This window comes from Intestinimonas sp. RTP31139st1_F5_RTP31139_211217, from assembly GCF_040226735.1.
GTDB lineage: Bacteria > Bacillota > Clostridia > Oscillospirales > Oscillospiraceae > Intestinimonas > Intestinimonas butyriciproducens.
In genome coordinates, this window is record NZ_JBCOAQ010000020.1 from 1 (window position 1) to 57,671 (window position 57,671).

Genomic DNA, 57,671 nt, shown 5'->3' on the forward strand with positions numbered 1-57,671 from the left:
CCACCGCCGCATTTCCGCCTGCATGCGCTTTGAGTTGATTCTCACATCCGCCTTGGGCGGAGAGGATGCTGAAGGTCAGCAGTTCACGCTGCCGGATGTCCAGCCCGCTGCGGGTATAGAAATCGCCGAAGCAATAGGCGGAGAGATAGTCCTGAAGCGGCTTTTGGTCATTTGGGGCGGCGGCGCGCATTTCATCGATGTGCGGGCCGAAAATGGACTTCTGGGCGGCAATGCCGGCCGTCAGCCGATCCTCCTCGGAGACTGTGCGCTGACTGGCCAGCGGGAGGGAGATGCCCTGCGTCCGCAGAACTTCGTTGACCGCAGCCGCAGCGGCCTCTGCCTTGCCAAGCCCGATATAAGGTGCGCAGTGATAGACGGCCTCCTTGACTGCCTCTGGGGATGCGCCGGACCGCAGTGCGGCACAGGTGTGGAGCTTCACCTCTGACATGGTCTGGTTTGTGGTGGCCACAGCCAGAAGGATCAGCTCCCGCATAACGGGGTCCAGGGCCTCCTGCGCATAGAGCTCACCATAGACCAGCCGCTGTTTGATGGCGGCAAAGTCGGGATCACTCTCCTCCAGCGGAGAGTGACTCCCACCGTAGAGCGCCAAAAGGGTTCGGCGCGCCTCTTCCACTCGATCCATGTGTTTTTGTTCCTCCTTATCCATGACGGCGCACTGCCGCAGGGGGTAGGCGCCGCCCATTATTAAATGTCAGGCCGCCTTGGCCGAGACGGTGCCTTCGGGCAGGGACAGTTCAGATACCCATTCGGCCAACTCGGATGCCGTGACGGTGCCGCTGAAACGGCGGCCGGAGAGCCAGGAGGTGGAAGGCGCCAGACCGTGGAGATCGGTCGCGCTGGCACCGATGCCGCTGCTGCCGGAGGTGCAGAAGGGGACGATGGTCTTACCTTCAAAATCATAGTGTTCCAGGAATGTGCTGATGATCCGGGGAGCCTGCCCCCACCAGATGGGATATCCCAGAAAGACTACGTCGTATCCCTCCATGCTGGTTACCTCGTCGGAGATGGCGGGACGCGCGGCGGCGTCATTCTGCTCCTGAGAGGCGTGGCTGGAGGGATCGCTGTAATCGAGGTCGGCGGAGGTGTAGGGGTCCTCCGGCACGATCTCATAGAGATCCGCTGCCAATCTGTCGGACAGCCGCCCGGCTACGGTCTCGGTGTTGCCGGTGCAGGAAAAATAGGCGACCAGGATGCTGGGCGCTGCCTCCAGCGTTGCGGTGAAGGGGCCGTCCATCTCTGTGATCAGGTCCATTCCCGCCTCGATCCGTCTCAGGGGGAGCAGTCCGTCGGAATATCCGGAATCCTGGTAGAAGATGCAGAGGTTGCCCCAGGGAGCATACAGGCACAGATCGCCCACGGCCGGATCGACGCCGTTTGCCCCTTCCCCTGTGTCCAGGGGTTGGGGGAGATAGCCGATCTTTTCCGTGCCGTTGAAATCCTCAAAGGTGAGCTCCAGCGGCAGCATTTCATAGAGACGCTCCGCCGCGGGCGTATCGTAAAGGGTCACGGCGCATGTCCGGTCATCCACCGTCAGCCGAAGACGGCGGGTGGCGGAAGACGATCCGGGCGTAACGGGGTCCCCGGCGCCTCCCGGCGCACTGGAGGAGGGAGACGGAGGGACGGGTTCCGGGGAGATGGGAGTCCCGGGCTGTCCACAGGCCGTGAGCAGGCTCAGAGCAAGCAGCCATGCAAGAACGGGGTTCATGTGCGTGACCCTCCCAACGTCATACATGTTCCGATGACCTCCCCGGTTTTCAGATAGGAATAGGTGGGCATTTCGAACAGTACGGGCTTGAGCGTATGGTAATTCAGCGTTCCGTCGGAGGTCAGCAGGGTCTCCTCCGCATATGTGGCGGTAATTTTACAGATAAAGTTCTCAAAGCCCTCGGTTTTGTAGACGTCTTCCACCGTGCAGGCCATGGACACGGGCGCTTCGTCGACAATGGGCGCGCCCCCTTCGCCGATGCGGAAGGAAAAGAGTGTGGACTTGTCCGCGTGGCTCCCGCTGACACAACCTGCCTGGTCGGCCTTTTCCAGCATCACCTCGTCCACAATATTGACGGACAGGGCGCCGGTCTCGCGAATCCCGCGATTGGTATAGTGGGTGTCGGATAGACTGACCATCACCCGGTCATGGCCGATGATGCCAAGATGGCCGGCCAGCAGCCAGTTGGGCCGGCTGGCCACCATGGCCCCCACCACCGTCAGCGGTGTGGGATACAGGGCCAAAACAGAGCCGATCTGCTTTTTCATCAGATAAAACCTCCTGAATGGATTTGAGAAATCGGACAGGGCTTTTTTGCGGACTGAAAGCCGCGCTACGCCTGGATGCGGGAGAGCCAGGACCGGACCTGGGATTCCCGGCAGTCGCCGCCATAGACCGCCAGCTCCGGCAGAACGGCGGTGCCTGGGCAGAGGGCCTCTATGTCCCGGCGGATGTGCCCGGACCCGCCTCCGCCGTGGGTGCAGAAGGGGGCAATCCGCTTGCCGGAGAGTTCGGCGCGGTCCAGAAAGGCAGCCACAGGCGGGGCGGGGGAGCTCCACCAGTTGGGGGTGCCGATGAAAAGCAGGTCATAGCCCGCCAGATCGGGCGCCTCCGTCTTCAGGGCCGGGCGGAAGCCGGCCTGCAGCTCCCGTCGGGCCTGGTTCACCACCGTCGTATAATCCTGAGGGTAGGCTGTTTTGGGCAGGATCTCCAGCAAAGCGCCGCCGGTCTCCAGGGCGATCAGCTCCGCCAGCCGACGGGTGTTGCCGGAATGGGAATAATAGAGGATCAGCGATTTCATGGGGTAGGCCTCCTTTTTGTGGTGTGTACAGCACAGCCTTGGCTGGTCCCGGCTTGCCGGGTCCGGATCTCATGCCGAAGATAGTCCAGCCGCTCCAACTGTTTTTCACGAAAATGGATCTCATCCAGGGCGGCGTCGCGCTTTCTGTTGAGCATCTGCAGCCGTGCCGTATCGGTATGGGTTCCCTCCAGCAAAAGACGCATATACGTCTCGATCTCCTCCGTCGAGAAGCCGATATCGTGCAGGGTCATAATGAGACTCAAAAGCTCCAGATCCCTGTCGTCGTACTGCCAAGCGCCCATGACCTTCTTCACCGCTCCGCAGAGCCCCCATCGCTCGTAATCGCGCAGGATATCCAAGGGAATCTGATACCGTGCGCTCGCTTCGTAAATGGTCATGCCGCCCCTCCCAAATATAAAAAATGCAGGCGTTCCCTGATGGATCGCCTACATTTTAAAACAAACAGCATAGATATGTCTAATGCCTATATTCAATTCCTTAAAATGCTTAAAAGCTATTTTTTATATGCTTGAGGAATTGGTCTGCCACCAGGGAGAAGGACTGGTTTTTCTTCCACACCAAAACAGTACCGGTCTCCAGAAGGGGGGAGAGGGGGACGAAACGCAGAGAATCGGAGATGGTCTCGATATGGAAACACAGCGCAACGCCCACACGGTTTTTTACCATGTTGGCGGCGTTCAAAATCAGGTTATAGGTCGCGGCAATCTCCACCCGCTCGTAACAGTCGCCGAACCAACTGGCCAGCTCGTTGCGGACGCTCTCCCGCCCGGACAACAGCAGAGGTATTCCCAGCAGGTCCGGGGGTGTGACGTGATCCCTCTCCGCCAGGGGCGAATCCTTTCGGACCAAGACGCCCCATTGCTCCCGGCTGGGCATTCGAATGAATTCATACCGCCCGATGTCCACGGGTTCCGCCAGCAGCCCCAGATCCAGGATACCCTTTTCGAGGCGGTCCTTGATATCGTCGGCATTGGCACTGTATATGCTGAACTGGACCATCGGATGGACCTGACGAAACGTGACCATGCGTCGGGAGAGGAAGGTCATGTTCCGGGTCTCCCCACAGCCGATGGAAATCTCCCCGCTGAGAATCCCCTCCTCCCGCATGAATTCCCGTTCGGTCTTTTCGGCAAGAGCGACGATCTCCTGTGCCCGCTGCCGCAGGAGCATCCCGTCGTCGGTGAGGACGATGCGGTAGCGGCTGCGGTGAAACAGCTTGACGCCCAGCTCGTCCTCCAACTGCATGAGCTGGCGGGAGAGCGTGGGCTGCGTCACGTGGAGCAGGGCTGCGGCCCTGGTGATGTTTTCCTCGCGGGCCACTGTCAGAAAGTATCTCAGGACGCGCAGCTCCATCGTAAGGCACCTCGCTTTTTGAAAGTTCTGTAATATTACAAAATTGGGGCTTGACTTGGAGTGAACTCCAGGGATTATGCTGTAGCTGAACCCGTGAGGGCGGTGCGCCGCAGGGCGGAAACGCATTGCCCGCAAATCAAAAATACAGGAGGAATACACCATAGAGTTTGTAACACTCAACAACGGAGTGGAGATGCCGATCCTGGGATACGGCGTGTATCAGGTCGAGCCCGGGGAGTGTGAGCGCTGCGTACTGGACGCCATCGAGGTGGGATACCGCTCTATCGATACGGCGCAGGCATACTACAATGAGGAAGGAGTCGGCGCGGCGGTCGCAAAATGCGGCGTGGCCCGGGACCAGCTTTTCCTCACCACCAAGGTGTGGATCTCAAACGGCGGCTACGAAAAGGCAAAAGCCTCCATCGAGGAGTCCCTGCGGAAACTGAAGAGCGATTACATCGATCTGGTGCTGATCCACCAGCCCTTCAATGACTATTACGGCACTTACCGCGCCATGGAGGAGGCATATCGGGAGGGAAAGCTCCGGGCCATCGGCGTCTCCAATTTTTATCCGGACAGGCTGGTGGACCTGTGTCAATTCGTTGAGATCACACCCGCGGTCAATCAGGTGGAGACCCATCCGTTCCTGCAGCAGGGCGCGGCCCATGAGATTATGAAAAAATACGGCGTTCAGCACGAATCCTGGGGGCCTTTTGCAGAGGGCAAAAAAGGGATGTTCTCCAACCCCGTCATCCAGGAGATCGGAGGCAAGTACGGCAAGAGCGCCGCGCAGACGATCCTCCGCTTCCTGATCCAGAGCGACGTAGTCGTGATTCCGAAATCCACGCATCAGGCGCGTATGGCCGAAAATTTCGACGTGTTCGACTTCTCGCTCTCCGAAGCGGATATGGAGGCGATCCGGGGGCTTGACGAGGGGACCAGCGCGTTTCTCTCTCATCAGGACCCCGCCACAGTTGAATTCCTCACCTCTCTGCACTGAAGAAAGGAACGGAAGGATGGACTATGTGCAATTGGGCGGCTCGGATATCAGGGCCTCACGTCTCTGCGTCGGCTGCATGAGCTTCGGAGACCCCGCAAGCAAGATGCACGCATGGACGCTGGACCCGCAGAAAAGCGAAGAGATCATCAGGCATGCCCTGGAACTCGGCATCAATTTTTTTGACACTGCAAACACCTATTCTGCGGGGACCAGTGAGGAGTACCTTGGACGGGCCCTCAAGAACAATGTTGCCAGGGATAAGGTGGTTCTGGCCTCCAAGGTGTACTTTAACGAAGGCCACCTCTCCCGGACCGCGATCCTGCGGGAGATCGACGGTACGCTCCGGCGCCTGGGAACGGACTACCTGGACCTGTATATCATTCACCGCTTTGACTCTGATACACCGGTGGAGGAGACGATGGAGGCGCTCCACAGCCTGGTCAAGGCAGGGAAGGTACGGGCATTGGGGGCCTCCGCCATGTACGGATACCAGTTCTGTCAATTGCAGATGTGTGCGAGGGACCACGGCTGGACGCCCTTTGTCTCCATGCAGAACCACTACAACCTGTTGTATCGGGAAGACGAGAGGGAGCTGATTCCCATTTGCGACCAGATGCATGTCGCCCGCACACCGTACAGCCCACTTGCCGCCGGGAGACTGGCCCGGCCGGAGTGGAGTGCGGATACTCTGCGCAGCAGAACGGATAAGGTCGCCGCATCCAAGTACGACAGCACACAGGAAAGCGACCGCAGGATCGTAAAACGCGTTCAGGAACTGGCGGAAAAGTACGCCGCAACAATGACGCAGATCGCGCTGGCCTGGCAGTTTGCAAAGGGCGTGACGTCTCCCATCATAGGCGCGACGAAGGCGGAGTATTTTGACGACGCGGCAGGCGCGCTGAACATAACCCTTGCGGCGGAGGATGTCTCCTACCTGGAGGAACTGTATGTTCCGCACAGAGTCGTGGGTGCTCTGTAGCGCTGCGAAAGCAATTGCGATTTACAGGAGGAATTTTTGATGTTAGGTGATTTCAGCTATTCAAACCCCACAAAGCTCTATTTTGGAGAGCGCTCGCTGGAGGGCCTCCGCAAGGAGCTTCCGGCCTACGGCAAAAACGTGCTGCTGGTCTACGGCGGCGGCTCTATCCGGAAAAACGGGATCTACGACCGTGTCGTCGAGATCCTCAAAGCCTGCGGCAAAGAGATCGTTGAGGATGGCGGCGTGATGCCCAATCCCACGGTGGAAAAGCTCTACGAGGGATGCAGGCGGGCCCGGGAGGGCAAGGTGGAACTGATCCTGGCCGTGGGCGGCGGATCGGTCTGTGATTATGCCAAGGCGGTCTCCGTCTCGGCTTATTGCGAGGAGGATCCCTGGGAGAAATATTATCTCCGTATGGAGGACGCGGACAACAAGATCATCCCGGTGGGCTGCGTGCTGACCATGGTCGGTACCGGCTCTGAGATGAACGGCGGCTCGGTGATCACCCATCACGGGCAAAAGCGGAAGATCGGTCACGTATTCGGCGACAACGTATTCCCCAAGTTCTCCATCCTCAACCCGGTCTTTACCTTCACGCTGCCGAAATACCAGATGACGGCGGGCTTCTTCGACATCATGTCCCACATCTTGGAGCAGTATTTTTCCGGGGAGGACGACAACACCTCTGACTATATCATGGAAGGGCTGCTCAGATCCCTGATCCACAGCACCAGGATCGCTGTGGAACGCCCCACTGACTATGAGGCCAGAAGCAATATCATGTGGATCGCCACCTGGGCGCTCAACACCCTGGTGGCCAAAGGAAAAAGCACGGACTGGATGGTGCATATGATCGGGCAGTCCGTCGGCGCCTATACCGACGCCACGCACGGCATGACCTTGTCCGCCGTTTCCCTACCATATTACAGGCTGATCCTGCCCTGCGGCCTTCCAAAATTCAGGCGGTATGCCGTCAACGTGTGGGATGTGCGGCCCGAAGGCAAAACGGAGGAGGAGATCGCCCGGGAAGGGCTGGAGCGGATGGAGGCCTATATGCGCGAGCTCGAGCTGGTCATGAGCGTCCGGGAGCTTGGGGTCACTGAGGATATGCTGGACGGAATCGCGGACGGCTCCTTCCTTATGGAGGGGGGGTATAAGACCCTGACGCATGAGGAGATCGTGGGCATCCTGAAAGAGAGCATGAGGGCCCGGACCTGACCCGGTGCCTCCCCCCTCAGGAAGCCGAGGCGTCCTCTTCGACACGGATGAACATGCTGCAAAAGGCGGTAAGCAGGAGAAGACAGCATACGAGTGCGGCCCGTCCGGACAGCAGCTCCGTACACCAGACCCCCAGCGCAGCGCCCAGGATGAAGAAGAGAATGATGCCATAGTATTGAAGGGCCTGACGGAGCGCCCCACGGTCCCGGGTGTGAAGGCCGTGGAAGAGCAGGGCGGTGCCGCTGCGGAGATTGCCGGTACACATGGTGGTGGCGACGGCGTTGCCTCGGATCTTCCGGAAGCTCTCCACCTGCATGGCGCAGACGAAAGAAACGGCCACATTGACGGCCGCGTCCCACCGGCCCGGAGGGACATAAGCCACCATCAGCAGGATGAGAAATTCCGCGGCGACGATGAGCTGCCGCCAGTGGATGGCCGGCCTGGGGCGGAAGTGGGCCCGGACCATGTCGGTGACCATGACGCCGGCGGCAAAGGCCAGAATGGGGATGAGATAGTGGAGCAGCATTTCATAGTTTCCCTGCGCCAGGCTGAGCCCCAGCAGAACGATGTTGCCGGTCTGGGCGTTGGCAAAGACGCCGCCCCGGGAGAGATAGGTATAGGTGTCCAGAAAACCGCCCACGACCGTGAGCAAGGCGCCCAGGCGGAAGGTCTCGGACATCTGACGCTGTTTTTGATGCATGGGATCGCCTCCTGACGCAGATGATGCCGGTGATGCGGCGCGGAGGAAAAGGAGCGGGCCTGCCCGAACAGGGAGAATAGGGGCCGCCGGCGGGGTGCTTTCGCAATCTCTGACCGAGGCTCAACCAGTGTGGGTGCAGACCTCGCGGATTTTGGCCTGGAGCTTTTTAAGATCCTCGAAGGATTCCGGACGCTTGCGGGGGTCGCGGAGCAGTGCGGAGGGGTGGTAGATCGCCATCATGTGGACGCCGGCCCTGTCGAACCATTGCCCGTGCTCTTTGGTGATCTTGAAATCCTCACGAATGAGGCGGGTGGCGGCAATGCGGCCCAGACAGACGATGATTTTCGGCCGGATGAGCGCGACCTGATTGCGGAGGTAGCCGATGCATGCGTCCATCTCCACGTTCAGCGGGTCGCGATTTTGTGGGGGACGGCATTTGACCACATTGCCAATGAAGTATTGGGAGCGGTCCAGGTCGATGATGGAGAGCATATCGTCCAGGAACTGACCGGCGCGGCCCACAAAGGGGTGCCCCGTCAGGTCCTCTTGTTCACCCGGACCCTCGCCGATGAACATGACCTCGGCATCCCGATTCCCCTCGCCAAAGACCACGTTGTGCCGGGTCTCACAGAGGGCGCACTTTTGGCAGGAGCGGCAGGCAGACTCCAGTTCCGTCCAATTCAGCATATATGGATTCCCCGTTTCTTTGTTAGGATAAACAGTCTTGTGATACGACGGTAATTAACATTATATCACAAAAATACGGCAATTGAAAATCTGCGCTTTTGACAAAAATGACGGTTGACATTTTTTTGAAAAGCGCATATACTACCCACAGCAAAGGCAATGACGAAGACCGCGCCCTATGAGGGCCGCCAGAGAATCCGGGTCACCGACTGAGAGCCCGGTCCGGCAGGATGGGGATGTGCAACACTTACCGAGCCGGGGGTTCGAGTCCCGCAGAGGGAGGAGGGCTCCACGCATTCCCGCGTTAAGGGAGCCAAGAGGCCGTCTCAAGGGCGAGGCGGCAACGTTTGGGTGGTACCGCGGAATTTTTCCGTCCCGAAACTGTTTCATACAGTTTCGGGATTTTTTTATACTCAAATGATTCAGAAAGGACGTGAACGGTTGTGGAATTCCTGAAAGGCATGAGAAAGACGGAGCGGCTGGAACTCAAAGACATCATAGGAGGTGCCCACCGGAATGAGACCGTTCAGGTCTCCGGCATGGTACACGCCAAGCGGCCGGTGGGAGGCGGCCTCACCTTTTTGAAACTGCGCAAGCGGGACGGGCTTTTGCAGTGCACCTGTGGGGAGCGGGTGGACGTGTCGAAGATCCCGGAAGAGTCTGCTGTGGTCGTGACTGGGCGGCTTCGGGAGGAGCCCCGGGCCCCGGGCGGGGTGGAGCTGGTGGCAGAGGGGATAGAGGTGCTGTCCCGGCCTGCGGCAGCCATGCCGGTGCCCATCCCCAAGGCCAAGCTGAACGTAAACTTGGATACCGAGCTGGGACTTCGTCCCGTGGTGCTGCGGCATCTGCGGGAGCGCAGTGTGTTCAGGGTCCAGGAGTGTCTGGGGCGCGCCTTCCGGGATTATCTCCGGGACCAGGGGTTTACCGAGATCCACACCCCCAAGATCGTACACGCCGGAGCGGAGGGCGGCTCTAACATCTTCCGGCTGGACTATTTTGGGCGGAAAGCCTTTCTGGCCCAGTCTCCCCAGTTTTACAAGCAGACCATGGTGGGAGTTTATGAGCGCGTCTTTGAACTCGCCCCCGTCTTTCGGGCGGAGAAGCACTCCACCGCGCGGCATCTCAACGAATATACCTCCATGGACTTTGAGATGGGCTTTATCAACTCCTTCGAGGACGTAATGGCCATGGAGACGGGATTCCTCCAGCACGCCATGGCCCTGCTGAGAGAGGAATACGCACAGGATGTGGAGCGGCTGGGCATCCGGATACCGGATGTGAGCGCGGTCCCCTGCATCCGCTTCGACGAGGCCAAGCGCCTGGCCGCAGAGAGATACGGGTATTCGATCCGGGACCCTTACGATCTGGAGCCGGAGGAGGAACACGCCATTGGACGATACGCCAGGGAGGTGTGGGAAAGCGACTTCGTTTTTGTCACCCACTATCCCAGCAAAAAGCGCCCCTTCTATGCCATGGATGACCCTGAAGACCCCAAATACACCCTCTCCTTCGACCTCCTCTTCCGGGGACTGGAGGTCACCACGGGGGGACAGCGCATCCACGACTACAGGGCGCAGGTGGCGAAGATGGAGGCACGGGGCATGGACCCGGCGGATTTTGAGAGCTATCTCATGGCCCATAGACATGGCCTGCCCCCCCACGGCGGCCTGGGCATCGGACTGGAGCGGCTGACCATGCAGCTATGCGGCCTGGACAATGTGCGGTATGCCTGCCTGTTTCCCAGAGATCTGAGCCGGCTGGAACCGTGATAGAAGGAGGAAGACGATGAAGATTACCGAAGAGATGGTGGATACGATCTCGGCGCTGTCCCGGCTCAAGCTCCCGGAGGAGGAGAAGGTCCGTATGGCCGGAGAGCTGGAACGGATCCTGGAATATGTGGAGGTGCTCAATACTTTGGACACCGCCGCGGTGGAGCCCATGAGCCATGTGTTCCCGGTAAAGAACGTGTTCCGGGCCGACGTGGTGGAGCCCTCGGCGGACCGGAGGGATCTGCTCAGAAACGCGCCGATACCGGATGAAGAGGCTTTTTTGGTACCCAAGACTGTGGAGTGAGGAGGACGGAACATGGAACTGCACGCACTTACCGCCCTCCAGCTGGGCGAAAAGATTCGGGCTGGAGAGGTCTCGCCGGTGGAGGCCGCGCAGGCCGCCCTGGACCGCGTCCGGCAGGAACAGGGCAGAAACAACGCCTTTATCACTGTGCTGGGCGACGCCGCGCTGTCCGAGGCCCTGGAGACGGAGAAACAACTGCGCGCCGGAGCGCGGCTGAGCCCGCTGGCCGGAGTGCCGATGGGGCTCAAAGACAACATCTGCACCAAAGGCATCAAGACCTCCTGCGCCTCTAAAATTCTGGGAGACTTTGCCCCTCCCTACGACGCCACCCTGGTCCAGCGGCTCCGCGCGGCGGGAGGCGTGCTGCTGGGGAAGCTGAACATGGATGAGTTCGCCATGGGCTCCACCTCCGAGACCTCTTTTTACGGACCTGTGAGGAACCCCTGGGACCTCACGCGGGTGCCCGGAGGGTCCTCCGGCGGGGCGGCGGCCGCCGTTGCTGCGGGGGAGTGTTGGTATGCCGTCGGCTCCGACACCGGCGGCTCCATCCGTCAGCCGGCCGCCTATTGCGGCGTCACCGGCATGAAGCCCACTTACGGTACGGTGAGCCGGTATGGGCTTGTCGCCTATGCCTCCTCCCTGGACCAGATGGGGCCCATCGCCCGCACCGCCGCCGACTGCGCGGCGGTGCTGGACCTCATCATGGGGAGGGACCGCCGGGACGGCACCAGTCTGGAGGTGGAAAGCGGCGGCTTGCTTGCAGGGCTTACCGGCGATGTGCGGGGCATGAAGATCGGCCTCCCCGCCGACTGTTTCGGAGAGGGTCTGGAGCCAGAAGTCCGCGCCTGTGTCCTCGCGGCTGCGGATGTGCTGCGGGCCAGGGGGGCCCAGGTGGAGGAGTTCGCCCTGCCGATCATGCGGTATGTGGTGCCGGCCTACTATATGATCGCCGCCGCGGAGGCGAGTTCCAACCTCTCACGGTTCGACGGGGTGAAATACGGCTGGCGGGCGGAGGGATATGAGGACTTGACGGATCTCTACAGCAAGACCCGGACCGAGGGCTTCGGCTCGGAGGTCAAACGCCGCATCCTGCTGGGCGCCTTTGTGCTCTCCGCAGGCTACTACGACGCCTATTATAAAAAGGCCCTCCAGGTAAAGGCGGTCATAAAACGGGCCTATGACGAGGCGTTCGAGAAATATGACCTGCTGCTCACCCCCGTGGCCCCGTCCACCGCCCCCAGGCTGGGGGAAAGCCTCGACGATCCGCTGAAGATGTATCTCTCGGATATCTATACCGTGCCGCTCAATCTGGCGGGGCTGCCGGGGCTGAGCATGCCCTGCGGCTTCGACGGCGGCGGGATGCCCATTGGCGCCCAGCTCATTGGGCCCGCGCTGGGGGAGGCCAAGGTGTTGGGGGCCGCCCACGCGTTCCAACTGGACACCGACTATCACACCAAAATGCCCAAGGGAGGGGACGCGCAATGACATGGGAAACGGTCATCGGCCTGGAGACCCATGTGGAGCTGGCCACCAGGACGAAAATATTCTGCGCCTGCACAACGGAATTCGGCGGCGCGCCCAACACCCACTGCTGCCCGGTGTGCACAGGCATGCCCGGCGCGCTGCCCGTCATGAACGAAAAGGTGCTGGAGTTTGCGGTGAAGGCCGGGCTGGCCCTGCACTGTGAGATCACCCGCTACAGCAAATTTGACCGGAAAAACTATTTCTATCCCGACCTTCCGAAGGCATATCAGGTCTCCCAGCTCTACCTGCCCATTGCGCGGAACGGCGCGGTGCCCATCAAGACGGGCAAGACCATCCGCATCCATGAGCTGCACATGGAGGAGGACGCGGGCAAGCTGGTCCACGACCCCTGGATCGACCAGACGCGGGCAGACTACAACCGCTGCGGCGTCCCCCTCATTGAGATCGTCACCGAGCCCGACTTCCGCTCTGGGGAGGAGGTCATCGCCTATCTGGAAAAGCTGCGCTCTACCCTCCAGTATCTGGGGGTTTCCGACTGCAAGATGCAGGAGGGCTCTCTCCGCTGCGATGTAAACCTCTCCGTCCGCCCCGCGGGCTCGCAGGAGCTGGGCACCCGCACGGAGATGAAGAACCTCAACTCCTTTAAGGCCATTGTCCGGGCCATCGCATATGAGGCCCGGCGGCAGATCGAGTGTATGGAAGAGGGAAAACGCATCATCCAGGAGACCCGCCGGTGGGATGAGAACAAGGATGCCACTTTTGCCATGCGCTCCAAGGAGAACGCCCAGGACTACCGATATTTCCCTGAGCCGGACATTCCGCCCATGGAGGTCACCGAGGACTATCTGGAGCGCCTGAAGGCAGAGCTTCCGGAACTGGCGGAAGAAAAGATGGCGCGGTATCAAAGGGAGTGGAGCCTGCCGGCCTATGATACCGAGATGATCACAGGGCAGAAGGCCCTGGCGGACTTTTTTGAGGAGACGGTAGCGTTGGGTGCGCCGCCCAAGCAGGCCGCCAACTGGATCATGGGGGAGGTGCTCCGGCAGCTCTCCGCCGGCGGGATGGAGGCAAAGGACATGGCCTTTACCCCCCGGACGCTGGCCCGCCTCATTGCGCTGGTCCAGACCGGTAGGCTCAACCGCAATACGGCCGTCAAGGTCTTCGACGCGGTGTTCGCTTCGGACGGCGATGCGGACGCCTATGTAAAAGAACATGGCCTGGAACAGGTCTCCGACTCGGGGCTGGTGGCTGCCGCGGTGGAGAAGGTGTTCTCCGCAAACCCCAAGTCCATCGAGGACTACCGGGCGGGGAAGGAGAAGGCCTTCGGCTTCCTGGTGGGGCAGGTCATGCGGGAGCTCAGGGGGCAGGCATCTCCCCAGGTGGTCAACCAGATCATCCGGGAAAGGCTGGAACAGGTGAAATAGACGGAAAGAGAGGGGTGGGACGGACCAGGTGCACGCCGCTCTCCACAAGTAGCGCCCTGCCGGCGCCCCGGGTGTTTCCCAGAAACGCCAGGGGAGCCGGCAGGGCGTTTTCCACCCGGTGCATTAAGTACATAAGTTCTGGAGCAGCGCCATCCGGCGGAAGAACAGCTCTGGATATGCCATCGGCTCCACTGCCGGGCATGCCCCCCGAACAGACTTTTAAAGCAGGGGAAAAGCTGATATAATGGTACCATCAAACAAAAATACTGCCGAGAGGAGAATGGACCATGCGGTTTCTTCGCCGCCCCTTGGCTTTTGCGCTGAGCATGCTCATACTTCTGGGATTCTTGTTCAGCCAAGCATCCGCCGCCGAGACGGAAAAGCGCCTGACCATCCTGTTCACCCACGACACGCACGATCACTTTTTGCCCATGCCCGCCGAAAGGGGCGGGGAGTACGGGGGCTATACCCGCCTGGCCGCGCTTTTGAAGGCCGAACGGGCTGCGGCGCAGACGCCGGTGGTCACGCTGGACGCCGGGGACTTCTCCATGGGCTCCCTGTTCCAGACCATATACACCACGGATGCCCCGGAATTGCGGGCGCTGGGCGCCATGGGATATGACGTGACGACGCTGGGAAACCATGAGTTTGACTACCGGGCGCGGGGCCTTGCCGATATGCTGCGCGCGGCTGCGGACAGCGGGGATATCTGCCCCGCTATCGTGCAGGCCAACTATAAGCCGCCGGAGAGCGACGCCGGCACCTGGCAGGCATGGGAGCGATATGGGATATCGGATTATACGGTTGTGGAGCGGGGCGGTCTGCGGGTCGCCGTCTTTGGAGTCCTGGGTGTGGATGCCGACGAGTGTGCGCCTATGTCGGGCATGGAGTTCGAGCCCATCGCCGAGGCCGCCAAACGGGTGGTGGCGGAGATCCAAGCGGAGGCGGATGCCGATTTTGTGATCTGCCTTTCCCACAGCGGCACCGACGAGAAAGGAAAGGGAGAGGACTACGCGCTGGCAAAGGCGGTCCCCGGCATCGACGTCATCATCTCCGGGCACACCCACTCCACAACACAGACGCCCATTCAGACAGGTGGCGCACAGATCGTCTCCTGCGGCGAGTATGCCCAGAACCTCGGGGCGCTTACCATCCGCCGGGGCGGAGAGGGAGAGGCGGTGACGGTAGAGGATTATCGCCTGATCCCCGTAGATGAGACGGTCCCGGACGACCCGGCCATGGCCGCGCTGGCCGGGACCTTTCAAAAGCGGGTGGAGGAGACCTATCTGGCCGACTACGGCCTGGGGTTTGAGGAAGTGCTGGCAAGGACCCCCTTTGATTTTACCCCCATCCGTCAGTTCGGCCAGACGCAGGGAGAGGACGCCCTGGGGAATCTGATCGCGGACGCCTACATCCATGCGGTCAAGGCCGCGGAAGGCGCGGATTATGTGCCTGTGGACTTCGCGGTGGTGGCCGCCGGCGTGGTCCGGGGTTCTTTTGCCGCTGGAGAGATTACGGTGTCCGATGCCTTCCAGGTCTCCTCGCTGGGGTCCGGGGGAGACGGAACGCCGGGATATCCTCTGATCTCGGTCTATATCACCGGGCGGGAGTTGCGGGACGCCTTTGAGGTGGACGCCTCGGTGACGCCGCTGATGTCCGCCGCGCAGCTTTACGGCGCGGGGATGACCTGGACCTTCAACCCCCACCGGATGCTGTTTGACAAGGTGACGGACTGTGCCCAGGTGCTGGAGGATGGACGCACGGTCCCGCTGGAGGACGACAGGCTCTATCGGGTGGTCACCGGACTCTATTCGGGTCAGATGCTGGGGGCGGTGAACGACAAGAGCTTCGGGCTCCTCACCATCACGCCCAAGGATGAGCAGGGAGTCCCGGTGACGGACTTCGAGGCGCGGATCCTCCACAATGCCGACGGCACCGAGGTGAAGGAGTGGTATGCCCTGGCGTCCTATCTCCAGTCCATGGGGATGGTGGACGCCCGGTACGCGGCGCCAGAGGGGCGCAAGGTGGTAAACGCCTCCTGGAACCCCATTGCGCTGCTGAAAAACCCCGGCGGGACGACCATTTTTGCGCTGCTTCTGGCGCTGGCAGCGGTCCTGATCGTGATCTTGGCGCTGAGAAGGCTCCTGGGGCGGAGACCGCGGAGCGGCGGATACCGGAACTATCGCGGAAGGAGAAGGTAGCGGCCGGACGACAGGCGGCAAGTGAGGCCCCGCTGCGCGTCCATTGTGGCAAAGACTGTTTTCAGGGGCGGAAATGGCCGAGAATCAGGTTTAAATGTCAATTGCAATCGGAAAAATGATATGTTAGGATTAGTTCAAATCGTGATTGATTCGGAGGCGGCTTATGTCCATCCATGAGGAATGCGGAGTCTTTGGCATCTACGACCCCAACGGCGGCTGCGCACGCACCGCTTATTACGGCCTTTACGCGCTCCAGCACCGGGGCCAGGAGGCGGCGGGCATTGCCACGATCAATGACCGGGAGCTCTCCTACCACAAGGACCTAGGGCTGGTGGGCGACGTCTTTGACGACGAGACGCTGGAGCGGCTGAACGGCACCATGGCGGTGGGACACGTGCGCTATGCCACCACCGGAGGCGGGCGCCGGGAAAACGCCCAGCCCCTGACCCTCAAATATGTCAAAGGGACCCTGGCCGTGGCCCACAACGGCAACCTGGTGAATACGCCGGAGCTGCGCACCGGGTTTGAGTACAAGGGCGCCATTTTTCAGACCACTACGGATTCGGAGATCATCGCCTATGCCATTGCCCAGGAGCGCCTCCGCTGCCCCTCGGTGGAGGAGGCGGTATGCCGGGCCATGGAGGGCCTGCGGGGAGCGTTTTCCCTGATCGTGATGTCCCCGCGGAAGCTGGTGGCCGCCCGGGATCCATGGGGATTTCGGCCGCTGTGCATGGGCCGGCGGGGGGATGCCGTCGTCTTTGCCTCGGAATCCTGCGCGCTGGACGCGGTGGACGCGGTCTATGAGCGGGAGATCGAGCCCGGCGAGATCGCCGTGGTGGAGGACGGGAAGGTGCGCTTCATCCGGGAAAACTGTGAAGGCGCCACCTCCCATATGTGCATTTTTGAATATATCTATTTTGCCCGTCCCGATTCAGTGATTTGCGGTCAGAGCGTACATGAGGCCCGGCTGGAGGCCGGGCGTATCCTGGCACGGGAGCACCCGGCGGAGGCCGACGTGGTCATCGGCGTGCCGGACTCCGGCCTGGACGCTGCCATGGGCTACGCTGAGGCGTCGGGTATTCCCTACGGCGAGGGTTTTGTCAAGAACCGCTACATTGGGCGGACCTTTATCACCCCCGACCAGAAGAGCCGGGAGAATGCGGTACGGCTCAAACTGGGCGCCCTCAAAAGCCAAGTGGCGGGCAAGCGGGTGGTGATGATCGACGATTCCATCGTCCGCGGCACCACCTCCAGGCAGATCATCAGCCTCCTGCGGGACGCGGGGGCCACGGAGGTCCATTTTCGGGTCTCCTCGCCCACCTTTATCTCGCCCTGCTATTTCGGCACCGACATCCCGGACAAGGAGAACCTCATCGCCTGCCACCACTCTGTGGAGGAGATCCGGCAGATGACCGGGGCGGACAGCCTGGGCTTTCTCAGCACACAGGCGCTGGACCACCTGGCGCCGCAGGCCGCCTGCGGCTTCTGCAAGGGATGTTTCACGGAGAAATACCCGGTGGAGACGCCGCAGGCGTGACGCGCTTCCACCATTTGCAGCAGCCTCTTGCAAATATTGCATAAAGAGCGGAGGGAAACGGAGCTCGTCCCTGATATATGCAACAAAAAGAGGAGAAGCCTCCAAATTTAGCTTGACAGCGGGCGCCGAAGCCGGTATACTCAGAGCATCAGTTGAGAACGAAGGCGTTCCACCCGAGAAGGGCGGAGCGCCTTCTCTGTTATATCATTCAATGAGGAAGGGGATTTTTACCATGGCGTACACCAAGGAAGACATTATCCGCATCGTCAAAGAAGAGGACATCGAGTTTATCCGCATGCAGTTCACCGATATTTTCGGTCAGCTCAAGAACGTGGCGCTCACCGCGTCTCAGGTCGAGAAGGCGGTCAACAACCAGATCATGTTCGACGGCTCCTCCATCGAGGGTTTTGTGCGGATCGATGAGTCCGACCAGTACCTCTATCCCGACCTGGATTCCTTTGTGGTATTCCCCTGGCGGCCTCAGCACGGCAAGGTGGCCCGCCTTATCTGCGACGTCTATAATCCCGACGGCACCCCCTTTGTAGGCGATCCCCGCAGCGTTTTGAAGAAGGTGCTGAAGAAGGCGGAGAGTATGGGCTATGACGCCTTCAACGTGGGGCCGGAGGCCGAGTTCTTCCTCTTTCAGACCGACGAGGAGGGCAAGCCCACCACCAAGACAAACGATGAGGCCGGTTACTTTGACCTGGGCCCTCTGGACCACGGCGAGGGTACGCGCCGCGAGATCTGCCTGGCGCTGGAGCAGATGGGCTATGAGATCGAGGCCAGCCACCACGAGGTGGCCGAGGGGCAGCATGAGATCGACTTCAAGTATGCCGACGCCCTGAAGGCTGCCGACAACATCATGACCTTCAAACTGGCGGTCAAGACGCTGGCCCAGAAGAACGGGCTGCATGCCACCTTTATGCCCAAGCCCATTTTTGGTGTCAACGGCTCCGGCATGCACACCAATATGTCCCTCTTCAAGAATGGTAAGAATGTGTTTTATGACGCCAACGGTGAAAAAGGACTGTCCAAGGAGGCGTACAGCTTCATCGCCGGCCTGCTGGCCCATGTGAAGGGCATGGCCGCCGTCACCAACCCGCTGGTGAACTCCTATAAGCGCCTGGTGCCCGGCTATGAGGCCCCCTGCTATCTGGCCTGGTCCGCATCCAACCGCTCCGCCCTGATCCGGATCCCCGCCGCCCGCGGACAGTCCACCCGTGTGGAGCTCCGCTCTCCCGACCCGGCCTGCAACCCCTATCTGGAGCTGGCCGTCTGCCTGGCCGCCGGCCTGGACGGCATTGAAAAGGGGATGGTCCCTCCTGCGGAAATCACCGAGAATATTTTCGCCATGGATGCGGACGCCCGCAAGGCCCACGGTATCGAGAGCCTGCCCGGCTCCCTGGAGGAGGCCATCAAGGCTATGCAAGAGGATCAGCTCATCCTGGATACGCTGGGCGAGCATGTCGCCGCCAACTATATCGAGGGCAAGATGAAGGAGTGGGACGAGTACCGCACCCGTGTGAGCTCCTGGGAGCGCGAGAAGTACATCATCAACTATTAAAAATCTGTTTTGATCCGGCTGTGCTCCGGCAGGGAACTTCCGCCCCTAGCCGGAGACCCAAATCTGAGAGGATGCGAGGTGTGGCGGCGCAGCATTTGATAGACCGAGCGCCATGCCGGCCGCCCGTTTGTAACTCCTTGACGCAAAGGAGTGTTTCATAGATGGAAATGGACAAAGTCATTGTGGCCTTTGAAAGCCCCAAAAGCTGTGAACGGGTCCGTGAGATCATCGAGAGCAGCGGGACGGCCGCATGTATCATCTGCCGCTCGGCTGCTGAGGTCAAGCGGACTGTGAGCAAGCATCACATCAGCACCGTGGTCTGCGGATTCAAACTGCCGGATGAGTCGGCTCAAAGCCTGTTCGAGGACTTGCCGCCCAACTGCGCGATGCTGATGGTGGCGGTCCAGGGAATGCTGGATCTGTGCCAGAACGACGATATTTTCTTACTGGCCTCTCCAGTGAGCCGGGGCGATCTTGTGGCGTCGGTGCGGATGCTCATCCAGATGGGGCACCGGCTGGAGAAGTTCGTCCGTCCGCAGCGCTCGGAAGAGGAAATGGCCCTGATCGACGAGGCCAAGTCCCTCCTGATGGAGCGTCACGGCATGACGGAGGAGCAGGCCCATCGTTTTCTGCAAAAAAAGAGCATGGACTCCGGGGCCAAAATGGTCCAGACCGCAAAGCTGGTATTAGGCGGGCAGTGAGGAGCATACATATCGGTAGACGATGATGTCTCGTCCGCTTTGGCGGCAGTCCGACCTGAGAATCGACTGCCGCCTTTTGCCTATCTGGGGGCGTCTACCAAAGACAATAGAATAGGATGGAGGTGCGGAGCGATGAAATTCACCAAAATGCACGGCCTGGGGAACGATTACGTCTATCTGGACTGCACGGAGAGCGGTCCCGGAGACCTGCCTGGATTGGCGCGGCGCATGTCGGACCGCCACTTTGGCGTGGGGGCCGATGGGCTCATCTGTGTCCGCACCTCCGAGCGAGCAGATTTCCGGATGGAAATGTATAACGCAGATGGCTCCGAGGGAGAGATGTGCGGCAACGGAATTCGCTGTGTGGGGAAATTTCTCTATGACAAGGGGCTGACGGACCAGACCGAACTGACCATAGAGACGCTGGCGGGGGAAAAGACTCTGGAGCTCCATGTGGAGGGAGGCACCGTCGTCTCTGTCAGCGTGGACATGGGAGAGCCCATCCTCACGCCGGAGCGCATCCCGGTGCTGGGTGCCGGAGAGAGCTTCCTTTCCCGGCGCATCATGGTGAATGGAAGGGAATGGGCGGTGACATGCGTATCCATGGGGAATCCCCATGCGGTGGTCTTTGTGCCGGATGTGGACCGGCTGAACCTGGAGGAGTGGGGCCCGGCCTTTGAGCACCACGCCATCTTCCCCAACCGGACCAACACGGAATTTGTTGAGGTAGAAAACCAGAGCACCCTGCGTATGCGGGTGTGGGAGCGGGGGAGCGGAGAGACCATGGCGTGCGGTACGGGCGCCTGCGCGGCGCTGGTGGCCGCCGTTCTCAGCTATCGCGCCCGCCGGATCGCCACCGTGAAGCTGCGGGGCGGCAGCCTGACCGTCCGCTGGGAGGAGAGCGACGGTCATGTCTATATGACGGGACCCGCAGTCACCGTTTTCGAGGGAGAATGGCCGGATACATAGAAAATAGATGGAGGGACTACAGTGCAGATCAACGACAACTTTTGCAAGCTGCCCGGCAGCTATCTGTTTTCCGAGATCGCCCGCCGTGTGGCGGGCTACACCGGGGAGCACCCGGAGGCGGCGCTGATCCGCCTGGGCATCGGGGATGTGACCCGGCCGCTGCCTCCGGCGGTTCTGGCGGCGATGCACGCCGCCGTGGACGAACAGGGGAGCGCGGAGACCTTCCGGGGCTATGGCCCCGAGCAGGGCTATCCGTTCCTGCGGGAGGCCATGGCTAGGTATGATTTCCAGGCCCGGGGCGCGGAGATCTCGGCCGACGAGATCTTTATCAGCGATGGCGCCAAAAGCGACTGCGGCAACATCGGGGACCTGTTCGGCCCGGGGAACCGGGTGGCCGTCTGCGATCCGGTGTACCCGGCCTATGTGGACACCAATGCGATGGCCGGGAGAGCCGGAGAATACGATAAGGTACGGGAGCGCTGGACGGAGCTGTGCTATATGCCCTGTACGGCGGAGAACGGGTTTACGCCGGACCTGCCCGATGGCGCGGTGGATTTGATCTACCTCTGCTTCCCCAACAACCCCACGGGCGCGGTGGCGACCCGGGAGCAGCTCAAGAGATGGGTGGATTACGCCAATGACTGCGGAGCGGTGATCCTCTTTGACGCAGCCTATGAGGCCTTCATCACCGAGCCCGAGATCCCCCACTCCATTTTCGAGATTGAAGGAGCCCGTACCTGCGCCATTGAATTCCGTTCCTTTTCCAAGACGGCGGGCTTTACCGGTACCCGCTGCGCGGCGACGGCCATTCCCGGGGAGCTGGTCCGGGGCGGGGCCAGCCTGCGGGAGTTGTGGAACCGTCGGCAGTGCACCAAGTTCAACGGCACCCCCTATATCGTTCAGCGCGGGGCGGAGGCCGTCTATACGGCGGAGGGGCGCCGCCAGGTGGAGGAGAATATCGCCTATTACCTGAGCAATGCGAGGACCATCCGGGAGGGCCTCGCCGCCGCCGGGCTGAAAGTATCGGGCGGCGTGAACTCCCCCTATGTCTGGGTCGGGACGCCGGATGGAATGCCGTCCTGGGACTTTTTCGATCTGCTGCTCCAGAGAGCCAATGTGGTCACCACCCCCGGCGCGGGCTTCGGCCCCAGCGGAGAGGGCTATATCCGCCTCACCGGCTTTGGCGGAGCGGAGGATACGGCACAGGCTGTGGAGCGGATCAAGCGCATATTGTAACGTTTGGACGCGCAATGGGGTGCGACCGCCGGGCCGGAAGGGCTCCGGTGTGCCGCGCCCTTTTTTCCATGGAATTCTTACCCGGAAAGGGGCTTGTACAAATGGAAATGATCAGAAACGAGGGATATCGACAGCAGGGCCTGTATGATCCCGCCTTTGAGCATGACGCCTGTGGAATCGGCGCCGTGGTGGATATCAAGGGCCGGCAGAGCCACCGGACGGTGGACGACGCCCTGAAAATCGTGGAAAAGCTGGAGCACCGGGCCGGAAAGGACGCCGAGGGCAAGACCGGCGACGGTGTGGGCATCCTCCTCCAGATCTCCCACCAGTTTTTTCAAAAGGCCGCCGGTGAGCTGGGCCTATCCCTTGGAGAGGCGCGGGACTACGGCGTAGGGATGTTCTTCTTCCCGCAGGACGGGCTCAAGCGGAGCCAGGCCAAGAAGATGTTCGAGGTCATTGTGGAAAAAGAGGGAATGGAGTTCCTCGGCTGGCGGAGCGTCCCGGTGGAGCCCTCCATCCTGGGCAGCAAGGCTCTGGCAAAGATGCCCTGCATCGAACAGGGCTTTGTGAGGCGGCCCGACGGGACTGCGCGGGGGATCGACTTCGACCGGAAGCTCTATGTCGCCCGCAGGGTCTTTGAGCAGTCCGCCGACGCCACCTATGTCTGCTCCCTCTCCAGCCGCACCATTGTCTATAAGGGCATGTTCCTGGTCCACCAGCTCCGGCGGTTTTACAAGGACCTCCAGGACAGGGACTATCAGTCGGCCATCGCCCTGGTCCACTCCCGCTTCTCCACCAATACCAACCCCTCCTGGGAGCGGGCCCACCCCAACCGCCTGCTTCTCCACAACGGAGAGATCAACACCATACGCGGCAACGCGGATCGGATGCTGGCCCGGGAAGAGACCATGTCTGCGCCCCTGCTGGACACGGAGCTGGACAAGGTCTACCCTGTCATCAACGGAGAGGGCTCCGACTCCGCCATGCTGGACAACTCGTTGGAGTTTATGATGATGGCCGGTATGGACCTGCCGCTGGCGGTCATGGTCACCATCCCCGAGCCCTGGCAGGGGGACAAGACCATCTCAAGGACCAAGCGGGACCTCTATCAGTACTACGCCATTCTGATGGAGCCGTGGGACGGCCCCGCATCCATCCTCTTCTCTGACGGCGATGTGGTGGGCGCGGTCCTGGACCGCAACGGCCTGCGCCCCTCCCGATACTATGTGACCTCTGACGACCGCTTGATTCTCTCCTCGGAGGTGGGGGTGCTGGATATCCCGGCAGACCGTATCGTGGAAAAGTCCCGTCTGCAGCCCGGGCGGATGCTGCTGGTGGACACCAGGGCCGGGCGGATCATCGGGGATGAGGCGCTCAAGGAGACCTATGCCGCGCGCCAGCCCTACGGGGAGTGGCTGGATAAGAATTTGGTCCACCTCTCTGATCTGAGCATTCCCAACCACCGTGTGGAGAATCGCTCACGGGAGGCCCTGGCCCGGCTTCAGAAGGCCTTCGGCTATACCTATGAGGACGTGCGCAACGCCATCCTCCCCATGGCAAGGACCGGGGCCGAGCCCACCGCCGCCATGGGGGTCGATATTCCCCTGGCCGTACTGGACGACCGGGGGCAGCCGCTGTTCAACTACTTCAAACAGCTCTTTGCACAGGTCACCAATCCGCCCATCGACGCCATCCGCGAGGAGGTAGTCACAGACACCACCGTCTATATCGGCGACGACGGCAACCTCCTCCAGGAAAAGGCGGAGAACTGCAAGGTGCTCCAGGTCCACAACCCTATCCTCACCTCTACGGACCTGATGAAGATCCGGCATATGAAGAAGCCGGGTTTCCACGTGGAGACCGTCTCCATCCTCTACTATAAGAACACCCCTCTGGAGCGCGCGCTGGATCATCTCTTCGTGGCGGTGGACCGTGCTTACCGGGCGGGGGCCAACATCATCATCCTCTCTGACCGGGGAGTAGACGAGAACCACGTGGCCATTCCGTCTCTGCTGGCCGTGTCCGCCATTGAGCAGTATCTGGTACGGACCAAAAAACGCACGGCGGTATCCATCATTCTGGAGTCCGCCGAGCCCCGGGACGTCCACCATTTTGCCACCCTCCTGGGCTACGGGGCCCGGGCCATCAACCCATACCTGGCACAGGAGACCATCGTCTCTCTCATTGAGGACGGGCTGCTGGACAAGGATTTCCATGCGGCCGTGGATGACTACAACGCCGCCATTCTCCATGGGATCGTGAAGATCGCCTCCAAGATGGGCATCTCCACCATCCAGTCCTACCAGTCCGCTCAGATCTTTGAGGCGGTGGGCATCGCAAAGGAGGTGGTGGACCAATATTTCACCAACACGGTCTCCCGGGTGGGTGGCATCGGCCTGAATGAGATCGGGGAGCTGGTGGACCGCAACCACTCCAGGGCGTTTGATCCCCTGGGCCTGGGGACCAATCTGGAACTGGACTCCATGGGGGCCCATAAGGCCCGCGCGGGCGAGGAAGACCACCTCTACAATCCCCAGACCATCCACCTTCTCCAGGAGGCCACCCGGCGGGGGGATTACGGACTCTTCAAAGAGTATACCGCCCATGTGGACGATGAGACCCGGCCTCATACCCTCCGCGGGCTGCTGGAGATGCGCTATGCGGAAACGCCCGTCCCCATCGATGAGGTGGAAGGCGTGGATTCCATTGTCAGGCGGTTCAAGACGGGCGCGATGAGCTACGGCTCCATCTCCCAGGAGGCCCATGAGTGCATGGCGCAGGCCATGAACCTGTTGGGCGGCAAGTCCAACTCCGGCGAGGGCGGTGAAAGGCCCGAGCGGCTGGGCACGGATAAAAATTCCGCCATCAAGCAGGTGGCGTCCGGGCGGTTCGGCGTTACGTCCGAATACCTGGTCTCCGCCAATGAGATCCAGATCAAGCTGGCCCAGGGGGCCAAGCCCGGAGAGGGTGGACATCTGCCCGGCAAAAAGGTCTATCCCTGGATCGCCAAGTGCCGCTACTCCACCCCGGGCGTCACCCTCATCTCCCCGCCCCCTCACCACGATATCTACTCCATCGAGGATCTGGCCCAGCTCATCTATGATCTCAAGAACGCCAACCGGCGGGCCCGCATCTCGGTAAAACTGGTCTCGGAGGCAGGGGTGGGAACCATCGCCGCCGGTGTAGCCAAGGCGGGGGCTCAGGTGGTCCTTATCTCGGGTCACGACGGGGGTACCGGCGCCGCTCCGCGGACCTCCATCCACAACGCGGGCCTCCCTTGGGAGCTCGGCCTTGCCGAGACCCATCAGACGCTGATGGAGAACGGGCTCCGCTCCCGTGTGGTGGTGGAGACGGACGGCAAGCTGATGTCCGGCCGGGATGTGGCCATCGCCTGTATGCTGGGCGCGGAGGAGTTCGGCTTTGCCACTGCGCCTCTGGTCACCATGGGATGCGTCATGATGCGGGTCTGCAACCTGGACACCTGCCCTGTGGGTGTGGCCACCCAGAATCCCGAGCTGCGCAAGCGCTTTACGGGCCGGCCCGAATATGTGGTGAACTTTATGCGCTTCATCGCCCAGGAGCTGCGGGAGCATATGGCGAAGCTGGGTGTGCGCACCATAGACGAGCTGGTGGGCCGCACTGACCTCCTGAAGGTCCGTCCCCATGCCGCCAATGAGCGGGCCGCCACGGTGGACCTCTCGGCTGTGCTTGCCAACCCGTATGTGGGCACCGGCGCCAAGCAGCACTTTGACCCGGCGGATATCTACGACTTCAGGCTGGAGGATACCGTGGACCTCAAGGTGCTGGAAAAGCGCCTTGGCAGGGCGCTGGAGCGGGGAGAGAAGGCAAGGGTGGAGATCGGAGTCTCCTCTACGGACCGGACGCTGGGGACCATTCTCGGCTCCGACATCACACGGCTCCATGGGGACCGACTCCCCGACGACAGCCTCACCGTCAAGTGTACCGGCGGGGGCGGACAGTCCTTCGGCGCGTTCATCCCCAAGGGCTTGACACTGGAGCTGGAGGGCGATTCCAACGACTACTTTGGCAAAGGCCTTTCCGGCGGCAAGCTGGTGGTCTATCCGCCCAAAGACAGCACCTACCCGGCGGAAGAGAACATCATCATCGGTAACGTGGCCCTGTACGGCGCCACCTCGGGGCGGGCCTTTGTCTGCGGCGTGGCCGGAGAACGCTTCTGTGTCCGGAATTCCGGCGCGGTGGCCGTGGTGGAGGGAGTGGGCGACCACGGCTGCGAGTATATGACCGGCGGCCGGGTGGTGGTCCTGGGGCGCACCGGCAAAAATTTTGCCGCCGGTATGTCGGGCGGCGTGGCCTACGTACTGGATGAGCACCGTGACCTCTACATGCGGCTCAACAAGTCGCTGGTCTCCATGGATCCGGTGACGGAAAAGCATGACATTGCAGAGCTCAGGGGCCTCATCCAGGAGCACGTGGCCCTTACTGGCTCCAAGAGGGGAATGGAGATCCTGACCCAATTGGACCACTATCTGCCGCTCTTCAAGAAGATCCTGCCCCTCGACTATGATCGGATGCTCCGCACCATTGCCCAATTGGAGGAGAAGGGGATGGACCGGGAGCAGGCCGAGGTGGAGGCGTTTTACCTGAATACGAGAGGAGGGGAGCAGTAATGGGCAAGCCGACCGGATTTCTGGAATATCCGCGCCAGGGGAACCCCGCGGAGGCTCCCAAGGAGCGCGTCCGGCATTTTTGTGAGTTCCACCCCCGGCTGGGCCGGGAGGAGCGCCGGCGCCAGGGGGCGCGCTGTATGGAGTGCGGCGTCCCCTTCTGCCAGTCCGGCGCCGTCCTGAACGGAATGGTGTCCGGCTGTCCGCTGCACAATCTGGTGCCGGAGTGGAACGACCTCGTCTACACCGGCAATTTCGGGCATGCACTCCAGCGGCTCCTGAAGACCAACAATTTTCCGGAGTTTACCGGACGGGTGTGTCCCGCCCTGTGCGAGGCGGCCTGCACCTGCGGTCTCCATGGGGACCCTGTCACCGTGAAGGAAAATGAGCTGGGGATCATTGAGGACGCGTGGGAGAAGGGGCTCATCCAGCCCCATCCGCCCAAGGTCCACACGGGGAAACGGGTGGCGGTGGTGGGGTCCGGCCCTTCTGGACTGGCCTGCGCGGCCCAACTGGGAGGCAGAGGGCACGCCGTCACCGTCTTCGAGCGGGCGGACCGGCCTGGCGGTCTGCTGATGTACGGGATTCCCAATATGAAGCTGGAAAAGCGTATCGTGGAGCGCCGGGTGGCCCTGATGGCCGCCGAGGGCATAGTGTTCCGCACCGGCGTGGACGTGGGGCGGGACCTCTCCGCCCAGGACCTGCTGAAGGACTATGACGCAGTGGTGCTCTGCTGCGGCGCGGCGGAAGCAAGGGACCTGAAGGTGCCTGGCAGAGAGGGCGGAGACGTCTATTTCGCGGTAGACTTCCTCAAAGCCACCACCAAGAGCCTGCTGGATTCCGATCTCAAGGACGGGCAGTACGTCTCAGCCAAGGGGAAAAATGTGGTCATCATCGGCGGCGGCGACACGGGCAACGACTGTGTGGGCACCTCCATCCGTCATGGATGCAAGTCCGTGGTACAGTTGGAGATGATGCCGAAGGCCCCCGACCGGCGGGCGGAGACCAACCCCTGGCCCGAATGGCCCAGGGTCTGCAAGACCGACTACGGCCAGGAGGAGGCCATCGCCCTCTTCGGTGCCGATCCCAGGATCTATCAGACCACGGTGACCGAGATCCTGAGGGACGAGAAGGGCGCGCTCACCGGCGTCAGGACGGTGAAGCTCACCGGCGACCTCAAGCCTGTGGAGGGCAGTGAGCAGACGCTCAAGTGTGAGCTGCTGCTCATCGCGGCCGGCTTTTTAGGGCCGCAGGACTATGTCCCCGCCGCCTTTGGCGTGGAGCGCACCCCCCGTACCTGCGTGCAGACTGCGGCAGGGCGATACGCGACCAGCGTACCCAGGGTATTTACGGCGGGAGATATGCACCGGGGACAGTCCCTGGTGGTATGGGCCATCCAGGAGGGCCGGGCCGCCGCCCGGGAGGTGGATGAATTCCTGATGGGATATACCAACCTGGAATGAGGGAAACTGGAGGGGACATGCCTTGGGCGTGTCCCCTCCAGTTTTCACACCTGTCAAATTCCGGTTGCGTTTCCCGCAGAATTCCCGTATGATGTTGCGTGGTGATCAAATTGATGAAATGTTTCAGGGTGGTGTCCCGCCTGCTCCTGCTGCTTCTGCTGCTGGCCACAGCCGCCGTGGCCCTCTTCCATTTCCTGCGCTGGCGGGGGTATATCCTGCTGCCGCAGGAGGCTGACCCGCGCCAGTGGCAGGTGTTCGGCGTGGACGTCTCCACTTATCAGGGGGATGTGGACTGGCCGGCCCTGCGGGCACAGGGTGTGGATTTCGCCTTTATCAAGGCCACAGAGGGGAGCTCCCTTCAGGACCGGCAGTTTTCCGCCAACTGGGAGAACGCACAGGCTGCGGGCGTGCGGGTGGGAGCCTATCACTTTTTCAGCTATGACAGCCCGGGGGAGACCCAGGCGGACAATTTCATCTCCATGGTACCGGTGACGGCCGGGGCGCTGCCCCCGGTGGTGGATATTGAGTTCTATGGGGACAAGCTGGAGAATCTGCCGGACAAAGCCCATGTCAAATCGGTGCTGGATCCGCTGCTCCGGCGGCTGGAGGAATTTTACGGGGTAAAGCCCATTCTCTATGTGACATACCGCTCCTATGCGCTCTATCTCAGGGAGGGCTATGAGGCATATCCCCTGTGGGTGAGCCGCCCGCTGCTGGCCCCATTTGACAAGAACTGGTCCTTCTGGCAGTATTCCCACAGTGCTGAGCTGGAGGGGTATGACGGTGCGGAACGGCGCATCGACCTCAATGTATTCCGGGGATCTCTGGAGGAATTTCAGACCTTCGGGCTTGCAGGGTGAGGGATGCCTGTCCCCGGGCGGGCGCCGGCTTTTTCTCACGCTCCCTATTCTAATCCCGCGGCATTTCTGCTATAATATCCTAATAGCCATGTGATACCAATTCTTTTTGGAGGTGCGATATGGACCGATACCTCTCTTTGATACAGGAACTCAGAAAAGTCTGTCCCGGGCTGGAGCTGCGGGAAAACGAGCTCATGAGCAGGCACACCACCTTCCGGATCGGCGGGCCCGCGCGGCTCATGGCCCTGCCGGTCACGGAGGAGGAGGCCGAGGCCGCGGTGCGCTGTGCCAGGGGACTGGGCGTCGCCCCATTTTATATGGGCAACGGAAGCGACCTTTTGGTGGCGGACCGGGGATACGACGGGTTTATCCTGAAGGCGGTCAGCGGCCTGAACAGCCTGCGGGCGGAGGGCAACACCATCGCCGCGGGGAGCGGCGTTCTTCTCTCCCGCCTGGCGTCCTTCGCTATGGAGCAGGGGCTTTCCGGGCTGGAGTTTGCCCATGGCATTCCCGGCTCGCTCGGCGGCGCCGTCACCATGGACGCGGGGGCCTATGAAGGGGATATGAGCATGGTGGTCCGGGAGGTGCGCTGCCTTACGGAGGAGGGGGAGCGGGAGACGGTCTCCGGCCGAGACCTGGACTTTTCTTACCGCCACAGTGCCTTCTCAGATGAACGGCGCTTTATCCTGGGCGCTACGCTGGAGCTGAAAAGCGGCGACAGCGCCGCCATCAAGGCCCTGATGGATGACCTATGGAACCGCCGCCGCCACAAGCAGCCTCTGGATGTGCCCAGCGCCGGGAGTACGTTCAAGCGTCCCAAAGGCTACTTTGCCGCGGCCCTGATCGACGAATGCAAGCTGAAAGGCGTCAAAATGGGTGGAGCGCAGGTGTCCACCAAGCACGCGGGCTTCCTCATCAACGCGGGGGGGGCCACCTGTGATGATGTGCTCCGTCTGGCGGAGTTTGTCCGGGAGACCGTGCGCCGGGAGACCGGCGTGGAACTGGAGCTTGAGGTGCGGACGCTGGGAGTTTAAGCGTGAGTGCGGCATTGCGGCGCATGGAGGGGTGACAAAAGATGAAATTTATTCTGATTTCCGGCCTTTCCGGCGCCGGGAAGAGTAAGGCGGCCTCCTTCCTGGAGGATATGGGATACTATGTGGTGGACAACATGCCGGCGGCGCTCATCCCCAAGTTTGCCGAGCTCTGCATGGCGGGCCAGGGTCAATATGACAGGGTGGCGCTGGTCACGGACATCCGGGGCGGACAGACCTTCGACGGCCTGTTTTCCGCTCTGGACCAGCTCCACGAAATGGGCTGCGACTACAAGATCCTCTTCGTGGAGGCCACGCTGGAGACCATTGTAAAGCGGTACAAGGAGACCCGCAGGATACACCCCCTGGCGAAAAACGGCCGCTCCCTGGCAGAGGCGGTCCGCGTGGAGCGGACGGCTCTGGAGCCCGTCCGCCAGCGGGCGGAATACATCGTGGACACGTCCGCACTCTCCACCGCAAAACTGCGCGGGGAGATGCTCCGCCTCTTTGGAGAGGGGGACGGAGCGCCGGCCATGAGCGTGTCCGTGATTTCCTTCGGCTTTAAATACGGCATCCCCATCGAGGCCGATCTGGTCTTTGACGTGCGATTCCTGCCCAATCCCTATTATATCGCCGAGCTGCGGGACCAGACCGGACTGGACGACGGCGTGCGGGACTTCGTATTCGGATACCAGCAGACCAGGGACTTCATGAAGCACCTGGAGAACCTGATGGGCTTTCTGCTCCCCCTCTATGTGGAGGAGGGAAAGACCGCACTGGTCATCGGCGTGGGCTGTACCGGCGGGCACCACCGCTCGGTGGCGGTGACCCGCGCATTGGCCGACTTCATCCGGCAGAAGGGCTACAGCGCCGCGGAGAACCACAGAGACATGACGCGGGACTGAGGAGGGCCGATTTATGATCGAACCATATGGCCGCTCGGACAGCCGTTGGGAGCACGGACCTAAGATCGCCGCCATCGGCGGGGGGACCGGACTGTCCACCATGCTGCGCGGTCTCAAACAGTATACCCGCAACCTGACCGCCATCGTGACCGTGGCGGATGACGGGGGGGGCTCCGGAATGCTCCGGCAGGACCTGGGGATGCCCCCGCCGGGGGACATCCGTCACTGTATGGAGGCGCTGGCCAATGTGGAGCCCGTGATGGGCGAGTTGCTGTCCTACCGCTTTCCCAAAGACTCCGGGAGCCTGGGAGGGCAATCCTTTGGGAATCTGATCCTGGCGGCGCTCAACGGCATTTCCCCCTCCTTTGATCAGGCGGTGGCGCGGATGAGCGAGGTGCTGGCCATCACCGGACGGGTGCTCCCCGTTACAAACGAGGATGTGCGCCTGGAGGCCACATTTGAAAACGGGACCAGCGTGGTGGGGGAGTCCAAGATCAGCCGGTTCAAAAAGGAACAGGACTGCCGGATCCGGAAGGTGCGGCTTCTGCCGGAGCACCCTCCCGCCCTGCCCGAAACGCTGCGGGCGATCCGGGAGGCGGACCTTATTTTACTGGGTCCGGGAAGCCTTTACACCAGCGTCATCCCCAATCTGCTGGTAGATGGGGTGGCGGAGGCCATCCGGGCGTCTGATGCGCTGAAAATCTATATCTGCAACATCATGACCCAGGATGGGGAGACAGAGGGCTATACGGTCTCAGACCACGTGGCGGCGCTCCTGGCCCATGGTGGGCCGGGCCTAGTCGACCTCTGTCTGGCCAACTCCGCGCAGGTGCGGCCCGGCCTGGTGGAGCGGTACCGCGAGGAGGATGCCGCCCCCATCGCGGTGGACCGGGCGGCGGTAGAGTCCCTGGGGATAGAACTGGTGGAACGGCCTCTGGCCTCTGAGACCTCCGACTTTGCCCGGCATTCCATTGCCCGGCTGGCCGCCGCCGTGATGGAGCTGCACGGCGAACGCTCCATGCGGGTCGTGCCGAAACTGGGTGCGGAGGACGGCGCGTTTATCCTTGAAGATACTTAGGGAAGGGGAGCGTTATGTCGTTTGGAACGCAGGTGAAAGAGGAGCTCTGCCGCGGGGAGCCCGCCCGGAAATGCTGTGCCCGGGCCGAGGCATATGGTGTGCTCCTTTTCTGCCATACCTTTGCTCCGCGGGAAATCAAGGTGGTCACGGGCAGCGCTGCCTTTGCAGGGAGACTCCCGGAGCTCTTCCGAAGGGCCTTTCGTCTGAGCTTCGATCAGCGCCCGGAGCCGGGAGAGGCGGGGAAACGGATCTTCCTGATCCATGATCCGGACAAGCTTTCCGCCATCCGGGAGATCTACGGGATCGATCCGGCGGTAAGCTTGGCCCACCATATCAACTTTGCGGTATTGGAGGAGGATCACTGCAGAACGGCCTTCCTGCGGGGGGCCTTCCTGACTGCCGGCTCCGTAAGCGACCCGGCGAAGGGATACCATCTGGAGCTGGTGACCTCTCATTATAACGTCAGCCGGGAGCTTTCGGCGCTGCTGCCGGAGGTGGGGTTCTCTCCCAAGCAGACCACCCGGAAATCCAACTATATCACCTATTTCAAATCCAGCGAGACCATTGCCGACTTCCTGACCGCAGTGGGGGCACCCCTTTCTGCCATGGAGCTGATGAACGCGAAGCTGGAGAAACATTTGCGGGGAAGTGTGAACCGGCGGGTAAACTGTGATTCGGCCAATCTGGATAAGGCGGTGGACGCCGCCCTGGGGCAGGTGGAGGCCATTGAGCGGTACGCGTCGGTCCACGGGCTGGATTCCCTGCCGGACAAGCTCCGGGAGACGGCGGCACTGCGGATGGACCATCCGGAACTGACGCTCTCACAGTTGGCAGCCCTCTGCGACCCGCCGGTGACCAAGTCATGCCTGAACCATCGGCTGCGGAAGCTCATGGAACTGGCCGGAAGATAACGTGCGACAGACAGGAGGTTCCCCATGGCCTTTACCCATCTTCACATCCACACGGAATATTCGCTTCTGGACGGCTGCTGCCGGATCCCAGGATTGGTACGGCGCGTAAGGGAACTGGGACAGACCGCCGTGGCCATCACCGACCACGGCGTCATGTACGGGGCGGTGGACTTTTATAAGGCCTGCAAGGCCGAGGGGATCAAGCCCATCATTGGCTGCGAGGTCTATGTGGCGCCCAGGACCCGGTTTGACAAGGTGCACGAGATGGACAGCGGCGCCCGGCACCTCATCCTTTTGTGCCGCAATGAGGTCGGCTACCGGAATCTCTGCCATATGGTGTCCCGGAGCTTTACCGAAGGCTTTTATGTCCGGCCTCGCATCGACAAGGACCTGCTGCGGGAGCACCACGAGGGGCTGATTGCCCTGTCGGCCTGCCTGGCAGGGGAGATCCCCCGCCTCCTCCGGAACGGACAGTATGAGGCGGCGAAGCAAGAGGCCCTGGCAATGAGAGAGCTCTTTGGCGCGGATGGCTATTATCTGGAGCTCCAGGATCACTCTCTTTCGGAAGATCCCCAGATCGTGCAGGGTCTGTTGCGCCTTCATGAGGATACCGGCATCCCTCTGGTGGCCACCAACGACGCCCACTATCTCACTCGGGCCGACGCCGTCACCCAGGATGTGCTCATGTGCATCCAGATGGGCAAAACCGTAGACGATCCCGGCCGAATGAAATTTGAAACAGAGGAGTTCTACGTCAAAAGCGAGGCGGAAATGCGCGCGCTTTTCCCGCAGTGCCCTGAGGCCATTGAGAATACCCAAAGGGTGGCGGATCTCTGTAATGTGGAGTTCGAGTTCGGAACGTACCACCTGCCGGAATTCAAGCTGCCGGAGGGATATACCGACAGGGACGCCTATTTTGAAAGGCTCTGCCTGGACGGCTTCAAGCGCCGCTACCCGGAGGAGCCGCCGGAATATTTGCAGCAGCTCCGCTATGAGATGGATATGATCCGCAAGATGGGGTTTGTGGACTATTTCCTCATTGTCTCCGACTTCATCGGCTATGCCAAGCGCAGCGGCATCCCCGTGGGACCCGGGCGTGGCTCCGCTGCGGGGAGCGTAGTGTCCTACTGCCTGGACATCACCGACGTGGAACCCATGAAATACAGTCTCTATTTCGAGAGATTCCTGAATCCGGAGCGGGTCACCATGCCGGATATCGATATCGACTTCTGTATCCGCCGCCGTCAGGAGGTCATCGACTATGTCTGCCGTAAATACGGCTCGGACCACGTGGCCCAGATCGTCACCTTTGGTACGATGGCCGCCCGAGGCGCGATCCGGGACGTGGGGAGGGCGCTCAATTTCCCCTATGCCGAGGTCGACCAGATTGCCAAGCTGGTGCCCAGCGGCCCGGGGGCGCTTCACATCACGCTGGATGAATCCCTGAAAATCTCCAAGTCACTGCGTGAACTCTATGAGGGGGACGAGCGGGTCAGGCAGCTCATCGACACTGCCCAGAGCATCGAGGGAATGCCCCGCCACGCCTCCACGCACGCTGCCGGCGTGGTCATCACCCGCCTGCCGGTGGACGACTATGTGCCTCTGGCGAAAAATGACGAATCGGTGGTCACCCAGTATACCATGACGACCCTGGAGGAGCTGGGGCTGCTCAAGATGGACTTCCTGGGCCTGCGGAACCTGACGGTCCTGGATGACGCGGTGAAGCTGGTACAGCGAAGTGACCCCACATTCACGCTCTCCTCGATTTCAGACGACGACCCGAAGGTGTTCCAGATGCTCTCTGAAGGAAAGACCTCCGGGGTGTTCCAGATGGAATCACCGGGCATGACGGGCGTATGCGTGGGGCTCAAGCCGCAGAATATCGAAGATATTACCGCTATCATCGCCCTCTACCGCCCGGGTCCCATGGATTCCATTCCCAGATTCATCGCCTGCAAGCATGATCCCAAGCTGATCCGGTATAAGCATCCCGCCCTGATTCCGATCCTGTCCGTCACCTACGGCTGTATCGTCTATCAGGAGCAGGTCATCGAGATATTCCGAAAGCTGGGGGGCTACTCCCTTGGACAGGCGGATATGGTACGGCGGGCCATCTCCAAGAAAAAGAAGGCCCAGATCGAGAAGGAGCGCCACTCCTTTATCCATGGAGATCCGGAGCGGGGGATACCCGGCTGTGTCGCCAATGGCATCCCCGCCCAGACCGGTGAGGATATCTACGACGAGATCTACGATTTTGCAAACTACGCGTTCAACAAAGCCCATGCGGTGAGCTATGCCATCGTCTGCTATCAGACCGCATGGTTCAAGTGCCACCATATGCGGGAGTATATGGCGGCGCTGCTCACCTCGGTGCTGGATTATCAGGAGAAGGTGGCCGAGTACATTGGCGAATGCCGTGAGAACGGCATCCGCCTCATGCCGCCGGACATCAACCTCTCGGACGCCGACTTTACGGTGGACAATGGAAACATCCGGTTTGGCCTCGTCGCGGTGAAGGGCGTGGGCCGGGGCGTCATCCAAAACCTGCTGGCGGAGCGGGGCCGGAGCGGGCGCTTCACCTCCTTCCCGGACTTCTGCCAGCGGATGATGGGGGCGGATCTGAACCGGAGGGTGGTGGAGAGCCTCATCAAGTGCGGTGCCTTCGACAGTCTGGGGTATAAGCGATCTCAACTGATGGAGGTCTATGGACAGGTCCTGGACGGCATCGCCCAGCAGCGGCGAAAGAACCTGGAGGGTCAATTCGACCTCTTTGGGGGCGGGGGAGAGGACGAGTCCTCCGGCATTCCCGAACTGGTCCTGCCCAACCTCCCGGAGTATTCCCGCAGCCAACTGATGACCATGGAGCGGGAGACCACAGGGCTCTATTTGACAGGCCACCCCATGGATGAGTACAGGGAGGCCGCCCGAAATGCCAAGGCCGCGCCCATAGGGGCCATTCTGTCCGACTTTGCCAAGGAAGACGGACCGGAGATCTACCGGGACGAGCAGCGGCTCTCCATCGCGGGCATCGTCGCCTCTTCCAAGACCAAGACGACCAAAAACAACACCCTGATGGCCTATGTGACGCTGGAGGACGACACCGGCGCCATGGAGCTGCTGGTCTTCGCGCGTGTGCTGGGGGAGAGCGGAGGCTATATCAAGGAGAATGCCCCGGTACTGGCCACCGGGCGGCTGTCGGTCCGAGACGAGAAGGCGCCCCAGATGCTGGTCGACAGTATCCGCCCGCTGGGAGAGGCCGGGACGGCCGTTAAGGAGCGGGAAAGCGGGCAGAAACTCTATGTCAAGGTGCCCACGGCCCAGAGCCCACAATTTGAGAAGATCAAAAAGATCTTCCTCATGTTTCCCGGTGAGCAGCAGGCGGTCTTTTACTTTTCGGATACCCGGAAACGGATGGGAACGCCCTGCGTCATCCACCCCGCCCTGATCCGGGAGCTGGGTGAGATGCTTGGCGGAGAGAATGTGGTGCTGAAATGACGATTTGTGTGAGGAAACGATGAAGAAACTGGTTTCTCTACTCTTTCACCGCGTGGTCCTGGTGGCTTTTTTCCTGCTGATCCAGGTGGCCGTCCTGGTGGTCATGCTCCTACGGTTCAACAACTATTTCCTGCCCTTTTACGGCGTGTGCGTCGCCATCAGCCTCTTTGCGGTCTTTTGGATCGTGGGGCGCCAGAGCGATCCCGCCTATAAGATCGCATGGATCATCCCCATCCTGGTCTTTCCCATCTTCGGAGGGTTGTTCTATCTGCTTTTCGGCGGCAATCGGCTCAGCAGCCGGACCCGCCGGAAGATGGAGGGAACGGACCGAAAGATGGAGGAGGTGCTCAGACCGGACTATAAGGCGGACGAGCTTTCCTCACTGGGGGAGGATGCAGTGCACCAGGCCCGCTATCTGGAGCACATCGCCCACTGCCCGGTCTATGGGAACACGGAAACAGAGTATTATCCCCTGGGGGAGCTGTGCTTTACCCGGATGGTGGAGGAGCTCAAACGGGCGGAGCGGTATATTTTTGTGGAGTATTTCATCATTGAAGAGGGGAAGATGTGGGACACCATCCTGGACATCCTGAAGGATAAGGCGCAGGAAGGAGTGGATGTCCGGGTCATGTATGACGACATCGGCTCCATGTTCACGCTGCCGCGGGACTACGCCAGGGAACTGGAGGCAAGGACGGGGATCAAGTGCTGCGTGTTCAATCCTTTTGTGCCCATCCTGTCCCTGCGGCTCAACAACCGGGACCACCGAAAGATCATGGTGATCGACGGTAAGGTGGCGTTTACCGGCGGGATCAACCTGGCCGACGAATATATCAACGAAAAGGTGAAATACGGCCACTGGAAGGACAGCGCCATCCAAGTGCGGGGCGAGGCGGCTTGGAGCATGACGGTCATGTTCCTGACGCTGTGGGACTATGTGCGGGAAAAGGCCACGGAGGACTATGATGCGTTCCGCCCCCCGGAGCTGCCGGAGATCCAGGCCCCGGGCTTCGTACAGCCCTATACGGACAACCCGTTGGACTGCGAGGCGGTGGGGCAGGCGGTCTATCTGAATCTCATTAACAAAGCGCGGCGCTATGTCTATATCACCACACCTTACCTGATTGTTGACGACAGCACAAATACCGCGCTGTGCATTGCGGCAAAATCCGGGGTGGATGTCCGCATCATGACCCCCCACATTCCGGACAAGCGGGTGGTGTTTGAGCTCACCCGCTCCCACTATCAGCCCCTTTTGGAGGCGGGCGTCAAGATCTACGAATATACGCCGGGCTTTGTCCATGCAAAAAATTTCGCAGTGGATGACAAGTACGGTACGGTGGGGTCCATCAATCTGGATTACCGCAGTCTGTTTCTCCACTTTGAAAATGGCGTGTGGCTGTGCAACGACCCCAGCATTCGGGACATCCGCGCGGATTTTCTCTCTACACTGGAGCAGTGCCAGAGCGTGACGCTGGCGCAGTGCCGGGCCCTGCCGTGGTGGAGGAAGGCGGTGCGGGCGGTGCTGCGAGTCTTTGCCCCCCTGATGTAAGCGAACGAGAAGGAGCCGCAGGACTGAGTCCTGCGGCTCCTTCATATATTGTTTGCATTATCATTTGGCGGAGTGCCCGGCCTTCCGGGCAGCCTTCCGCCTCTCTTTGGAGGCGCGGAGCGCGGCACGCCACTGTGCGCCATAGGCACGGACGTCGTCGAGGGTATAGCGCTGCGAGGTCATATGGACATAGCGGTTGCGGAAGCGGCGGCTTTGACGTTCCGCGCGGGCCAGCAGCTCGTTGTAATCATCCATGAGCCGGTCCAGACGTTCCGCTGCGGAAGGGGGGAGGCTGCCCCGGACGCCGTCCAGCTTCTGCCGGAGCTGTTCGCCCACCTCCTCGATATTGTCTCCAAGATCGGCCTTGGCCAAGGCCATTTGGAGGCGCAGCTCGTCTCCCGCGGTCTGGAGCTTGTTCATAGCCCGGGTCACCAGAGCCAGCTTCCGGACGGTGGTGACGGTATCCACGGCCAGAAGCGTGAAGAAGGAGCCGCACAGGGTATACTGGAGCCACATGGGGATTCGGGCGAACAGCCGGGCCACGGGCGGATGAATCCAGAACACAGCTACATAGGACATGACGCCCCAGAACAAGCTGACAGGGAGGCATACCCGGCCCTTGATATTCAATTTAACATGGCTGTAGTCCCAGTACTTGATGTGCGTGGTGGTCTCCAAAAACCAACCGACCAGGTATTCCCAGGCCGTCATGACCACCACCGCCACAAAATAGAAAACCACCAGATTGTCCCGGAAAGGAGCAAAAAAGAGGATCATCAACAGGAATCCCACTCCGTAGATGGGGCAGAGCGGACCATAGAGAAAGCCACGGGGGACATAATGCCGTTCCTTGATAGAACAGTAGGCGGTCTCCCACACCCATCCACAGAAGGAATAGAAAATAAAATAGAGGAACAGCAGGGGTATGGGATATCCCAGCAGCATAGGCGCGTCCATCATCAGGCTACTCCTTTTCCTCGTAATCGGTGAGCAGCACATCCAGAATGCCGTTGTAAATCTGCTCCGGATGGGCTTTGAACTGCTCGGAGAGACGGTCACACTGCTGCTCGGTCGCGGCCAGCATATCCACGGTGAGCAGATTCCCGTGCTCATCATCCAGCGCCAGACGGAGGGTGAAGGTGCCGTCATTGCGAGGGATGCGCTCAGAGCGCACCTGGGCGTCACGGCGGAGGCGGCTGTTGAGCTTGGTGACATTTTTATCGCATTTGACCCGGACAGAATAGGGGAGGCTGCTTTCACAGATGGCCCCGTTTTTCCGGCCCTTCTCTGTGATGGAGTACCGCTCGTCCTCCAGCAGGAGGTGCTCCGTACTCACCAGCTCTGCGGCAGCCTCGGCGAAATCAAAGTAGTCCACGCCCTCGTCACACATGGTGAGATCGGCCAGAGTGGGCATATCGATGGGAGCGGCCACGCGGGACATGATATAGAGGATCAAAAACTTGATGTCCAGCTTGTCGTGGATGAATCCGACACGAGCCATGGTGCGCCTCCTTTTGGAATAGATAAAAGGGAAAAGTCCCATAAGGACATTTTACTATTATACCGAAAAAAAGCGAAGGGGACAAGAGTGAATTTCTGCAGACCCCGCCGTGGGTTGACAGCGGGGAGGCGAGGGGGTAAGATGAAAAAAACACCCTTGGGAGGCAACTTATGAAACGCTACCGTCTGTTGTCCGCGGGCCTCGCCGTATTGCTCCTCCTGGGCTCCTGTTCGGTGCCGAATCCGGCTCCTTCGGAGGGGGAGACGCCGCGGCCAGGGCCCACATCCACTCCGGAACCGGAGCCGACGCCGTACAACGGCCCGGAAAATCCGCTTACGGGAGAACCCATTTCAGGAGAGCTGGCAAATCGGCGCCCCATTGCCGTCATGCTCAATAATCTTAAGGAGGCTCTGCCCCAATTGGGGCAGTCACAGGCGGACATCATCTATGAGTGCCTGGCGGAGGGCGGCATTACCCGCATGATGGGGGTGTACCAGAGTGTGGAAGGGGTGGGGATGATAGGGTCGGTCCGCTCCGCCCGACCCTATTATTTGGAGCTGGCGCTGGGGCATGACGCCCTGTACATCCACGCCGGGGGCAGTGAGGACGCCTATGCCAAGATCAGGTCCTGGGACGTAGATCATTTTGACGCGGTGCGGGGGCCCTATCAGGGCCGCTCGCCGGACTCCAACCTCATGTGGCGGGATGCGGACAGACGAAAAAACAACGGTCTGGAGCACAGTGTGGTCACCACCGGTTCTGCGATCGAGACCTATCTGCCCGAGGAGGTCCGGAGGGAGCACAAAGAGGACTACCGCTATCCGCAGCAGTTTACAGACGACGGTACGCCGGCGGCAGGGGAGAAGGCCGTTACCGTGACGGTGCCGTTCTCCAACTATAAAACAGGGGTCTTTACTTATGATGAGGAGAGTCGGACCTATCTGGTGGAGGAGTATGGCCAGCCCTACATAGACGGGAACACCGGGGAACAGGTGGGAGTCACGAACGTCATCATACTTCAGACGGCGTGCAGTGCCACCGGAGACAGTCTGGCCCACATTACGGTGGACCTCACCTCGGGCGGAGAGGGATGGTACGCCTGCGGCGGAAAAATCATTCCCATTCATTGGAGCAAGGCCGACCGCAGCAGTTCCTTTGTATACACCACAGAAGACGGGGAACCCCTGGTCTTGGGGCGGGGAAAGAGCTATGTGAACATCATCCCCTTAAAATCAGAGGTTATTTTCGCATAAGGCGGCATTTCGCGTTTTGCGCCGCTGCGGCCGGAGCAGGGCCTGTGCAGAGACGGAGTTACATAGAGCCGATGAGAAAGGGGCGCGGACAGCCGCTTGGCTGTCCGCGCCCTGAAATAAAAGGGATGGATCCCGGCGGGAACATGAAAAACGCTTTATTTGATTTTCGCCGCCTCTGGGGTGCCGGACTTCGAAGGTGCCCCAGCATGGACCTTTCGGCCGGCGTCAGCCCGCCAAGCAGCGGTATAGGAAGGTCACGATTTGGGCTCGGGTGCAGTCTGCCAGAGGCTGGAAGGTGGTGGCGCTGGTGCCGGTGGTGATCCCCTGTTCCACGGCCCACTGCACTGCGCTGGCGTAGTACGCGCCTGCCTCCACATCTGTAAAGGGGATGCTGCTCCCGACCGTTGGGGAACCGGCGAAGCGGTATAGGAGGGTCACGGTCTGGCTCCGGGTCACGGTGACTTCAGGGGAAAAGGTGGTGGCACTGGTACCGGTGGTAACGCCCTGTTCCACGGCCCACAATACAGCGTCAAAGTAATACGCATCGCTCCGGACATCCAGGAAGGGGGTATCGGAGCGCACAGGCGCGGGGGAACCGGCGGCTCTCCAGAGGAACGTCACCATTTGGGCGCGGGTACAGGAGACGTCGGGAGAGAAGGTGGCGGCACTGGTGCCGGTGGTGATCCCCTCTCCTACAGCCCAGGCTACCGCATCATAGTAGTAATCGCTGGAACTCACATCCGTAAAGGACGGAGTTTCGTCGGGAAGGAGCGTCTCGATAAAGCTGGCCGTGACGCTCACCTTGGAGCCGGGCATGGTAAAGGTGTACTGGGTGTCGCTCTTCTTGGTCAGCTCTACGGTGCCGCCGTTTTTGTCGGTGACAGCGAGGGCATCCAGTTCATAGCCGGAATCCGGCTTTACCGTAACGGTGACGGTGTCTCCCCTGGAGGCGTTTCTGGGGCTGACGGACACAGTGCCGTTGGAGGTGCTTTCCACGCTCACGGCGTAGGTGCTGGAGCCGCCTCCGGAGCCGCCACTGGAGGAACTGGCGGTTACGGTCACGGTGCAGACGGCAGAGTCCAAGACAACGCCGCTGAGCGAAATCTGAACAGTGATCTCCGCCGCCCCCTCGGCCACACCGGTGACAACGCCGCTTCCATCCACCGTGGCGATGGATTCGTTGCTGGAGGTCCAAACCATGGTCACCTCTGCATTGGCCGGGTCCAGAGTCGCGGCCAGAGACGTGGTATAGCCCTTATGTACGGAGGCGGTACTGTCCAGAGCAATGGTTGGCTTTGCCACGGAATAAGTGCCGTCGGAGTTTTGTGTGGGTGCAAAGCCTTCGGCACAGTACTCGGGAAGGAGGGCGCTTCCAAAGGTGCCTCCGCTGACAGAAATGGCGGACTTTGCAGTTTCTGCGGCACGTTCATCTGCTATGATCCCTCCAAAGGTCCCCTGACCATGGATGGTCAGCGTATCCTCCGTGCGGGTGCTGTCATACAGAATTTTGCCGGTTATCGTACCGGTGTAGTCTTCATCGAACGTGACGGTCACGCCCGGATAGGAGGCGTATTGGCAAATGTCAAAGGCAATGACCTCGTCGCTGGAGGTGACCACGCTCGTATTGCCCTTGAACACGATGGCTCCGTTGTTGAAGCTCAGCGTGTAGTCCTCGCCGTCCACCTGGTTTTTGGCTTCGATTGTCATGTTTTCCAGCGTGAGATCGGCGTAATTCTGTATGATGCGCTTAATGTTATTTGCATTTTCCGCGATTGCGATGGTGCCGTTCTGGAACACAAGAGTGGAGTCCTTCAGCAACTGGAATCCGTTTGTCTCCGTATTTGTAGAGTCGGCGCCAGGACCGGTCAGTGTATAAATATGCCCGTCAAAATCAATGGTGAATGCTTTGCCTGAGGGAACGGAGATCCCAACTGCGTCGGAGACATCTTTCAGAAGAAGAATGGTGTCCCCCTGCTGGGCCGCGTCAATGGCATCTTTTAGGGTCTCGTACCCCAAGCTCCCGATGGCGGCAACGCTGTTCGCGGCAGGGACAATGTGCCACATGCCGGATTCATCCTGCACCTTTTCGGCGGTAGAGCCCGTAATAACATATGCGCTCACATCGCTGGAGAAGGTACCGCCGGAGATAACGGGATCGTCGGCGCCGGCAGCCTTGGCGACCGATCCGGCAGTGCCCGCAAAGGTACCGCCGGTGATGGTCAGCTTGCCCACGTCGTTGGTGGAGGCGCTGGAGCCGCAGTTGACGACGGCATAGGTGTCGGAAGTGAACGTACCGCCGCTGATGCTGGCCTCGTTCCAATTCATCAGCGCATACTGGGTTACATTCTTGAACGTGCCGCCGGAGATGTCCAGCACGCCGCCGTCATCATTTTTAATGGTATTCAATCCGCCGTCGAACAAGCCGCCGGTGATGGTCAATGTGGGGGCGGCGGCATTCACGCCCTCCTTGTATTCCGTGCCGTAGTTCTGATAGCCGTTTTCCACCATGCTGGAATACTGGCCGCTCTGAGAGACCGATACGCCCTCGCCGATGGTCATGACGCCATGATTGACAAGATTGTAGTAGGAATTCCCACCATTATTTTCAGCACTTTGGCCGTTCTCTGCGCTGCGGGTATACTCGCCCCCATTGAGGACAGCGGTGCCGTTGTTGAACAGGGCGGCTTTGGCGTGACTGATGTTGTCCACCTTACCGTTTCCGGCGCTGTCCTCCAAGGTCAGACGGCCGCCCAAGACGACGGTAATGGTATGGCTCCCCGCTGTGTTGGTCAGGGTATTGCCGCCCAAATCCAGGGTGACGGTCCGGTCCCCGCTTACGGTAATACTTTCCGCCGTATCCTTGAGGAGGACTGCGGTGCCGCCCTCGGCGGCGTCGATGGCGGTCTGCAGGGAAGCGTATACCTTGTCACCGACCTTTGCCACGGCGTCCGTATCCTCCTCGGTGCGAGCCTGCACAACATAGGAGACGCCGCCTTCCGTGGCCTCGACGGTCCTGCACTCGGCCGCCACGTAAGGCAGTGCGTCGGTCTCGCCGAGCATAGAATAGCTGCCGCCATAAAGGACGGAGGAGTTGGCCGTATTGGGGGAAACCTTGACGGCGCTGACCCCCTCCGGAGCTAGAAATGTGCCGCCGTAAATGTAGGAACAGGCATCCGCGTTGATGCCGCCGTCGCCGTTGGTGTTGTCATTGCCGATCAACACGGCGGTATAGTTGCCGGCGGTTTTAAATGTGCCGTCATGGATGATGCACTGGACAGTTCCGGCCTCGCCGGCGGCATAAAGGGCATAAAAAACGCTGCTTGTGTGGTTATTGTCGCAAACAACGGTCTCAAAGGTGCCGCCGTTCACCTCCAGATATCCGATGCTGGCGGAAACTGCGCCCTGCGTTCCCTTAAAATAGCCATCGTTGATGACCATGCAGGAGTCTTGGCTGTAGTTCCGGATCGTATAGCTCCATACGCCGCTGTGGCCGTCATTTGCGGCGCATGTGCTGCATGAGGTGTTGCTGAAATCGCCACCGTTGATGGTCGCAGTCCCCTCATTGAAAATTGCACAGGTGGCTGTGTCGAAGGTGCCGCCTTGAACGGTCAGTACCGCGTCTGAACCGGTATTCCGAATCCCTGAACCGCTGGCATATTTTGCGCCTCGGTAAGTGCCGTCCTCAATGGTCAGGGTACCTTTGTTATTGATCGCGCCGTAGCCGCCTTCCTCCGAAGCGGAGGCGTCAATGGTGCCGTTTCCGGTCACGGTAAGCGTCCCTTCGTTGACGATGGGACGTCCGACAAAGTCTGAAGCCACTGTGATGCGCTTGCCGCTCATGTCCAAGGTGAGCGTTTTGCCCGCGGCGACTGTGGCGATATCGCTGGTTGCCATGTCTGTGATGTCTCGGGTCAGCGTTACGCACTCGCCGTCCGCCGCATCGTCAAACGCATCTTGAAGCGTGGCGTAATAGACGCTTCCAACCTGGGCGACCGCGTCTTCTTCTGACAGTGGCTCCGGCTGCTCCGGACCGACCGCATCATCGGGCACATCTTCGGCAGGGACGGCATATCGGGGGCAGCCCTCCAGATGCTCGGCGGCCTGGCAGGTTTCCTCCTGGTTACAGGTCACTCCGGACGGGGGGACACCCTCCGCCTCATCGGCCAACGCTGCGGTGGGCAGCCATCCTGCCAATAGGCACAGAGACAGCAGGCCTGCTAAGATTCGTGTTCTCATGTGCTTGCATCCTCCTCATTTGTTTGAATATTCTGGGATCGGGGTGAGAAACGCGGAGGCCGGTAAGCGCCGTCCGCACCGTCTGCCGGGACGGATAGTGCGGTGATCAGGAGCGCTCTTGCGGCCTCCCGGGTCTGCTGGGGAGGTCCCTTTGCCAGATACTCCAGGGCGTCGTTCCATTCGTGGAGCGATGCCGCTTCAGGCGGTATCCGCTCTAGGCTCCGGGCCAGCCTCGCTTTTTGCCAATCGTGCAGGCGGCGCAGATCGGACAGACAGGGGCAGTTTGTCTGCATATACATGGCGTCCAGCAGGGACATTTGAAACATCATGGGCCGTTCACCTCCTTATAACCGAAATCAATATTTCGTAGATCTTTTGGCCTCCAGGACATAGGTGAGGATACGAAAAAACACGCCCATCCGCCCATATGGAGCAGCGGATAAGCGTGAAAACCCAAGGCCGCAAAAAAATGCGATTTGCGGCCCGGATTTTTGCACCCAAATACCGGAAACACCTTGCTTTTCAAGCGGTAGAATGGTATAATCCCTACACAATATGTAGCTGGCGGAGCCGGAAATTTGCGGTCTTATCAGTGAAATATTGATTTTGTTTTATGAGATAAGTCCCAGCCGGTCGAGTTGTCTGAGCTGCTCGTCGCCGGTGGTCAGCAGGTAGATGCGGGTGGTCTCAATACTGGAATGTCCCAGCACATCTGCCAGCCGGGCGATGTCCTTGCAGGCATGGTAGAAGGTCCGGGCGAAGAGGTGGCGCAGATTGTGCGGGTAGACCTTTTCCGGGGATACGCCGGCGGTTTTACAGAGCTGTTTCATTTCTCCCCATATCTGCCTGCGCGACAGGTACTTTCCGCTTCTGGTGCGAAAAATGGCGCCGGAAGTTATTTTTTGCTTTTTTGCGTATTTCAAAAGCTTGCGGCATAACTTGCCTGCCAGCAGGATCACCCGTATCTTACCCTTGAGCGAGATCTCCGCCCGGCCCCGCTGGGCGGCCTCCACGCTGAGATACTTGACCTCACTTACCCGGACGCCGGTGGCACAGATGGCCTCCATCAGCAGGGCAAGCCGCTCTTTTCCGCTGCCCCTGGCTGCCTCCACAAGCCGGTCATACTCGGGGCGGTTCAGCTCGCGGGACTGGTCCCGGAACATGCGGTGCTGGATCTTCAGATACCTGATGCGCCAGTCCAAGCCCAGAAAGCGGCACAATCCATTGAGGGCGGCCAGCATGGAGTTGATGGTGACAGGCATATATCCGGCGGAGAGCAGATGCGCTTTCCACTCCGCCGCCAGCTCCTTTGTGAGGCGCCGCTCCTCCAGCCAGAGAGAAAGGGCCCGCAGGTCCCGCAGATATTTTTCTATCGTGCCGGGGGCGTGTTCCTCTGTCCGCAGGTGCAGGCGATAGGTGATGAGCAGCTCCCGGGTCAATACAGGTCCTTCCATGAAAAGTCCTCCGTTTCGAATAACAATACCTGTATTTTACCCAAAGAGAGGCCATCGTATGGGAGAAAATGAAATCGGCCCCTTATGCGCCGCCGGAACAGGGCGGGGACAAGGGACCGATCCGATCAACGCGCTCACCCTGCGGGTGTCCCCGGGAGGGAGTGCAGGGTGAGCGCGTTGGCTATGAAGCAATGACGATAGAAGTCAAAGGAAGAACCTCCGGAAGGGCAGCGCAGCATTGGCCAGGGTATCTTCATCGCCATAGTTCCGGACTTCTAGAGTGCCATCACCTCGCCGTTTTCGTAGTCAGTGCTGTCATACGCCGCAAGTGTGCCCGCGGGGACAGACATGCCTTTCGCGGCAGAGTTCATATCCGCGGCTTTTGCCGCGGACCCCAGAAGAAGGGCACAGATCATTAAAATGGGAATGCCCCGTCTCATGGTTCGGATCACCCGCTCTTTCATGGGATCAGGAACCTTGCTCCGTGCCGCTTTCACCCGGCGCATCCCCTTCCGGAGGAGTGCCGCCGGAAGGGGCCTGCCCGCCGGGACCGCCGGATGGCGGGTTGCCGCCGCCGGACGCTCCGGCCTCGCCGGGTTCTCCGCCTCCGGCCCCACCGGTGGAGAAGTCCCCTCCAGGGGTCATGCCGTTGCCGGACGGCCCCTCCGGTCTGTCGCCGCGGCCAATCATGTCGCCTCTGCCGCCCATGCCGCCGGTCTGACCGTAGGAGGTCAGGCCGGTTTCCAGCGTGAGCTCTGCCAGCACCGTGCCGCCGGAGTAGCTGCCGCCGGAGCAGAGGCCGCGCGCGCTCTCACCGGAATAGGTCCCGCCATAGGACACTGTGCAGACGGCGCCGCCTTCCAGTTCCGGGGCGCTGAACACGGCGCTGCTGGCCTGGCCGGTGAGTCGGAACACAAAATCGTATGCGTCGCCCTTGAACTGGACATAGGTTCCGGCCTCCAGCGTCTGGCCGAAGCCCACGGACAGGGCGGGTTGATTCGGGCTGCTCGGGTTTGCCGCCATGTTGCCCGCGCTGGCGGCGAACAGGATGCCTCCATCCAGTGTAAAGGAGCTTTCATAGTCCAGGGCGCCGTCTCCGCCTCCGGTGCTGCATACGACCACCGTGCCGCCGGTCATCTCAATGGAGCCGTTGGAGTCCAGGCCGTCTCCGCCCGCAAGCATCTGGATCGTGCCGTCCGTAATGGTGATGGCGGAACTGTTTCCTCCCGGTGTGAAGGTGTTGCCCATACCGTGGCCGCCAAAACCGCTTCCATCATTTCCGCCTGCGGCGTTGAGAGCGTCATCACTGGACACGGCGGTAATGTCGCCGCCGGAGACGGTCACGGTGCCGCCTTCCAGCCCTTCATAGCTGGCCTGGATATCCAGTGTGCCGCCGGAAACCGTCAGATCTCCGTCTGCGTGTGCCGCATCGTCGCCGGTGGAGATGGTATAGCTGCCGCCGGTGATGGTGACGTTCCCATTGGCGTGGATGGCGTCGTCGGAACAATCCAGCGTATAGATGCCGCTGGACAGCGTCAGATCCGTCCCCGTTTTGATCCCTTTGGCGCTGACGTCGTCTCCCGGGGTAACGGTGCTGCCGCCGCCGCTGGTGATGGCATAGGTCCCGGCAGAGACCACTGCGCTGGTCTCCGCCTGGATACCGTCTTCTCCGGCTGTCAGGGTCAGCGTGGAGTTTGACACACTGACCCATCCCAGTGTCTCGTCGGAATCGTTGGTGGAGCGGACTGCGTCTCCGCCGCAGGTGACGGTGAGGATGGCGCTGTCGATGGTATTGGAGTCCTTGCCGTTGACGCCGTGATTTGCGGCATCGACGGTGACGGCGCCGTCATAGATCTCCAGGCTGTCTTTGCTGGTGATGCCGTTGTTATAATTGGCCTCCACCGCCAAAGCCCCCGCGCCTTCGATCACAAGATCCTCCTTGCTATAGAGGCAGGCGTTGGGCTCCTCGTCGGCGGCGGAGGAGAGGCTGTCCGAAAAGGTGTAGCTCTCTCCGTCGGTCAGGGTGTTCTCCGTTCCCTCCATCAGATGGACGGTGGCGGTGCCCGCCTGATAGATGTAGAGCGGGCTTCCGTAGGAGCAGACGATGGATGCGCCGTTCAGGGCCACAGTCACATCCGTGCTGCCGGCATTGACAATGATCCGCCCATCGTCCAGCGTGCCGCTGACGGCATAGATACCGCCCTCCGTAATCGTGACTACCCCGCCTTCCGCCTCGGCGCCGCTGCCCTCTATGGAGACAGTCGAGCCGGACAGGGTGATGATCGTGGCGCCCGTGAGATCCAGCGCGGCCGGCGTCCTGAGAGAGGCTGCGTTGGAGCCCGAGGGAGATGCGGGAGCAGCGGACCGGATGCCTCCCTTGTCGGCGGCGGAATCATGATTTGGTGTTGTTTGGGAGGCGCCGCAGCCATTCAATATGCTCATGAGCAGTGCGGCGCCGAGTGAAATTGAGATCCATTTTCTGAATTCCATGAGGATGCCCTCCGGTGTTTAGTGTGCCTCCAGTATATATCCGGGGACCTAAAGCGAAATTAAAGGGCGGCCCGTTTTACGCGGCCTTTACAAAATGTTCACAGCCTCTTTAACTTCGCTTTAGGATGGGCCAGCATGATAGAAGCACAGAACACAAGGAAGGAGGCGCTTTTCGTGCCGCAGAACATTCAGCGCTGTTTTCAGAGATATGAAAAGAAATATTTGTTGAATCCCGAACAGTATCAGAAGATCCGGGCCGGACTGGCCCCGTACATGGAGGCGGACGAGCACGGACGCTATACCATTTGTAACCTTTATTACGATACCCCGGATTTCCAACTGATTCGGGCCTCTTTGGATAAACCCGTCTATAAGGAAAAGCTGAGGATGCGCAGCTATGGCGTTCCGGCTGATGGTGACAGCGTGTTTGTGGAGCTGAAGAAAAAATACAAGGGCGTGGTCTACAAGCGGCGAACCGTCCTGGAAGCGGGGGAGGCGCTGGATTACCTGGCGGGGCGCTGCAGTCCCCGTGCGAAAGATCAGATCTGCCGGGAGATCGACTGGTTTCTGGGCCGCTACCATCCCGTCCCGCAGGTGTTCATCGCCTATGATCGGGAGGCATTGGCGGGCCTGGAAGACCGGGTGCTGCGGGTGACATTCGACATCGATCTGCGCTGGCGGGACACGGCCCTGGACCTGCGGTCGGGAGACGGAGGGGAACGTATCACCTCCCGGGATCAGATCCTCATGGAGATCAAGATCCCCGGTTCAGCGCCGGTATGGCTGAGCCGCCTGCTCAGTGAAAATAGTGTGTTCCCAACCTCCTTTTCCAAATATGGGGTCTGTTATCGGGAAAATTTGATGTGGCCGGTCAAACGGCATCCCGGAAAGGCGGTGCGCTTCTGTGCTTGAGTCGATCATTGGGACGGAGATCACGCTGATCGCGTTTGCCGTCTGTATGGCGGTGTCCCTGGCGCTTGGATTGGGAATTGCATTTTTGTGCATGTACAAGACCCGCTATACCCAGAGCTTTGTGGTGACATTGGCGATTATCCCTGCTGTGGTCCAGATGGTCATTATGCTGGTCAATGGGAATATCGGCGCTGGTGTGGCGGTGGCCGGGGCATTCAGCCTGGTTCGTTTCCGCTCCGCGCCGGGCAGCGCACGGGAGATCGGGATGATTTTTCTGGCCATGGCCATCGGACTTGCCACTGGTATGGGATATGTGGTCCTCGCCGTCTTGTTCTTCGTGGTCATGGCGGCCTTTGTCCTGGCCCTGTCTACCCTCCGCTTTGGCGCGGGAAACGAGCAGGAACGTGAATTGAAGATCACCATACCGGAAAATCTGGACTATGAGGGGCTGTTCGACGACCTCTTCGAGACTTACACCCGTTCCGCACGGCTGGAACGGGTTAAGACCTCCAACATGGGGACCCTGTATGAACTGGACTACCGGGTGGTCCTGCGGGATGCCCAGGCGCCCAAGGAGTTTTTGGATCAGCTCCGGTGCCGAAACGGGAATTTGAATATCGTATGCGGCAGGGTCGCCTCTCAGGAGGTCCTTTGAGATACGCGGCGGGCCCCGGGAAACCATTGCGTTTTTCCCGGGGCCTGCCGTATAATGTGAATCAGGTGATCAAAATGCGTTTGCTGATTGTAGAAGATGAATTGGATCTGGCGGAGGCCTTGGCCGCGTTTTTGGAAAATCACCAGTATATCGTGGATACGGTCCACGATGGGCGCTCCGGATACGACTATGCCTCCAGTGGAAATTACGACGCGGTGATCCTGGACATCATGCTCCCCCAAATGGATGGGATCGAGGTCCTGAAGCTGCTGCGGGCAAAAGGCATCGCCACTCCTGTGATGATGCTGACCGCAAAAGGGGAGAAGGAGGACCGTATCAAGGGTTTTGATACAGGAGCCGACGACTATCTGCCCAAACCTTTCGATCCGGACGAGTTGCTTGCACGGGTGCGGGCCATGCTGCGCAGAGGTGGGGGATACACGCCCAATGTCATTGCATTCGGAGATCTGGCGTTGGACTGCGGAGAGGGCATCCTGCGCTGCGGGAACCGCTCCGAACGGCTTAGCGGACGGGAATTTCAGGTGATGGAGCTGTTCATGCGCGCGCCCAGAGCCATTGTCTCCGCCGAGCGGATCATGGAACGGATCTGGGGCTGGGAATCGGATGCGGAGATCAACGTGGTCTGGGTCCATATCTCGAATCTGCGAAAAAAGTTAGCGGTCGTTGGTTCCTCCGTGGTGATCCGGGTCAGCCGGGGCCTGGGATATTCTCTGGAGGAGGGCAAATGATCCACAGACTGCGCCGAAAATTCATCCTCATTGCCATGGGGGCCGTTACGCTGGTGATGATAATGATGTGCCTCTCCATCAACATTATCAACTTCCTGACAACAGATTCCGATTTGGAAAAGACATTGCAGGTCCTCTACGACAATCAGGGAACGATGCCTCAATTTCCCGGCGGAAAGCCGGGGGAGCGGCCCGGCGGGCCATTTACGGTGGAGACGGCCTATTCCACCCGGTACTTTGTGCTGCGCTACAGCGAGGACGGCACGCTGGACAGCGCCGATATGAGGCATATCGCCGCGGTGTCGGAAGAGGATGCCGGCCGGTACCTCGATATTGCGCTGAAGCATGGAGAGGGCTTTGGATACACCGAAGGCAGCTATAAATATTATGTGGCGAGGGTGGGGGAGGGCCGCTATATGGCGATTTTTCTGGACTGCGCGCAGGAGCTGCGCTCTTTCCGGATGTTCGCCCTTGCCTCCCTGGCTGTGGTGATTGCCTGCATTGTCCTGGTGCTCGTGCTGGTCCTGCTGCTCTCCAAGCGGGCGATCGATCCGGTGGTGCGCAGTGCGGAAAGGCAAAAGCAATTCATCACGGATGCCGGTCATGAGCTGAAGACGCCGCTTACCGTCATCACGACCAGCCTGAAAGTGCTGGAGATGGAAGTGGGGCGGCAGAAATGGATCGATAAGGCGCGGGCTCAGACAGATAAGATGACCGAACTGGTCAACGATCTGGTCATTTTATCGCGGCTGGATGAGGAGAAGCCGCCCATATCCAAATGCCGTTTTGACGTCAGCGGTGCGGTTTTGGAAGCTGCCGACTCCTTCCGGGCTTCCGCAGAGGCACAGGGGCACGCCTTGGAACTGAACATCGTCCCAGGGCTGACCTACCATGGGGATGAATATGCCGTGCGCCAATTGGTTTCCATTCTTCTGGATAACGCGATCAAATATACCGATGCAGGCTGCCCGATTCAGCTTTCTTTGTGTGCCGCGGCAAAAGGGGTCCTCCTCAAGACCCAAAATGCCTGTGCCGGCATAGAGCCCGAGGAACTGGACAAGCTCTTCGACCGCTTCTATCGGGCGGACAGGGCCCGCACCAGGCAGGAGGGGGGCGGCTTCGGCGTGGGCCTGTCCATTGCACGGAGCATTGTGGAGGCCCACCGGGGGACGATTCAGGCGGATTGTCCCGCCCGGGGGATCATCCGGTTTACAGCGGTGCTCTGCTGATGAAGGGCGTGGCTTTGCCCCGCTTCCCATGGTACGGGCCGTCCCTGTGCATGAAAAAAACGCAACTCAACGTTGAGTTGCGTTTTTTTCATGCATATCTGTTGGATGTGGTCGGCGGGTAGAGACGGGATCAGATGATACCGCGCTCCTTGTACTCCGCCAGTGTGGCCTCATCCAGCCCAAGCATCTGGCTATAGACCTCCGCATTGTGCTGCCCCAGCAGCGGGGCGGGGGTACGGATGGTCGGCTTGGTGTCCATCAGCTTGACGGCGTTGCCGGTCACAGTCATCTCACCGATGACAGGATGCTCCTGCTTGACATACATCTCACGTACGTCTGCAATATGATGGTCGGTGGTGACCCGACTGGCGTCATAGATGGGACCGGCCGGGATTCCGGCGGCCATGACCGCCGCCACGCCCTCGTCGATGGTCACGGTGGTGGACCACTCCTCGATCAGGGGCTTCAGCAGGGCGTGATTCTCCGCGCGGATCGCCACGGTGGCAAAGCGCGGATCGGTAATCAGCTCGGGGCGGTGGAGCACCTTATTGCAGAGGTCCTCATACAGCTTTTGGTTGCCGCAGGCGATGATGAATTCGCCGTCAATGGCATGGAAAGAGTCGTACGGGGCCAGGGGCGCATAACGGTTGCCCATCCGCTCGGGAATCTTGCCGGTTTCCAGATAGCGCATCATGTCGGTACAACAGGCGGAAACGATGGTGTCCACCAGCGATACGTCCACCTTCTGTCCCTTGCCGGTCAGGGTTCTGGCGTGCAGCGCCGCCAGGATCCCAATGGTGATGTTCAGGCCGCCCAGAATATCGCCGATGGAATTGCCCACCCGGGTGGGAGGGTCATTGGGCTGGCCGGTGATGCTCATGATGCCGCCCATTGCCTGCGCCAGGATGTCGTATCCGGGCCGCTGAGAATAGGGACCGTAGCTCCCGAAACCAGAGACCTCGGCATAGATGAGCTGGTCGTTGATCTCTTTGAGCACGTCGTAGCCGAGCCCCAGCTTATCCATGACGCCGGGGCGGTAATTTTCGATAACCACATCGGCCTCGCGGACCATCTTTTTAAAGAGCTCTTTGGCCTCCGGCGCCTTTAAATTCAGGGTGATGCTGCGCTTGTTCCGATTGATCGATGCGAAGTATACGCTGGAATCATTGCGGAAGGGCCCCCAGGCCCGGGTGTCGTCTCCGCCCTTGGGGGTTTCAATCTTGATGACATTCGCCCCCATGTCGGCCAGCTGCATAGTGCAGTAAGGACCGCAGAGCACGCGCGTCAGGTCCAGGATGGTAATGTCGCTCAATGCACCCGTTGAAGGCATAGGATCAAACCTCCCGATCAGTTGAATCCACCGTCGATGGTGATGGTCTGCGCAGTGACATACGAGGCCTCGTCAGAGGCAAGGAAGGCATACAGCTGGGCAGTCTCGCGGGGATCGCCATACCGGCGCAGGGGAATCTTTGCGAGCTTGGCCTGCTTGACCTCCTCGGGAACGGCGGCGTACATATCGGTCATGATGGAGCCGGGGGCAATGGCGTTGACATTGATGCCGTACTTGCCCAACTCCTTGGCCTGTACGCGGGTCATGCCCATGATAGCGGCCTTGGAGGCGGCATAGTTGGACTGGCCGAAGTTGCCGTTGTAGGCGGAGACGGAGGCGCAATGCACGATCTTGCCGTATTTCTGTTCCATCATATAGGGGACGACTGCCTTGGTCATCAGGAAGTTGCCGCGGAGATTGACGTTGATCACAGCGTCAAACTGCTCGTCGGTCATCTTGTAGAATTGAGCGTCCTTGGTGATCCCGGCGTTGTTGATCAGAATATCGATCCGCCCGAACTCCTTGGCGACGGCCTCGACCATTTCGGTCACCTGCTGCTTGTCGGCGATGTTGACGACAAAGGGACGCACGGTGCCGAGGGAAGACAGGTCCTGAGCAGCCTGAGCGATCTTTTCGGCGCTGATATCGCAGATTGCGACTTTAGCGCCCTCTTCCAGGAACAGCTTGGCGGTTGCAAGGCCGATGCCGGCGGCGGCACCGGAGATGATGGCGACACGATCTTTCAATTTCATAATGGGGGACGCTCCTTTCTGTTATGTGCATGATGTAATGCGAAGTATGTGCGTGGCAAGTGCTGGAATTGCTCTATTCTCACATTGATTATGGACCAGAGACCGCCAAAAGACAATTATAAAAGGTTTTGTGAATTGTTAATTAAAAAACTAATGGAGAAGTTCTCTCGCTGCACAAAAAATAGAATTTGCATTTTAGAGAATGTCATTTCAACTGTCTGCCGGAGGACAAGCTGCGCTATATAGACGTGCTACAGAGGGATGGAAAAATGAGTGGACTGGAAAAACAGAAAGCGCCTCACCTTTTGGAAAGAATCAGAAGGTGAGGCGCTTTTAGCTCAAATAGCGAGCTCAATCCCCATTTACCAGGGCATTCAGCACGCTGGAGGCGACGCCTCCGGCGGTTTTGGAACCGCTTCCGCCCTCCTCCACAACCACTGCAAAGGCATAGGGGGCGTCTTCATTGCGGAGAAAACCCGAAAACCAGGAGGTCGGAGTTTTTCCGCCGCCCACTTCGGCGGTGCCAGACTTGGCACAGATGTCCATATTGGGAAACCGACCGGAGCCGTAGACTTCAGACACATTGCGGGCCATCATGCCGGAGAGCGTCTCCGCCGTGGTGGAGGAGATCGGCGTTCCGGTCTTATGGGGCAGATAAAAAGAAGCGGGGATCCCCAGCGGGGTGACGGTGCGGTAGATCAGCTGTGGAACGGCCGCCTTCCCACCATTGGCGATGGCGCCCATATAGACCATCAGGGAGCAGGGGTTGAGCAGGTCGTTATATTGGCCCACACCGGCCCAGCCCAGTTGATTTTCCGTACAGTCGGAGAACTGAAAACGACCGGAGGTCGTCTTCAGCCCGCTTACCTTGTAGGTGTCAGTGAGACCCGCCTTTCTGGTATAGGAGGTCATCACATTGGAACCGAGCTCAGCGGCCAACTGGGCAAACACGCCGTTACAGGAGTTGGAATAAGCGCTGTAGATATCCATTTCACCGTGCGCGGAGGGGCAGGTCACCGCTTCGCCGCCCACCAGGGTAGAGCCGGTACAGGTAAACGTGCGTGCAAAGAGATCGGGCAGCTTTTCTATGGCGGCGCTCAGCGTAACGGTTTTAAAGACAGAGCCGGGCACAAAGGAGCCGGAGAGAAAGCGGTTGACGTATACCCCGTCGTATTGGGGATCGCCCTCCTGGATTTCGGGCGGGTCCGCCGGATCAAAGGCGGGAGAGGAGAGAAGGCAGAGCATCTCGCCGGTTTTATAATTGTACACGCCCACGGCGCCTTTCCGACCGTTCAGGGCCTGATAGGCCACATAGTTGAGGTGCGCGTCGATGGTAAGGTATAGATCGTTTCCCTCACCGAGAGGGGTGTAGGCGCCGGTGATCAGGTTGTATCCTGAGAGCTTGTCGGCGAAGGCCACCAAGGCGCCGGAACCAATTTTGCCCTGCGTGTCTCCCACGGTGTGGAGGGTGGCCTTTCGCACGATTGTATTGGCATAATAGACGCGGCGGCCGGAAGCGTCCACCCAGGAGAGCAGGTCGCCGTCGCGGTCCAGGACCTGCCCCACAGAGAGCTCCCCACTGCTGTTATACAGGTGGCGGTTGGCGGCGAAGGAGACCCAGCGGCCTCCGTCTTTAAAAAAGAGAAAAGAGAATATATAAGTGCCCAAAACCAGGGCGGCAGACAGAAGCAGACAGACTGCGGCGCGGCGTTCGATTTTACGCATCCTCATCCACCTCCTCTTGGATAGGCCGGTTCAGGAGAACAGAGTGCTCCTCCTTCCAGGAGGGCAGGCGAATGGCAAAGCTGGCATTCTGCCGGGTGTCCGTAGCCTTCAGAAAGGCCAGCAGCCCCCAGGAGGCCACCATAGAGGAGCCGCCGTTGGAGACAAAAGGAAAGGTGACGCCGGTAAGGGGGAGCAGATCGACCGCGCCAAAGACATTGAGACAAGTCTGAAAGACCAGCAGGGAGGTGGCGGCGCAGGCGGCGATGGTGTAAAAGCTGGAGCGCCCGGCGCGGCAGGCACGGACGGCAAAAACGGCCAGTGTGACAATACACAGGACGGAGAGAACACCGATGATAAGCCCCCACTCTTCACACAGCATCCCAAACACCAAGTCGGTGTCGGCCGCGGCAACCCGGTGGAGCCAGCCCTCACCGGCGCCCACACCAACCAGTCCGCCGGATGCGGCGGCAGACATGGTGCGGGTCTGCTGGTAGCCCCCGGAGGAGGCGTATTCCCAGGCGTGGCCCCAGGTGGCGAAGCGTTTTAGGATATAGGGCTTGAAGGTGAGGAGGATGGCTACGGCAAACACGGCTCCGCCGCTGATGAGCGTCAGTGTGGCCCAGTCCCCGGAACGGAGATAGGCGATGACGAGAAAGGTGACGAAGAAGATGGCCGCGGTGCCAAAATCGCTCATGAGGGCCAGGCAGCCAAGACATGCGGCGGTGAGCGCCATAAAGAGCCCCAGATTCCGCTTCCGGAAGAGCCGGTCCAACGTGGCGGCTCCGGCAAAAATATAGCAGATCTTGGCGAGCTCAGAGGGCTGGAGAGAAAAACCGCCGAAGGTGATCCAGTTGACGGCCCCGAATTTGGCCTGGCCCAGGACCAGCGTGGCGCCCAGCAGAAGAATGGCGCCTCCGGCCATCAGCCAGCGGATGCGCTTGACCCGATCCAGGTCCCGGAGAAAGACGCCCAGCACGACGAAAAGAACGAGGCCCAGCAAAAGGGCGGCTAATTGCTTGAAAAGTGAGCCGGGGGCTGAAGAGGCGGTTACGGCCAGAGAGAGGGTGGAGAGAAAGAACGCAATGGACTCCATCTCAAAGCCGACCCGCCGGATGGAACGTATAGCCAGGAAGTAGCCCCACATGACGGCAATCAGACAGAAAAAAGCGGTGGGGATGGCTGGGGATGCCTTATCACCGGCGGAAGAGAGCAGTTGAAAGGCGGTGAGGATCTGGAATAAGGTAAGGAACAGGAGTCCGACCCAGGGCGAGACGGGGCGCTCCTCCTGCCGGCGGCGCTCCCGCTGCTGGGCCCGCTCTTCCGGCGGAACGGGGAGGAGAACGGTCTCAACCCCGCCCAGCCCCAGTACGTCGCCGTAAGAGACATGGGACTCGCCCTCTATAGCTGCGCCGTTTACAGTAACGCCGCCCTTTGAGCCCAGGTCGTAAAGCATCCAGCCGCCGTCTTCCGTGCGGATCAGGGCCGCATG

Annotated in this window: 46 protein-coding genes (1 of these 46 running past the window's edge); 27 read left to right on the forward strand and 19 right to left on the reverse strand. The window is 60.3% G+C overall.

Translation table 11 applies throughout. The features are described from left to right. The 6 genes from ABUA09_RS11970 to ABUA09_RS11995 all read right to left on the reverse strand — a co-directional run. The coding region (locus ABUA09_RS11970) for a carboxymuconolactone decarboxylase family protein (RefSeq protein ID WP_349949380.1) at positions 1-643 on the reverse strand (643 nt) is incomplete at its 3' end. Positions 644-712: 69 nt separating this feature from the next. Then, entirely contained in the window at positions 713-1,726 is a 1,014-nt protein-coding gene (locus ABUA09_RS11975; protein WP_349949381.1) for a flavodoxin, read from the reverse strand. Beyond that, the gene (locus tag ABUA09_RS11980; RefSeq protein WP_195607616.1) at positions 1,723-2,274 is read right to left on the reverse strand and encodes a flavin reductase family protein; all 552 of its coding nucleotides are present in this window, start codon (positions 2,272-2,274) and stop codon (positions 1,723-1,725) included. The genes ABUA09_RS11975 and ABUA09_RS11980 overlap by 4 nt, the downstream gene beginning before the upstream one ends. 65 nt (positions 2,275-2,339) lie before the next feature. Continuing rightward, positions 2,340-2,807 (reverse strand): flavodoxin, encoded by a 468-nt coding sequence (locus ABUA09_RS11985; protein ID WP_195614277.1) that lies wholly within the window; start codon positions 2,805-2,807, stop codon positions 2,340-2,342. After that, positions 2,804-3,205: a MerR family transcriptional regulator gene (locus tag ABUA09_RS11990; protein ID WP_208319044.1), complete on the reverse strand. Its 402-nt coding sequence runs from the start codon at positions 3,203-3,205 to the stop codon at positions 2,804-2,806. The genes ABUA09_RS11985 and ABUA09_RS11990 overlap by 4 nt, the downstream gene beginning before the upstream one ends. A gap of 109 nt (positions 3,206-3,314) precedes the next feature. Next, a complete protein-coding gene (locus tag ABUA09_RS11995; RefSeq protein WP_208319045.1) occupies positions 3,315-4,181 on the reverse strand; it encodes a LysR family transcriptional regulator in 867 nt (288 codons plus the stop codon). 160 nt (positions 4,182-4,341) lie between these two features. On the opposite strand from ABUA09_RS11995, the gene ABUA09_RS12000 reads away from it, so the two are divergent. The 3 genes from ABUA09_RS12000 to ABUA09_RS12010 are packed head-to-tail and all read left to right on the forward strand — an operon-like array spanning position 4,342 to position 7,378. Continuing rightward, positions 4,342-5,181, forward strand: coding sequence for an aldo/keto reductase (locus ABUA09_RS12000; protein WP_279202513.1), 840 nt, complete (start codon positions 4,342-4,344; stop codon positions 5,179-5,181). 16 nt (positions 5,182-5,197) lie between these two features. Beyond that, positions 5,198-6,160 carry an aldo/keto reductase gene (locus tag ABUA09_RS12005; protein WP_195607614.1) on the forward strand — a complete coding sequence of 321 codons (963 nt, stop codon included), beginning with the start codon at positions 5,198-5,200 and terminating at the stop codon, positions 6,158-6,160. Between the two features lie 39 nt (positions 6,161-6,199). Further along, positions 6,200-7,378, forward strand: coding sequence for an iron-containing alcohol dehydrogenase (locus ABUA09_RS12010; RefSeq protein ID WP_279202485.1), 1,179 nt, complete (start codon positions 6,200-6,202; stop codon positions 7,376-7,378). Positions 7,379-7,394: 16 nt separating this feature from the next. Here the strand turns inward: ABUA09_RS12010 and ABUA09_RS12015 are convergent, their stop codons facing one another. Both ABUA09_RS12015 and ABUA09_RS12020 read right to left on the reverse strand, forming a co-directional pair. Further along, positions 7,395-8,078, reverse strand: a complete 684-nt coding sequence (locus ABUA09_RS12015; protein ID WP_058117575.1) for a YoaK family protein — start codon at positions 8,076-8,078, stop codon at positions 7,395-7,397. A gap of 120 nt (positions 8,079-8,198) precedes the next feature. Further along, entirely contained in the window at positions 8,199-8,765 is a 567-nt protein-coding gene (locus ABUA09_RS12020) for a uracil-DNA glycosylase (protein ID WP_033116853.1), read from the reverse strand. Between the two features lie 461 nt (positions 8,766-9,226). Between ABUA09_RS12020 and aspS the strand changes: the two genes are divergently transcribed. The 19 genes from aspS to cls all read left to right on the forward strand — a co-directional run bounded on the left by aspS (position 9,227) and on the right by cls (position 37,896). Beyond that, a complete protein-coding gene (gene aspS, locus ABUA09_RS12025) occupies positions 9,227-10,534 on the forward strand; it encodes an aspartate--tRNA(Asn) ligase (RefSeq protein ID WP_081959803.1) in 1,308 nt (435 codons plus the stop codon). 16 nt (positions 10,535-10,550) lie between these two features. Next, entirely contained in the window at positions 10,551-10,838 is a 288-nt protein-coding gene (gatC, locus tag ABUA09_RS12030; protein WP_058117577.1) for an Asp-tRNA(Asn)/Glu-tRNA(Gln) amidotransferase subunit GatC, read from the forward strand. Positions 10,839-10,850: 12 nt separating this feature from the next. Then, the gene (gene gatA / locus ABUA09_RS12035; RefSeq protein WP_195969481.1) at positions 10,851-12,323 is read left to right on the forward strand and encodes an Asp-tRNA(Asn)/Glu-tRNA(Gln) amidotransferase subunit GatA; all 1,473 of its coding nucleotides are present in this window, start codon (positions 10,851-10,853) and stop codon (positions 12,321-12,323) included. After that, positions 12,320-13,747 (forward strand): Asp-tRNA(Asn)/Glu-tRNA(Gln) amidotransferase subunit GatB, encoded by a 1,428-nt coding sequence (gatB, locus tag ABUA09_RS12040; protein ID WP_033116857.1) that lies wholly within the window; start codon positions 12,320-12,322, stop codon positions 13,745-13,747. Before gatA ends, gatB begins: the two co-directional genes overlap by 4 nt. A gap of 287 nt (positions 13,748-14,034) precedes the next feature. Continuing rightward, a complete protein-coding gene (locus tag ABUA09_RS12045) occupies positions 14,035-15,948 on the forward strand; it encodes a bifunctional metallophosphatase/5'-nucleotidase (protein ID WP_058117579.1) in 1,914 nt (637 codons plus the stop codon). Between the two features lie 163 nt (positions 15,949-16,111). Next, positions 16,112-17,485, forward strand: coding sequence for an amidophosphoribosyltransferase (purF, locus tag ABUA09_RS12050; RefSeq protein ID WP_075703722.1), 1,374 nt, complete (start codon positions 16,112-16,114; stop codon positions 17,483-17,485). Between the two features lie 232 nt (positions 17,486-17,717). Continuing rightward, the gene (glnA, locus tag ABUA09_RS12055) at positions 17,718-19,049 is read left to right on the forward strand and encodes a type I glutamate--ammonia ligase (RefSeq protein ID WP_033116874.1); all 1,332 of its coding nucleotides are present in this window, start codon (positions 17,718-17,720) and stop codon (positions 19,047-19,049) included. A 161-nt stretch (positions 19,050-19,210) separates the two neighbouring features. After that, entirely contained in the window at positions 19,211-19,750 is a 540-nt protein-coding gene (locus tag ABUA09_RS12060; RefSeq protein WP_227151726.1) for an ANTAR domain-containing response regulator, read from the forward strand. A 132-nt stretch (positions 19,751-19,882) separates the two neighbouring features. Beyond that, the gene (gene dapF, locus ABUA09_RS12065; RefSeq protein ID WP_058117581.1) at positions 19,883-20,719 is read left to right on the forward strand and encodes a diaminopimelate epimerase; all 837 of its coding nucleotides are present in this window, start codon (positions 19,883-19,885) and stop codon (positions 20,717-20,719) included. 21 nt (positions 20,720-20,740) lie between these two features. After that, positions 20,741-21,955 (forward strand): LL-diaminopimelate aminotransferase, encoded by a 1,215-nt coding sequence (locus ABUA09_RS12070; RefSeq protein ID WP_116721741.1) that lies wholly within the window; start codon positions 20,741-20,743, stop codon positions 21,953-21,955. 101 nt (positions 21,956-22,056) lie between these two features. Further along, the gene (gltB, locus tag ABUA09_RS12075) at positions 22,057-26,604 is read left to right on the forward strand and encodes a glutamate synthase large subunit (RefSeq protein ID WP_279202494.1); all 4,548 of its coding nucleotides are present in this window, start codon (positions 22,057-22,059) and stop codon (positions 26,602-26,604) included. Further along, positions 26,604-28,064 (forward strand): glutamate synthase subunit beta, encoded by a 1,461-nt coding sequence (locus tag ABUA09_RS12080; RefSeq protein WP_227151724.1) that lies wholly within the window; start codon positions 26,604-26,606, stop codon positions 28,062-28,064. Before gltB ends, ABUA09_RS12080 begins: the two co-directional genes overlap by 1 nt. A 113-nt stretch (positions 28,065-28,177) precedes the next feature. After that, positions 28,178-28,924: a glycoside hydrolase family 25 protein gene (locus ABUA09_RS12085; RefSeq protein ID WP_227151723.1), complete on the forward strand. Its 747-nt coding sequence runs from the start codon at positions 28,178-28,180 to the stop codon at positions 28,922-28,924. 119 nt (positions 28,925-29,043) lie between these two features. Continuing rightward, the gene (gene murB, locus ABUA09_RS12090; RefSeq protein WP_033116863.1) at positions 29,044-29,958 is read left to right on the forward strand and encodes a UDP-N-acetylmuramate dehydrogenase; all 915 of its coding nucleotides are present in this window, start codon (positions 29,044-29,046) and stop codon (positions 29,956-29,958) included. Positions 29,959-29,999: 41 nt separating this feature from the next. Continuing rightward, positions 30,000-30,860, forward strand: a complete 861-nt coding sequence (gene rapZ, locus ABUA09_RS12095; RefSeq protein WP_033116864.1) for an RNase adapter RapZ — start codon at positions 30,000-30,002, stop codon at positions 30,858-30,860. Positions 30,861-30,873: 13 nt separating this feature from the next. Then, positions 30,874-31,938, forward strand: coding sequence for a gluconeogenesis factor YvcK family protein (locus ABUA09_RS12100; RefSeq protein WP_058117585.1), 1,065 nt, complete (start codon positions 30,874-30,876; stop codon positions 31,936-31,938). Between the two features lie 14 nt (positions 31,939-31,952). Then, entirely contained in the window at positions 31,953-32,849 is an 897-nt protein-coding gene (gene whiA, locus ABUA09_RS12105; protein ID WP_033116865.1) for a DNA-binding protein WhiA, read from the forward strand. Between the two features lie 24 nt (positions 32,850-32,873). Then, positions 32,874-36,344 carry a DNA polymerase III subunit alpha gene (locus ABUA09_RS12110; protein WP_279202497.1) on the forward strand — a complete coding sequence of 1,157 codons (3,471 nt, stop codon included), beginning with the start codon at positions 32,874-32,876 and terminating at the stop codon, positions 36,342-36,344. Positions 36,345-36,363: 19 nt separating this feature from the next. Beyond that, a complete protein-coding gene (gene cls / locus ABUA09_RS12115; protein ID WP_033116867.1) occupies positions 36,364-37,896 on the forward strand; it encodes a cardiolipin synthase in 1,533 nt (510 codons plus the stop codon). A gap of 60 nt (positions 37,897-37,956) precedes the next feature. Here the strand turns inward: cls and ABUA09_RS12120 are convergent, their stop codons facing one another. Next, entirely contained in the window at positions 37,957-38,856 is a 900-nt protein-coding gene (locus ABUA09_RS12120) for a putative ABC transporter permease (RefSeq protein WP_052082535.1), read from the reverse strand. 4 nt (positions 38,857-38,860) lie between these two features. Beyond that, positions 38,861-39,397, reverse strand: coding sequence for a DUF4364 family protein (locus ABUA09_RS12125; protein WP_033116868.1), 537 nt, complete (start codon positions 39,395-39,397; stop codon positions 38,861-38,863). A gap of 170 nt (positions 39,398-39,567) precedes the next feature. Between ABUA09_RS12125 and ABUA09_RS12130 the strand changes: the two genes are divergently transcribed. Further along, the gene (locus tag ABUA09_RS12130) at positions 39,568-40,650 is read left to right on the forward strand and encodes a DUF3048 domain-containing protein (RefSeq protein ID WP_116721734.1); all 1,083 of its coding nucleotides are present in this window, start codon (positions 39,568-39,570) and stop codon (positions 40,648-40,650) included. 225 nt (positions 40,651-40,875) lie between these two features. On the opposite strand, the gene ABUA09_RS12135 is transcribed toward ABUA09_RS12130, so the two are convergent. From ABUA09_RS12135 to ABUA09_RS12155, 5 genes are all read right to left on the reverse strand, one after another. Beyond that, entirely contained in the window at positions 40,876-44,886 is a 4,011-nt protein-coding gene (locus ABUA09_RS12135) for an S-layer homology domain-containing protein (protein ID WP_349949382.1), read from the reverse strand. Continuing rightward, on the reverse strand, positions 44,883-45,215 hold the full coding sequence (locus ABUA09_RS12140) for a hypothetical protein (RefSeq protein WP_195607606.1): 333 nt from the start codon (positions 45,213-45,215) through the stop codon (positions 44,883-44,885). Before ABUA09_RS12140 ends, ABUA09_RS12135 begins: the two co-directional genes overlap by 4 nt. Positions 45,216-45,497: 282 nt before the next feature. Next, positions 45,498-46,340 (reverse strand): tyrosine-type recombinase/integrase, encoded by an 843-nt coding sequence (locus ABUA09_RS12145; protein ID WP_033117091.1) that lies wholly within the window; start codon positions 46,338-46,340, stop codon positions 45,498-45,500. A 275-nt stretch (positions 46,341-46,615) separates the two neighbouring features. Further along, positions 46,616-46,837: a hypothetical protein gene (locus ABUA09_RS12150; RefSeq protein ID WP_147586107.1), complete on the reverse strand. Its 222-nt coding sequence runs from the start codon at positions 46,835-46,837 to the stop codon at positions 46,616-46,618. Beyond that, positions 46,809-48,830 carry a carbohydrate-binding domain-containing protein gene (locus tag ABUA09_RS12155; RefSeq protein WP_349949383.1) on the reverse strand — a complete coding sequence of 674 codons (2,022 nt, stop codon included), beginning with the start codon at positions 48,828-48,830 and terminating at the stop codon, positions 46,809-46,811. The genes ABUA09_RS12150 and ABUA09_RS12155 overlap by 29 nt, the downstream gene beginning before the upstream one ends. A gap of 174 nt (positions 48,831-49,004) precedes the next feature. On the opposite strand from ABUA09_RS12155, the gene ABUA09_RS12160 reads away from it, so the two are divergent. From ABUA09_RS12160 to ABUA09_RS12175, 4 genes are all read left to right on the forward strand, one after another. Continuing rightward, complete coding sequence (locus ABUA09_RS12160) at positions 49,005-49,742, forward strand: polyphosphate polymerase domain-containing protein (RefSeq protein WP_058117590.1); 738 nt, start codon at positions 49,005-49,007, stop codon at positions 49,740-49,742. After that, positions 49,735-50,397, forward strand: coding sequence for a DUF4956 domain-containing protein (locus ABUA09_RS12165; RefSeq protein WP_338135467.1), 663 nt, complete (start codon positions 49,735-49,737; stop codon positions 50,395-50,397). Before ABUA09_RS12160 ends, ABUA09_RS12165 begins: the two co-directional genes overlap by 8 nt. Positions 50,398-50,471: 74 nt before the next feature. Beyond that, positions 50,472-51,146, forward strand: a complete 675-nt coding sequence (locus tag ABUA09_RS12170) for a response regulator transcription factor (protein ID WP_349949384.1) — start codon at positions 50,472-50,474, stop codon at positions 51,144-51,146. Then, complete coding sequence (locus tag ABUA09_RS12175; RefSeq protein WP_349949385.1) at positions 51,143-52,375, forward strand: sensor histidine kinase; 1,233 nt, start codon at positions 51,143-51,145, stop codon at positions 52,373-52,375. Before ABUA09_RS12170 ends, ABUA09_RS12175 begins: the two co-directional genes overlap by 4 nt. Positions 52,376-52,505: 130 nt before the next feature. Here the strand turns inward: ABUA09_RS12175 and ABUA09_RS12180 are convergent, their stop codons facing one another. From ABUA09_RS12180 to ABUA09_RS12195, 4 genes are all read right to left on the reverse strand, one after another. Next, entirely contained in the window at positions 52,506-53,705 is a 1,200-nt protein-coding gene (locus tag ABUA09_RS12180) for a CaiB/BaiF CoA transferase family protein (protein WP_033117095.1), read from the reverse strand. A 17-nt stretch (positions 53,706-53,722) separates the two neighbouring features. Further along, entirely contained in the window at positions 53,723-54,457 is a 735-nt protein-coding gene (gene fabG / locus ABUA09_RS12185) for a 3-oxoacyl-ACP reductase FabG (RefSeq protein WP_033117096.1), read from the reverse strand. A 351-nt stretch (positions 54,458-54,808) separates the two neighbouring features. Beyond that, entirely contained in the window at positions 54,809-56,182 is a 1,374-nt protein-coding gene (locus ABUA09_RS12190) for a penicillin-binding transpeptidase domain-containing protein (protein ID WP_349949386.1), read from the reverse strand. Continuing rightward, positions 56,175-57,671 carry the 3' portion of an FtsW/RodA/SpoVE family cell cycle protein gene (locus ABUA09_RS12195; protein ID WP_347568440.1) on the reverse strand. Its footprint extends 300 nt past the window's final position, so 1,497 of the gene's 1,797 nt are visible here — the last part of the coding sequence; its start codon lies beyond the right edge, outside the window; it ends in the stop codon at positions 56,175-56,177. The genes ABUA09_RS12190 and ABUA09_RS12195 overlap by 8 nt, the downstream gene beginning before the upstream one ends.

Excerpts from the sequence above, each read along its gene's own strand:
- ABUA09_RS11975 (WP_349949381.1), bottom strand. The coding sequence starts at position 1,726 with ATGAACCCCGTTCTTGCATGGCTGCTTGCTCTGAGCCTGCTCACGGCC.
- ABUA09_RS11980 (WP_195607616.1), bottom strand. The coding sequence starts at position 2,274 with ATGAAAAAGCAGATCGGCTCTGTTTTGGCCCTGTATCCCACACCGCTG.
- ABUA09_RS11985 (WP_195614277.1), bottom strand. The coding sequence starts at position 2,807 with ATGAAATCGCTGATCCTCTATTATTCCCATTCCGGCAACACCCGTCGG.
- ABUA09_RS11990 (WP_208319044.1), bottom strand. The coding sequence starts at position 3,205 with ATGACCATTTACGAAGCGAGCGCACGGTATCAGATTCCCTTGGATATC.
- ABUA09_RS11995 (WP_208319045.1), bottom strand. The coding sequence starts at position 4,181 with ATGGAGCTGCGCGTCCTGAGATACTTTCTGACAGTGGCCCGCGAGGAA.
- ABUA09_RS12005 (WP_195607614.1), top strand. The coding sequence starts at position 5,198 with ATGGACTATGTGCAATTGGGCGGCTCGGATATCAGGGCCTCACGTCTC.
- ABUA09_RS12010 (WP_279202485.1), top strand. The coding sequence starts at position 6,200 with ATGTTAGGTGATTTCAGCTATTCAAACCCCACAAAGCTCTATTTTGGA.
- ABUA09_RS12015 (WP_058117575.1), bottom strand. The coding sequence starts at position 8,078 with ATGCATCAAAAACAGCGTCAGATGTCCGAGACCTTCCGCCTGGGCGCC.
- ABUA09_RS12020 (WP_033116853.1), bottom strand. The coding sequence starts at position 8,765 with ATGCTGAATTGGACGGAACTGGAGTCTGCCTGCCGCTCCTGCCAAAAG.
- aspS (WP_081959803.1), top strand. The coding sequence starts at position 9,227 with ATGAGAAAGACGGAGCGGCTGGAACTCAAAGACATCATAGGAGGTGCC.
- gatC (WP_058117577.1), top strand. The coding sequence starts at position 10,551 with ATGAAGATTACCGAAGAGATGGTGGATACGATCTCGGCGCTGTCCCGG.
- gatA (WP_195969481.1), top strand. The coding sequence starts at position 10,851 with ATGGAACTGCACGCACTTACCGCCCTCCAGCTGGGCGAAAAGATTCGG.
- gatB (WP_033116857.1), top strand. The coding sequence starts at position 12,320 with ATGACATGGGAAACGGTCATCGGCCTGGAGACCCATGTGGAGCTGGCC.
- ABUA09_RS12045 (WP_058117579.1), top strand. The coding sequence starts at position 14,035 with ATGCGGTTTCTTCGCCGCCCCTTGGCTTTTGCGCTGAGCATGCTCATA.
- purF (WP_075703722.1), top strand. The coding sequence starts at position 16,112 with ATGTCCATCCATGAGGAATGCGGAGTCTTTGGCATCTACGACCCCAAC.
- glnA (WP_033116874.1), top strand. The coding sequence starts at position 17,718 with ATGGCGTACACCAAGGAAGACATTATCCGCATCGTCAAAGAAGAGGAC.
- ABUA09_RS12060 (WP_227151726.1), top strand. The coding sequence starts at position 19,211 with ATGGAAATGGACAAAGTCATTGTGGCCTTTGAAAGCCCCAAAAGCTGT.
- dapF (WP_058117581.1), top strand. The coding sequence starts at position 19,883 with ATGAAATTCACCAAAATGCACGGCCTGGGGAACGATTACGTCTATCTG.
- gltB (WP_279202494.1), top strand. The coding sequence starts at position 22,057 with ATGGAAATGATCAGAAACGAGGGATATCGACAGCAGGGCCTGTATGAT.
- ABUA09_RS12080 (WP_227151724.1), top strand. The coding sequence starts at position 26,604 with ATGGGCAAGCCGACCGGATTTCTGGAATATCCGCGCCAGGGGAACCCC.
- ABUA09_RS12085 (WP_227151723.1), top strand. The coding sequence starts at position 28,178 with ATGAAATGTTTCAGGGTGGTGTCCCGCCTGCTCCTGCTGCTTCTGCTG.
- murB (WP_033116863.1), top strand. The coding sequence starts at position 29,044 with ATGGACCGATACCTCTCTTTGATACAGGAACTCAGAAAAGTCTGTCCC.
- rapZ (WP_033116864.1), top strand. The coding sequence starts at position 30,000 with ATGAAATTTATTCTGATTTCCGGCCTTTCCGGCGCCGGGAAGAGTAAG.
- ABUA09_RS12100 (WP_058117585.1), top strand. The coding sequence starts at position 30,874 with ATGATCGAACCATATGGCCGCTCGGACAGCCGTTGGGAGCACGGACCT.
- whiA (WP_033116865.1), top strand. The coding sequence starts at position 31,953 with ATGTCGTTTGGAACGCAGGTGAAAGAGGAGCTCTGCCGCGGGGAGCCC.
- ABUA09_RS12110 (WP_279202497.1), top strand. The coding sequence starts at position 32,874 with ATGGCCTTTACCCATCTTCACATCCACACGGAATATTCGCTTCTGGAC.
- cls (WP_033116867.1), top strand. The coding sequence starts at position 36,364 with ATGAAGAAACTGGTTTCTCTACTCTTTCACCGCGTGGTCCTGGTGGCT.
- ABUA09_RS12120 (WP_052082535.1), bottom strand. The coding sequence starts at position 38,856 with ATGATGGACGCGCCTATGCTGCTGGGATATCCCATACCCCTGCTGTTC.
- ABUA09_RS12125 (WP_033116868.1), bottom strand. The coding sequence starts at position 39,397 with ATGGCTCGTGTCGGATTCATCCACGACAAGCTGGACATCAAGTTTTTG.
- ABUA09_RS12130 (WP_116721734.1), top strand. The coding sequence starts at position 39,568 with ATGAAACGCTACCGTCTGTTGTCCGCGGGCCTCGCCGTATTGCTCCTC.
- ABUA09_RS12135 (WP_349949382.1), bottom strand. The coding sequence starts at position 44,886 with ATGAGAACACGAATCTTAGCAGGCCTGCTGTCTCTGTGCCTATTGGCA.
- ABUA09_RS12140 (WP_195607606.1), bottom strand. The coding sequence starts at position 45,215 with ATGATGTTTCAAATGTCCCTGCTGGACGCCATGTATATGCAGACAAAC.
- ABUA09_RS12145 (WP_033117091.1), bottom strand. The coding sequence starts at position 46,340 with ATGGAAGGACCTGTATTGACCCGGGAGCTGCTCATCACCTATCGCCTG.
- ABUA09_RS12155 (WP_349949383.1), bottom strand. The coding sequence starts at position 48,830 with ATGGAATTCAGAAAATGGATCTCAATTTCACTCGGCGCCGCACTGCTC.
- ABUA09_RS12170 (WP_349949384.1), top strand. The coding sequence starts at position 50,472 with ATGCGTTTGCTGATTGTAGAAGATGAATTGGATCTGGCGGAGGCCTTG.
- ABUA09_RS12175 (WP_349949385.1), top strand. The coding sequence starts at position 51,143 with ATGATCCACAGACTGCGCCGAAAATTCATCCTCATTGCCATGGGGGCC.
- ABUA09_RS12180 (WP_033117095.1), bottom strand. The coding sequence starts at position 53,705 with ATGCCTTCAACGGGTGCATTGAGCGACATTACCATCCTGGACCTGACG.
- fabG (WP_033117096.1), bottom strand. The coding sequence starts at position 54,457 with ATGAAATTGAAAGATCGTGTCGCCATCATCTCCGGTGCCGCCGCCGGC.
- ABUA09_RS12190 (WP_349949386.1), bottom strand. The coding sequence starts at position 56,182 with ATGCGTAAAATCGAACGCCGCGCCGCAGTCTGTCTGCTTCTGTCTGCC.